Genomic DNA, 57,671 nt, shown 5'->3' with positions numbered 1-57,671 from the left:
CAAGTGAATAGTCCTATAAGCCACTCTCGACCAAATAATCAGAAAGTGGCATACGGCTGATTATCCCAATGACATTTCGATAATGTCAGTTTGGTCAAGCCACTCATAATTTCCCATAATAGGGCGACTATCTAACCAACGAGATAGCATATCCAGCATCAACATCACACTGACTTGTTGTTTCTCTAATTCTGAATGATGGCGAGGCAAATATTTCACGCGCTGCGCATAACTCCCCGTTGGCGTTGATAACGCTAATGACAAATCGCCATTATGGTATTCACCAATAACTAAACCGATTTCACTGTCGCTCTGTGTTGTATTATTTTTTGCAGTTTGGATTAAATTGGCTAAATTCAGATCACCCTCTACAGGCATGGCGATATTGCCGTCCATAATCGGTGCTCCAGCTGCATTCAATGTCCAGTAAAGCAGTCCTGCACTAAACTGCTCGTGAGTGACGACCGACAAGTGTTTCTGTTTCAGTTTTTTCCCCACAACAGCCCCAAGTCCCTCCGTACCTTCAAAGACTTTATTATCGCCGACGCCGGCTTTAATCACTTGCCAGACTTTTTCCATTTCATCACGTTGACTGGCAGGACCTGTCAATTTCAGCTCAATGATTGGCATTGATGAACGGTATCCGAGTACACACTCTTTCGGCAATTTTAGCGCATCAAATTGCCTTGCAAGGCTACTTTCACTGCGACCAAAGCTGGTTAATCGTAGACAGAGCGGAGGCTCCGGCAATATGAACTTTTGACGTAATCGCGGAATAATTTGCTCGTTGACCATCACTTTAAACTCGGAAGGAACACCCGGTGTGAAAAATAACCAGCAATCATTCAGATACAGTGAAAAGCCACAGGCAGTGCCGACTGGATTATCAATAAGTTCCGCATTTGCAGGCAACATTGCTTGCTTACGGTTAGTTACCGGCATTTCGCGACCTCGAGCGGTAAAATAGCGCTCCATCTCAGCAATCCATTCTGGGTGCTCTATCAATGAAACACCCGCTGCTTTTGCTGCAGCTAGGGCGCTAAGATCATCACTGGTCGGCCCTAAACCACCGTTCACAATAATCACATCCGCATGCAGACTGCGTTCAAGAAATGTTGTCACCAAGCTATCAAGGGAATCACCGACGGTAGTGCGACTATGGAGCGGTATACCTTGCTGAAAAAAACAATCTGCTAGCCAAGCTGCATTAGTATCAATAATTTGTCCATGCAGAACTTCATCGCCGGTACTTAACATCTCTACAATCAACATCCCAGAAACTCCCTTTTTAAGACTTTCTATAAAAAGCCAATTTGAACATTATGATCCTAGATAACAAAAAATAAAACCCCGAGAACCGGTTTACCAGTGCTCGGGGTTTTCAGGCAAATAGATAATTATCTATTAAACTAATTCTTTCACTTCAAAATTAGCTTCGCCGCTTAAATCTGCTTCGTAATCAACGCCATCTAAGCCAAAGCCGAACAAGCGTAAGAATTCCGCTTTATAGCCTTGATAGTCCGTTAATTCATTGATGTTGTTATCGTTCAGCTGCTTCCAGATTTGACGACACGTTTCTTGCACGTCATCACGTAGTTCCCAGTCATCTAAACGCAGACGGTTTTTCTCGTCGGTATCCGGCGCTTCGCCACTAAATAATTTAGTTGCAAACAGACGCTGAATTTGCTCGATACACCCTTCGTGAATACCCTTCTCTTTCATGATTTTGAACACAATAGAGATATACAACGGCATCACTGGAATTGCAGAGGATGCTTGGGTGACCACTGATTTAAGGACTGCAACGTGTGCTGAGCCGCCTTTCTGTGCCATTTTTTCGTTGATAGCATGAGCTGCACGATCTAAGTCTTCTTTTGCTTTACCTAAAGTACCGTGCCAGTAAATCGGCCACGTTAAATCAGTACCAATATAGGAGTAAGCAACGGATTGTGCATTATCAGCCAGAACACCCGCATCCGCTAACGCGTTCATCCACAATTCCCAATCTTGTCCACCCATGACTTTCACGGTGTCTTCGATTTCTTGCTCATTGGCAGGCTCAACAACTGCTTCGATCAGCACGTCTTTGTTGGTATCCAGCGCAACAGATTTGTACGGTTCGCCAATTGGTTTTAATGCTGAACGGACAATTTCTCCGGTTTCAGGCATTTTACGCACTGGGGAAGCCAGTGAATAAACCACTAAATCCACTTGACCTAAATCTTGTTTAATCAAGTCGATAACGGTTTGACGGCATTCATTAGAGAATGCATCACCGTTGATGCTTTTTGCATACAGACCCGCTTCCTTTGCTGCTTTGTCAAAACCAGCAGCATTGTACCAACCTGCGGAACCTGTTTTGCTCTCACTGCCCGGCTTTTCAAAAAATACGCCGATGGTCGCTGCACCGCTGCCAAAAGCCGCATTGATGCGTGAAGCAAGACCGTAACCAGTGGATGCACCAATTACCAGAACCTTTTTCGGTCCATTTTTCAGTTCACCACGAGATTTCACATAGGCAATTTGCTCACGAACATGGGCTTCGCAGCCTGCTGGATGAGCTGTAGTGCAGATAAAACCACGAATTTTAGGTTTGATAATCATAGTAATTTTTCTTGGTAGCTAACAATCGAACACTAATATACCTGATATTCATCTTATACTTAAGATGTATAGGCAAGAAACATAGTGAACAGACCAGTTTATTTAGGATCTTGGCTCTTTTCCTGCTGTTCTACTTGAGAAAAAGCGAGTATTTTCAACCAATCTGCAAGTAATGGCGTGGTTTTTACCGCATCGAGCATCGCACGTTCATGTTTTGTTAAGCGAACAACCACAATTTCAGTTTTCATATTCGACATCACCCTCTCCTTTTTCAAAACGCTGATATTGGCACAGCTCAAGGTGGGATAGGTCTGACTTACTTATTTTTACTTAGTCTTTCAGTAAATTGAGAAAAATAGGTGAAAAATGACAAAAATCTTATTGAGATATATACCATTGAAAATATGGAATTATTTTATCTTCAGATACAAAAAAGCCACCTATAAGGTGGCTTTTTGTTTTTCTAACTTGCCGATTATTATCCGCTAAGTTTTATATGGTGCCCAGGGCGGGACTTGAACCCGCACAGCCTAAAGGCCGAGGGATTTTAAATCCCTTGTGTCTACCGATTTCACCACCTGGGCTAAATTTTTAGTACTGCATTACTACTTTCTAATCAGAAAGACTCGCTAACTGACCAGTTTAAAACTTAAAGTAAAATGGACCGATTGGTCCATTTACTGAATATGGTGCCCAGGGCGGGACTTGAACCCGCACAGCCTAAAGGCCGAGGGATTTTAAATCCCTTGTGTCTACCGATTTCACCACCTGGGCTAGAATTTGGAGGCGCGTCCCGGAGTCGAACCGAGCTACACGGATTTGCAATCCGGTGCATAACCGCTTTGCTAACGCGCCTTACACCCTAATCTCTTTCAAGATTTGGAGCGGGAAACGAGACTCGAACTCGCGACCCCGACCTTGGCAAGGTCGTGCTCTACCAACTGAGCTATTCCCGCTTAAGCTTCACTTTTCAGTTTCTGCTTTCAAACTGGCTGATTTACTTATTTATTTTCGTAAACCACGTTGCCGTTCGATGCGTTGCATTCTACTGATTTCACCTATCGAGTCAATACAATTATTGAAATAATTGGATCGTTCGCTGTTTTTTCAATCATTTCGATCACGCTTCGCTCAAATCGCCCCACGCAGCCTTTAAATATTGGAACATTGACCAAAAAGTCAGGATTGCAGCCACATATAAAAGTGCAATAGACAGATGTTCGATCAGCGGATTTGGACGCCATAATAAGCCGACTAATGACATCATTTGCGCCGTGGTTTTGAATTTACCAATCCAAGAAACTGCCACGCTGCTACGCTTACCAATTTCCGCCATCCATTCTCTCAATGACGAGATAATGATTTCGCGGGCGATCATCGTTGCAGCGGGTAAAGTCACATACCAAACATCATAGCTTTCAGTGACTAAGACTAACGCCGTTGCAACCATAACTTTGTCTGCAACGGGATCCAGGAAGGCGCCAAATTTTGTGGTTTGCTTCCATAAACGCGCTAAGAATCCGTCAAACCAATCCGTCACAGCGGCGATCACGAAAATCAGCGCACAAGCAAATGGTCCCCAACTGACAGGAAGATAAAATGCTAATACAAAAAACGGTATCAGGATGACACGGAACAGGGTCAACCACGTTGGTATATTTAATTTCATCGCGCTCACTAACTCTTTGTCCAAGACCGATACCTTAGTATGTTGCCCTAAGATACCTACTGTTTCAATGCATTATAAATCTTTTCTGCCAGCGCGTATGAGATCGAGGGCACTTTTGCTATCTCTTCTACGCTCGCATTTCGCAAGGGTTGTAATCCCCCCATATACTTTAATAGCATTTGACGGCGCTTTGGTCCCACGCCTTCAATCGATTCCAGTGCACTCGTATTTTTAACTTTAGCTCGGCGTTGACGATGTCCTGTAATGGCATGATTATGGGATTCATCACGAATATGTTGGATCACATGCAGTGCTGGCGAGTCCGGAGGGAGCGCAAAGCCTTCACCTTCCGGTTTTAAAAACAGTGTTTCCAAGCCAGCTTTACGATCACTGCCTTTTGCAACACCAATTAATAAAGGATGGTTTTTATCCCAATCCACTTCAAGGGAATCAAACACATCTTTTGCCTGCCCTAACTGCCCTTTACCACCATCAATAAAGATAATATCGGGAACTTTGCTTTCATCCAGATGCTTGCCATAACGACGTGTAAGCACTTGGTGCATTGCTGCATAATCATCCCCTGGTGTGATCCCCGTAATATTGTATCGACGATACTCCGATTTCACAGGACCCGTTTTATCGAATACGACGCAAGACGCTACTGTTTGCTCTCCCATGGTGTGGGAAATATCAAAACATTCCATACGGGAGATATTGTCAATATTCACCACTTTTGAAAGTGCAGCCATACGCTGTTGAATCGTGGATTGCTGAGCCAACTTTGTCGATAACGCGATAGATGCATTTGTTCGCGCTAGCTTTAAATAGCGAGCACGAGTGCCGCGCGGTTGGCTTTGAATTTGGATTTTACGCCCCGCAATATCGGACAGTGACTCTGCCAGAAGTTCTTTCTCCGTTAGTGGGAAATCAAGCAAAATTTCCCCTGGCAATGTACGGTTCTCACTGCCTTGTAAATAGAATTGCCCCAAGAAGGTTTGCACCACTTCTTCTAATAAAGTGCCCGCCGGAATTTTTGGGTAATAGCTTCGGCTTCCCAGCACTTTTCCTTGGCGAATAAACAAGACATGAACACACGCTAAACCAGAGTCGAATGCGACACCTATCACATCAAGGTCATCATCGCCCCCAGACACATACTGCTCTTCAGTCACCGCGCGCACAGCTTGAATTTGATCTCGAAAACGAGCTGCATCTTCAAATCGTAGCTCTTGGCTGGCTTTTTCCATCCGTTCAACTAATCCTGTTAACACCTGCTTGTCCTTCCCTGTTAAAAAAAGACGCACATAGTTAACTTGCTGCTCATATTCTTCATCCGTGACCAACCTTTTCACGCACGGTCCTAAGCAGCGACCAATTTGATACTGTAAACAGGGTCTTGATCGATTTCGATAAACGCTATCTTCACATTGACGAATAGGAAATAGTTTTTGCATTAACGCTAAGGTTTCGCGTACTGCATAAGAGCTTGGAAACGGACCGAAATACTCACCTTTAGCGTGCTTAGCACCGCGATGGCTCGAGATTCTTGGGTGAGTTTCGCTACTCAAGAAAATATAAGGATAGGATTTATCATCTCTTAACAAAACGTTATAACGAGGCTGATAAAGCTTAATATAGTTATGCTCCAACAATAACGCTTCGGTTTCAGTATGGGTAACCGTCACATCAATCGAGGCGATATTCTTGACCAACTGTTCTGTTTTGCGGCTTCCGACATTTTCACGAAAGTAGCTTGATAATCTTTTTTTAAGATCTTTCGCTTTTCCTACATAAATCACGGTTCCCCCAGCGTCATACATACGATAGACACCGGGTTGATTCGTGACGGTTTTTAAGAAAACTTTTGGATCAAACTGTTGTTCCACCCTGATAAATCCTGTTTTGCGGTGATTAAACCATAACTAATTGCTATATGTGTTAATTCTACATCACTACTGATATTAAGTTTACCAAACATTCGATATCGATAGGTATTTACCGTTTTCGGACTTAAAGATAATGTATCCGCAATTTGTTTGACGGGTGTACCTCGAGTGATCATCAACATAATTTCTAACTCTCTTGCAGAAAGTAATTCATAGATATCCAATTGTTCACGCTGGTTTAACCGCTGCAAAGCAAGGTGTTGAGCGATATCTGGGGAAATGATTTTCTGCCGTGCATTTACAACCTGTATGGCTTCAATAAGCTCTTCTTCAGCAATGCTCGTACTTAAAATCCCAAAGATCCCAATGTCCAGCGCTTTCACAATAAAAGTATCATTATGACGGACATTATAGATAATCAGCCCTACATCAGGTTGAGTACGACGTATCGTTGTGAAGGCTTTTAGTGAGTCAAAATGGCAATGCTCTCGATTAACTAAAATGATATTGGCTCTATTCTGTCGGTTCCATGTGATCACAGGATCTATAGAAGGAAAAGCAGCGACAACTTTATAACGCGTATTTCGGGTTAAAATCGCCTCAATACCTCGAATGGAAATATTGCTATCATCAATAATTATTATATTAATCAAGTACCTCTCCTAATAATGGCAAGCATAATGAGAGGATAATAAAGGAAAAAAACAACTAGTCATATCTTCTTTTTTAAAGATTAAATTAAAACTATTAGATTGACTATTATTCAATAGTTGATATTTAATTCTTAAATAAATCACTATCAAAAAAATAGCCGCTGAATAATTAGCGACTATTTCTTCTAGCACTTTTACTTTTAAATAAAGGCGCTACCTCATTTTTGCCCAACTAAACGGCAAATGGTTTCAGAAACGAGATAACTTTTCTCAAATGACGTGATGGGTAAGAACTCAAAACGCGAATGGAAATTATGTGCACCTGTAAAGTAATTTGGTGTCACAATTCCACGAGCCGATAGTGCTGAACCATCAGTGCCCCCACGCATCGGAATGATGTTAGGCTCAATATTATGAATTTTTAACGCTTCAAGAATAATATCTACTGCAGTACGATCTTCACCAATTGAGTCACTGATATTGCTATACACGTCATCAATTTTGAACTCCACTTTTGCTCGAGGATGGCGCGCTCTAATCAGTTCAATGCTTTCAGCAATAAAACGTTTACGCGATTCAAAACTTGGGCGGTCAAAATCGCGGATAGCCATTTTGATCTTCGCTTCATTTGGATTGGCTGCTAAATCAGTAATATAGAAGTATCCTTCACGATGCTCAGTATGTTCTGGCGTATCAAAACGGTCAAAACAACCAATAAAATCATGAGCAACGCGAATTGGGTTTAACAAGACGTTTTTCGCTGACATTGGATGAGCAGTGATCCCTTTGATTTCCACTTCAATGGAAGCCGCATTAAAGGTTTCGAAAACAACTTCACCAAGAGCACAACAATCGATGGTATAGGCGAAATCCACTTTGAAGCGAGAAAGATCCATGATTTTTGAACCGCGAAGGCCAATTTCTTCATCTGGCACAAACGCAACATAAATATCACCACAGTCAAAATCTGTATTTTGCAGTTTATCCATCAGCTCCATGACAACAGTAATCGCCGCTTTATCATCTGCGCCGAGTACACTTGTTCCGTCACTGAAAATAATTTCATCCCCCACATAAGCCGTGGCTTCAGGATGTTCAGATGTTTTAAACCAGATATCTTCTTGCACATTCAAGCATAAATCCGCGCCTTTATACGCCAAGGTTTGCGGTTTGATCACGGGGGATAAACCAACATCGACAGTATCTAAATGAGCGACAAAACCAATTTTAGGTGCATTAGGTTTATTGCCAGGACGCATCGCATAGAGGATGGCATGTTCATCAACATACACATCTTTTAAACCATAGCTTTCTAACTCTTTCGCCAGAAGATTCGCCAATTCACGCTGCCCTTCGGTACTCGGCACCACAGAACTCGCAGCATCACTTTGACTTTCAATCGCGACATAACGATAAAAACGCTCTTCTAACTTTTTACCTAATTCTTTCATTTTACATACCTTTTACTTATTGCGCAGGCTGCCATGTATAACCACTATCAAAACCAATTGGAATATCAAATGCCCAGAACAGGTATAACGTTGCTGTTAAGGTGATTAATAAACCGATGGTGAATGGGATCATCATTGAACATAACGTTCCGATTCCTGCATTTTTATAATATTTCTGGCAATACATTAAAATCAGAGGATAGAACGGAAACATTGGTGTACTCACGTTCATCGCAGAGTCACTCACACGGAATGCAGCTTGGGTTAATTCTGGCGAAATTCCGACTGCCATTAACATTGGAACCAATACCGGTGCCATAATAGCCCATTTAGACGTCGCCGAGGTGATCATAATATTTAGCACCGCGGTTAATAAAATAACGCCAAATACCGTCAATCCTGATGGCATATCTAAAGTACGCAGTAATTCCGCCCCCGATAATGCCAATAATGTGCCTAAATTCGAGTGCTGGAATGAATACAAGAATTGTGCGGCAAAGAACGCAAATACAATAAATGGAATCAATGACTTGGTAATGTTTTCCATCGCCTTAACGACATCCTTAGTCGAGGTGAAGGATCTCGTCATATAGCCATACACAATCCCCGGTAGTGCAAAAAAGATAAACAGCAGTGGCACCACAATCTGCATAATCGGGGCTTTTGGACTGGTTAAGCTGCCATCTGGACCACGCAATGGTGAGTTTTCAGGCCATAATAGCGCAAATAAACCTAGCGCTAATGCGATGACGACTAACCCAGCAACGCGAAATGCACGGTGCTCTTGCGGTGTGATTTTACTCAAATCTTGTTCCGCATCCGTATCCACATCCGACTTTGTGATAGGCGCATTTTTATTTAACCATGGCTCGACAATTTTCTCAGTAATAAACCAACAAGTGAAAATGACACCAAACGTGCCGCCTAGGCTAAAGAAATAGTTACACAATACGTTCACGCTGTAGCCTGGGGCTAGCATTTGTGCGGCATCTTGCGTAAAGCTTTGCATAATCGGGTCAATAATCGATGGCGTATAGCTTGCCGTAAACCCGCCCGCTAAGCCCGCAAATGCTGCTGCGATACCCGCTAAAGGATGGCGACCGCTGGCATAGAACATCATTGCAGCAACCGGCATTAAGATCACATAGGCTGAGTCAGAAGCTACGTGCGAAACGATCCCAACGAAAACAACAGTTGGCGTCAGCATTTTAGGCGATATTAAAGAAAGCATTTTTTTCAGTGCAGTGTTAATAAAACCACTACTTTCTGCAATCCCAATACCTAATGTGGCAACGATTGTTATTCCAAGAGGAGGGAAATTAATAAAATTTTTAACCACTGATGTCACAAATAATATGATTTCTTCATACTGAAACATATTAATTACGGAAATTTTTTCTTTAGAAATAGGATGGTGATAACTGAAATCGACAAACGAGAGCAGATAAGATAAAAACCAACATATTACTAGGGCGTAAACAAATAGCATTGTCACATCTGGCATTACGTTACCAATGCGCTCAACACGATTTAAAAAACCCTTTTTCTTAGGTAGTGTTTTAGTTGTCATAGTTGCAAGTTACTTATGTTATTAGAATAGAAGCTTTATCACAGTAAATAACCCATTTAGAAAAGTAAAACACTTTCTTATTTTATTTTGGCAGAATGAAAAGCAACCAATCGCTCTAGTTAATTATGCTTATATTATTAGTTTTACTCTTAATCCAACTATCTGAAATTTTATTTTAGCTTATGCTTACTCTCGTTTTATATTACTTAAGTCATTTTTTTATTTAATTAACTTCACGCCAAAGGAAATGATTATTATTTCCCTTAGCGTGATTGATAAATTAATTTTAAGAATATTATTCTCGTTTCAGTTTTTCTGTATTAGCAATATAAAGTGCTATCACTAAAACCAAAATGGCGCCAGCATGCAGCAGAGTTGTCATCGGATCACTGTGGTCCACAATGATGAGGCGGATAATTGCAGTGATCCCGATATAGATAAAATAGCGTAGCGGGAAGTGATAACCAGACATAAAATACTTTATAATCAAAGCAATGAACTCAAAATAAAGAAAGTAAATCACGATACCTTCTAAAAGCTCATAGGCTTTAGCTTCTTGGCTTCCCCCAAACATTAAAGATGCCATTGTGAATGTTTCTTTAGCTAAAAAGAAAACCAACACAGCAGCCAGCACAATTAATCCCACATTAAGAACCCATTGTAATACCCATGCGATATTACTGGCATGACGCATTCCTTTCATACTATCCATTACATATTCCTCAAATTACTCTTTCTACGCTTTAAAAAGTTAAGTTATTTTTTATTTAACTTTTTAAGAGCATAAAATGTTAACGTTCGCTATATCAACTCAAATGGAATAGGCTAATTATAATTGAAATTTTTTATGCTGACATTACAAATGAATGTTTAAATCACCTTAAGATAAATAGCAGGTAATAATACCTGCCATTTGGCTAATCTTTTGGATTATTACTGTAGAGATTTAATATATCTTGTTCTGTTAACATTGGCGTCTTTTCAGCAAAATTATAATAATTTGGCTTACAATCTATATAAATTTGCGTGCCCATTTTGGCATTTTGGCTTTCTGCAAACAGTGCCGCTGAGATGTAATACGTTGACGGTGAATGTAAATGATAAAAAAGATGCGTACCGCACTGCTTACAAAATGCGCGCTCAGCCCATTCCGATGAAGCAAAACGCGTAATTAACGCATTTCCTTCAATTTTTGGCTCACCTTCATAACCGATGGTCATTCCCGGTCCACCATTCCATTTTTGGCACATGCCGCAATGACAAACATGGACGGTATCAATAGGGTGATCGATAGTCAGTTTCACAGAACCGCATAAGCATTGACCTTGAGGCATTGTTCTATCCTTTGTCGACGATGTTGAATTCAAAAATAACGCTAGATGACTGATAAAGTGCCATCTTCATCCCCGATGAGCTTGCTAGCAATCCGAGTTACTTAAAGCTCATCTGAATTACGCTTATTTGATGCCCCCACTTCTTTCAATAAGTACCAACAAAAATAAAGTAACGCCAGAATTCCAACAACAAGTAATACCCATAACGTGATAGTCATCCAATTTACCCCTTCTTCTACGGGGTTATCTTGCACTTTTTTCTCCACACCACCGAGCTCTAATACCTTACCTGTCGTTGTTATTTCAGGGAAATTTTCCATCACCGCTTCGACACTTTCATGTTTACCAATAAGTTGTGTGTAGTTAACATTATCCGGTGTTGCTTGTTTATTTCCCCACACCAGTAGGTAAGGCGAAGCACCTTGTATATTCACAACGAGGTTAACGGCATCACGTAAGCCATATATTGTCGGCGGCAGCTCATCCCAACTTCCTTTTAATGCAGTAATTCTCAGTCCTTTAATTTGCATATTATGGATAATGAGATTCGGGTTACTCGCGTTGTCTCCCTCATTAATTTGATTAAAAACCATCACATCCGCTAACGGTTTCCATTCTTCATCACTGTTTGCGATGTATTCAATTTTTAGTGGCACAACTCGATTTGATTGTTGCAACTTAATACTAATTTCGTTCAACGGCTGAGGTGCTGGCAAACGATAAATCACTTGCTCTCGCGTAATACCATCATTTGTTACTTCAAATAAGAAAGATTCCTGACGGTGGAAGGAATTCATCACATACTGAATTCCCGTGACCGATTGTAAAAGTGGGATTTCATTTTCTGGTGTACTCACTGTCACTAACATAAGATAGGGTGCAACAGGTCCCGTACTTTCCTCTCTCAATAATTCAATGGTATTGCTTGCCACAACCCCAGAGTCTAGCTTCAAGCTCATTACAGGTTGATTAGCGGCAATGTTCACCCAATTTTTTTTATCGGTGCTGAAATAGACGAACACTTTTGCTTGCCAATCTCGGTTACTTTGATCCCAACCTAAATTTAAATTCGACAAAACACCGGCTTCTTTAAGTTGATCACGCGTCAACAAATACGCTTGATAAGTGGTTTTTTCTTTTCTTTGCAGATTGGGTAATTCAATACGATTCGTTTTGCCAGGTTCGGTTTCCACCAATAAATATTGGCTATCAAATTGAGTGTTATCGCTAGAATTCACATTATCTGGACGCGTCACTAAACGTTGAAAATTAAAGTTCACATTCGTCGTCGCAATTGATTTATTAGTATCAAAAAACAACGCTGTCGGGATTTCATTTCCCGTCCCATTGAAGACACGAACATCTTGCAGAGTATCAGGGTAGGCAGACCCCATATAAGCCTCTGAAGGTAACTCTAACCAATAAAACGGACTGTTCCTGTCTGGAGTAGAAAGCTCTTTTCCTTGATAGAAGTCATAAGGGTTTACCTCTTTCAAGTTATCGGCTTTTGAGTCGTTGGCATAACTCCCAGATGAAAATAAGCATATCGAGGAAAAAAGTGTTAACCACCCACCTAATGTTGTTGCGTATTTCACTGCTACTTTCATACAGTTCATAACTATTTTTCCTGTATCTCAATGTCCATTTTATGCTTTGGTGGTAATGGAGAAAAATACCCTACAACCAAGATCAACACCGCGACGGCAATAAAAGAGACCGCACGGGAAATACCATCCTGCCCATACACATCAATAAGAAAAAGTTTTGCTATGACGCACACAAAAATGGCAGCGCCGCCAAACCACCATACACGGCTTTTCTTCACAGCGGCAATCACCATACAAACGAGTGCCGCAATCCCCCAACTAATGGAAAGCACGGTTTGAACTAAACGCGAGTCAAATAAAATATGTCGGTTCCACGTAATATTGGCAAAATCCGCTGTTGCACGAAGAATGATACCGTTATACCAAAGAAGCGTTAGCCCGATGATCACCACCATGAGTCCGTTCACCCCCCCCGTTTCAAGTGGTGTTACTTTTCTTAGCTTCTCCATAAAGCCTTTACGCATCAGCAACAGCGCAGCAATGCTAAATAGACCCGCTTCATCAAGCGGGTTGACTAATGGGACATAGCTCCAGAAGGTCAGTTTCCCATCCTCCAGGTTAGACCAAGAAGACAGTACCACCAGCACCGCCATAAGCGGCAATATGCTATACCAGTACAGCAGCCCTTTTCGACGCATCGGTACAAATTTGTTATGTTGCAACCAATAGAGAACTAAGACCAATAAGGTCATCGACATGATGTAAATAAAGTAACCCAGCTCATGCATTCCCCATGGAAGATTCACCACAAACCAGTGAACTTGGGTTGCAACAAACCCAATAATTAACCATAAATTGGCAACGTGCATTCCGCGCCGAATATAGAGATTCTGAGTACGATAAGCATGCATCACAAATAGCACTGAGCTTCCAAGAATGACCGGCCAGATGAGTGAGCCTTCACCGCGCCCCATAGGATTATTTGCATCAATAAAATCTAATGCTAAATAGTAATATGCCACTGCCCATAGTAAGAACTGACATAGAACTAATGGGATCCAATTAATTTTTTGACCACCAAGACGCCAGCACCATGCTGAAATCAACACCAATGCCAAAATGATTAGACTTTCAACTTCGCTATTCCATGACAGCATACTGGTAAATTCAGGCACCCAAGCAAACCAGACTAATAAACCGAGGAATAAAAATAGGTAACTGAGAACAGTGAAATAACGTGTTTCTTTATGACGCACATGAAATAACCCGCCTGCAAAAAAGCAAACCGCGATTAAGCTTGGCATCATATAAATGACATTGTCACTCCAATAATAGTATGGGTAATCGCTTAATATCATTAATGCACTAATTGCAATAAGTAAGCAGGAAGTCATCGCCAATTTTTTGTGCCCTTGATTGAGCGCAAACCACAACATGGCAAAGCCTTGTAATGACCAGACAATCGTTGTCCATTCAAATGACAGAGCAAGGGGTACTGCTAACGTAACAAAGCTAGCACCAATAATAATATTGCCCAATGCCATATTTTTACCCACGGAACTAAAACGTTTATGGAGCCTGATACTTGCTATGAGATACAACAAACCGATGAGTAAAGAAATAAAGGCTGGCAATAATCCTATTCCACCCGAAATAGCAAATTGCAGCGAAATACTCATCAATGGCGGGAAGAATAATAAAGTATTATCGACGACTAGCTGTTTACTATGCTCAAAACGTAAAGCAAATAATTGAGTTAATACATTGAATACAATCAGGTTGGCAATGATAAATAGTTGGCAGGAGAGATAATAATCATAATTGTAATGTTCCATTCCCCATAATACTGCTACCCCATAAGTCATGAACATTCCGACTAGGTTTAATGGGCGCCATGCTTGCCAAAAGCTAATCACCAAAATACCTATCGATAGCATGAGGTAATAGGAGAATAGAACAATATGACTCCCGCCCCCAGAAGACAGTAATATTGGTGCTAAATATCCCCCTAGAGATGCCAAGACTGCCAAGCTAATAGTGCGTTGTAACAACGCTAAAGCAATACTTGCCGAACAGATAATGAGCATTGCCACAAATGCAAATCCATAAGGGATCATGGCATACAGCTTAAAGCCAGCAAAAACGGTTATGTATAAACACCCAATTGCTCCACCCTGTAAGATCAAGCCAAATAATGCTTTTTTCTTGCGTAGCCACCAACCAACACAGAGTAAAACTAAGCAGCCAGCGGCACTAAACACTAATCTTAATTCTGGAGATATAATCTCATTTTGCACGCTGTAATTGAGTAAATAAGCAACACCTAGAAATAATAATAAAATTCCGATTTTAGCAAGAGGATTCCCTGTCACTAGCCACGAAAAGAAATGTGCAAAGATTGATCTACTCTCTAATTCATTCTGTTCAGATGAAGCTTGGCTTGGTCTAGTTTTATCAAAACGATTTGGATTTATCGAGACTGGATGAACTGTATCAGGCTGTTTATGACTGGAAACTGACATCGGTTGAAAGAGAGGTTGAGCATCTTGAACTGGGGTTTCGGAAACATCGTTTTTATTATCTTCTGGCTCAAAATGTTCCAATTGAGAGGCATTACATTGCACTTCTACTGAAGTTAATGCGTCGTTGTCATCCATCGTATTTAACGCACTAACAGGTCCCCCTCCATTGCCATGAGCTATTTTAGCTTCGAGTGAAGTGATCTTCTGGTTTAACTGGTGAATTTGGTATTGCATACGACCAGTACGGTTAATCGCGATGATAGCGAGCACAGGGGCCACTATCACTAATGCAATTAAAACTAGTCCTAAGAGTATCCATGTATCCACAAATAGGTTTCCTTCTTTAATCCAATGCCAGCAACCCAAGATTAGTCAACCGGATCTTAGGGGATAACACGTTGCTCATATCTGAAACAAACTGTGTTTTCGTAAAATTTGTGGTAAAAAAACCAGCTAGTTAAACCGCTCTAGCTCATGATAAAAAACTCGACACACCATAACGCCTTATACACAATAAGTGCATTATAGAGTTTACATTATTCAATAATCGTCCTAGTTTAAAGATGAATATCTAAATTGCCAACCATGGGTAACAAACTGTTACAAAATAACTCCTTTTAAGAGTATTCGCAGATTAATCTATTCCGTCATTTTATTATTTTATCATCATAAAATGATAGTACATTTTTAATGTTTTTTCCCCAGACAAACAAGCCATTAAATAATTATTTTCCCATAAGGCAAAATAACCCTTATTTTTATTAATAATTAATCAAATCCAATAATCTATTTTCGACTCATTATATTTATTATAAAAAATATGCAGATAATAGGTGTATTTTCGTATGATTATGTTATTAATTTATAGACAATTTACCAGGAAGTTATTTAACAAATAACGATTGTCTTTTATCGAGTATATTTAAATTCGCGCCTTGTTCTATATAACGCAAAGGAATAACTATGTTATTACATATAATACTTGAAGCCCTAAGTCCCATCATACTCGGTCTCGCCGTAGGGTGGTTATCGGGTAAATATGGTTTCGTGAAACGGGAATATTCGCAAGCGTTTGCGGACTTTGTTGTCAAAATCGCCTTACCTTTTGCGCTTTTCCTTGCTGCCGTCCAAGCCCCGCCATCAGTGCTACTAAACATTGATTATCTATTAGCGCTGGCAGTGGGATTAATTGCATCTTACGTAATTGGTTTTGTCGTCGGTAAACTCTTTTTCCGTCACAACAAAACTGACGCTGCGATGCAAGCCTTATCGGTATCATTCCCGGATATGGCGTACTGTGGACCACCGGTTTTACTGGCTACTGTTGGTTCATCCGGTTTAATTGCCATGGTACTTGGTAACTTAATTTATACCGTTATTATTATTCCATTTACCTTATTGATGATCAGTGGATCCGCAAAAGGTAATGGTGTCCTGAAATCTGTCGGTAAAGCCGTCATTCAGCCATTAGTTTTCTTACCTGTTTTAGGGGCTATTCTGGCTATTTGTGGCGTGAAATTACCTGAAATTCTGCAAAACTCTGTGAATGAACTCGGTAAAACTGCTGGTGGTGTTGCCCTCTTCTTCCTTGGTTTACTGCTTTCAGGTATTAAGCTGACAATCAGTAAAGAAATAATCTTTAACGTATTTGTCAAAAACTTTGTGCAAGCCGCGTTAATTCTTGGTACCGGTCTCGCATTAGGTTTACAAAGTGATTTATTAAAAGCTGCATTTATTATCGGTGTATTACCGACGGCAACCGCTGTTCCAGCACTTGCTATCAGTAATAAAGCCTACACTGAAACCTCCGCGGGAACGGTGTTACTGAGTACGATTGCTGCCTTAATCTCAATTATTGGCGGGATCACCATCGTTGAAATGCTGTAATTCTTTCTTGGCGGAGTTTACTCCGCCCTTCCCCTTCCGCCACTCTCCCCCCTTCGCCAATAAAACGTTGATTTATTCATCGAAAAATTACCAAGTTGATCACAAAAAACGTATCATAGTCGCGATAATTTTTTAGTCCTAGGAACAACACCAAAATGAAAATTAGCGATGAACTCGCATCTGCAATCGCGTCCGTGACCGAAGTTGCTGCCATTGCCGCATTTGAATGGGTAGGGAAACACAATAAAAATGCAGCTGATAACGCTGCGGTTGAAGCCATGAGAAACCGACTCAATGAAATTGATTTTCATGGAAAAATTGTGATTGGCGAAGGCGAAATTGACGAAGCTCCGATGCTGTATATTGGTGAACAAGTTGGCAAACAATCCGGCGAACATCATTTAGATATCGCAGTTGATCCCATTGACGGTACTCGCATGGTGGCATGTAATGAGCACAATGCGATTGCGGTCCTTGCCGCCGCACCTACCGGCACATTATTGCAAGCACCGGATATGTATATGGAAAAAATGGTTGTTGGTGCCGCAGCAAAAGGCACTGTTCACCTAAAAAATCCATTAGAGAAAAACCTCGAATTTTTATCTGCGGCATTGGATAAACCGATTTCAATGCTTAATATTGCTATTCTTGATAAACCTCGCCACCAACATATTATCAAAACTATCCGTAACTTTGGCGCCAATGTTATTACCATCCCTGATGGCGATGTACTTGCATCACTGCTAACAATCCTACCTGAACATCCTATTGATATGATGTATGGCATTGGCGGGGCACCAGAAGGCATTATTAGTGCTGCCATTGCACGCGCATTAGGTGGAGATATGCAAGCACGTCTTGTACCACGTAATAAAGCTAAAGAAGATACAGAAAAAAATAAGCTGTTAGCAGCGCAAGAAGCAATTCGTTGCCAACAGATGGGCATCGAAATTGGGGGCATTTTAACGTTGGATATGATGGTGAATACGTCCGATGTCATTTTTGCTGCGACCGCAATCACCCCTACAGTGCTGATGAATGGTATCTCAAATGATCTGCATAGCCACAGTGCGAGTACTCTTTTAGTCAACGGTAATAACCGTTCCATGAGATTAATTAATAATCGATATTTTAAATAATCATGCATTAAAAAAGGGCGATATCACTATCGCCCTTTTTCTATTTGATAACTAACAAAACAAATTAATGTTGTTCTTGCGTCATGCGGTTTAATAATGGCGCAGTAAATACCATTACAATGGCAATTGCTCCCGTCACCAGACCAATCTTCATAAATACATCGCTGTACACCGCGAGAGATTCAACTTTACTGGTGATTTCACCTTGTGGTGCTGCCGCCATGGAAGCCACATAACCTGCGATAAATGCCGCAGCAGAGTTAGTTAAGAACCATGCGCCCATGATAAAGCCCATCAGGCGCTGCGGAACTAATTGAGCCACCATCGCCAGACCCAGACCAGAAATCATCAGCTCACCAATACTTTGGAAGCCATAACAGATAACCAACCATTGAACAGACACAATACCCGCTTCGTTCGCAAATTTTGCGCCGAGTGGCAGCACTAAGAATGCTGCTGAGCACAGTATCATACCGATAGCGAATTTGTGTGGCATCGGTAAGTTGTCACCCATTTTGTTATAGATTGCAGCTAAAATTGGACTACCAATCATAATCCATAATGGGTTTAACGCTTGATACTGAGCAGGCTCAATGGCTAAGCCAAAAACTTCATGCTCAACGTTATGTAACGCGAAGAAGTTTAGAGACGTCGGCATTTGGCTATAGAGAACGAAGAACACAATCGCTTCTAACATTAGGATCAACGCGACGCCCATACGGCGACGAGCAATGCCTTTTAGCGCCATCATTTCTTTGATAAAGATAACTAAAATACCCAGAGAAATCACCGCCAGTGCCGCACGCGCAATGCCTAAGTTGTGCAGTAACCAGTTTGAAATCGCAATCAGTGCAACTACACCGACGATAGTCATCAGTAATTTGGAGATGACAACAGGTGCAAAGTCTGGTTTTGAACCGTGGTCTGAGACCCATTTTTTGCACATGTAGAAGTTAATTAAGGTAATGATCAGCCCCACTACGCTGAGGGAGAATGCGACATCCCAGCCGTAATGTTTTGCTAACCATGGTGTTGCCAGCATTGAGAAGAATGAACCAATGTTAACCGACATATAGTACATGGTGAATGCACCGTCCAAACGTGGGTCATTTTTGTCATAACAGGTAGATAATAATGATGATGGGTTTGCTTTAAACAGACCGTTACCTACCGCGATGGTAGCAAGGCCGAGGTAAACCATCGACACATCATGCCCAGAGCATGCAACGAAGGCATAACCGACAATCAGTACTACCGTTCCAAGAACGATCGCACGCTTGGTACCCAGAACTTTATCGCCTAACCAGCCGCCAATGGCAACGAAGCCATAGACCAACGCAGAGAATGCCGCGAACAGCGTAATAGATTCCGCTTCCGACATACCAAGCACTTGGCTGAGATAAATTGGGAGGATCCCCTGAAGACCGTAGTAACCAAAACGTTCCCAGAGTTCGATAGAAAAGATGAGATAGAATGAACGAGGTTGCTTAAACGCGTTAAGACTGACTTCCTCTTTGTTATTTGTTGTGGACACAAGTTACCTCTAGTACAACCTGTACGTATGCAAAAAAACCACGGAGCGCTGTCTGCACCCTCGCATTGTTATGATCTCAAGAATTTAAGCTTTAGAAGATTCACTTTTGGTAGGTGGAGTATCAATCCCTGACCTCAAAACAAACAAAACTGTGTGCATATATTGTTTATGAATCACGAACATAAAATTCAATGAGTTAAAGCATATTTGATTATTTATTCAGCATTATGGCAAATATATGCCATCCAAAACAGAATAATCAATTAAGCAATATATGCTATTTATGCACCAAAACTAAAGAATTAGCTAGTATTAATTACTACATTCATAGATCGTTATCGTGATTAACTTCAATTTTTTACAAAAACATGAAATTTTTATCGCCCACTAAATAATCAGTTGTTTATCAAATGTTAAGCACATTGTTCTATGTTTAACCATTCCATTCCAAATAAACGCAATTAAAGCTACACCATAACGTTTTACGCATAGGTAAATGAGAATCTGCAAACATTGAATAGAAAATAAATTCATATATGTGATTATTTATATTTGTGACTATTTATAGTCTACTTATCATCCAAATAGCGGGATGAAATAAAACGAGGGTGTATTTTTATGCAAAGAAAGGGTGGGATAGTATTTCATGCAAAAAAAAAGCCCAGCGACTAAAACTGGGCATAATGCATTCTATTAAGGATCGTACAACTAATTCAAACTACACTACATAGATGCATTATTGCATTACTTCATGTAAAGAAATGAATATTGAGGGTAAATATATGAATGTTTACGCGAGCAAACAGTGATATACATGCTAATTAAGACCTGCGATAGACCTAAAAGGTTCATATTTTTTTGAATTATTTTTCATTTTTTTTATAACCTTATGATTTAAAATACTAAATAAATAAAGTATTTTTTCAAATAGCCATAATGGCGATTGCACTGCTAAAAACAACCCGCTAACCTACCTAATAGGAATAAATGGTTAAAATTCATCCCAAGGAAGTTTTGTGAGACAGTTTATTATCCCCTTCATTATCCTTTACTCACTGTCAATCAATGTGAGTATCGCTAAGACAGAGGCGCCTATCGCCCCCTCTCCGGCTGTAGATGAAAAAACATTGACTGAGTTAGCCCATAGAGGACAAGCAGAAGCGCAATTTAATTTAGCGATGTTTTACCAATCTCACGGTCAACTCGATAACGCAGCTTATTGGTATAAACTGTCCGCCAGCCAACAATTTACCAAAGCACAAATTAACCTCGCCCTGATGTACCAGCAAGGTGTTGGGATCGGCAAAAATGAAAAAGAGATGCTGCGCTGGATGGAAGCAGCAGCAAAAGCAGGTGATCCTATTGGTCAAATGAATATGGCGGAATACACTTTACAAGGTATCCCCAATGTATTAGTGAAAAATCCGCAGCAAGCATTAATCTGGCTAGAAGCTGCCGCTGCACAACAGTTCCCCGCCGCACAGCTCACTTTAGCCTATTGGTATGAACAAGGTACTGCTGGCAATAAAGACCCACAAAAATCTCATGCAATTTATTTGGCTCTGGCTGAGAAAAACCATCCTCAAGCACTGTATATATTAGGTTACCAAGCAGCGACTGGCATGTATGAAAAAATCAATTACCCTCTCGCTTTTCAGTATTTTACTCGTTCCGCTGAGTTAGGCTTCTCCCCTGCACAAAATAGCCTAGGTATGCTGTATTTAGCGGGTCAAGGTACCAAGCGCGATACAGTATCTGCAATCAAATGGCTCACGCTCGCCGCTGAACAAGGCGAAGTTTCAGCTCAGTTCAACTTAGCGCTTATTTACGCACGAGGGGATGGGATTACCGCTAATCAAGCAAAAGCCTGCCAATGGTTTATCAAAGCTGCCAACCAGAATAGCCGTGATGCACAATATGCCAGCGGTGCCTGTTATCAATATGGTATGGGCGTACCACAAAATGATAATAAGGCATTATCTTGGTATCGACTCGCGGCAAAGCAAGGTGATGAACGAGCTCAAAAGAAAGTGATAATTATGGAGAATGAATTACAAAATTCAGGGAAAGGAAAATAACTTCAGAAAATCCGCATAAAATAGGCTCGAATGACCGAACATTCAATTCTTAAGTGCGGCAACAATTGCCACTTCCATTTTTTCTGGAGTCGTGAACGGTGCAAAGCGCTTCAGCGGTTTACCGTCGCGTCCAATGAGAAACTTCGTAAAGTTCCACTTGACCCGCCCACCTAGCAGACCGGGCAGCTCACGTTTCAGATAACGAAACACTGGGTGTGCTGCGCTTCCGTTAACGTCTACTTTCTCAAACATCGGAAAACTCACACCGTAATTAATGTAGCAGGTCTGTCCGATTTCCTCTGCCCCCCCAGGTTCCTGTTTCCCAAATTGGTTGCAGGGGAAACCGAGCACGACAAAACCCTGATCTGCATATTTCTTGTAGAGCGCTTCAAGACCGGCGTATTGTGGTGTAAAGCCACAATGGCTGGCTGTATTCACAACTAAAACCACCTTACTGGCGTACTCCTCCATAGAGATACACTGCCCGCTAAGGCTTTTAGCGGTCAATTGATAAAAGGTCGTCATATAAGAATCCCCAAAGCAGAACAAATCGACATTACTACTTATTTCCTAACTCTGCTTACCGCGATAAATACGCTGCGGACGCCCCACCTTGCCGTACTCAATTTCTGCTTCAATTTTGTGCTGAGCTAAACAATATTCTAAATAGCGTCGCGCTGTTGTACGACTCAATTTTATCGTCTCAGCAATCGTTTCTGCCGTATATTCCGCATCGGACGCGGCGAATAACGCGAGTACTTTATCCAGAGTCAATGCATCAATGCCTGTCGGTAATTCTTCTTTGCTTTCACCGCGTGCATAAGTATTAAACATATCATCTATCTGGCTTTGATTGGTTTTATTTGTCCCATGTAAAACAGATTTACGTTGAATATAACGGTCTAACGTTTGCCCTAAACGCTCATAAGCAACAGGTTTTACGAGATAATCAAACACACCAAGACGAATCGCTTCGGTAACCGTTTCCATATCACTGGCAGCCGTAGTGAACACAATATCAGCGCTGTTTCTTTCTTGAAGCAGCTCGTGAACTAAATCAATACCTTTCCCATCGGGTAAATAATTATCCAACAAAATCAAATCAGGCTTCATGTACTCAATCATTTTTCTTGCCTCAGCAAGATTGCCCGCAAGCCAGACTTTATCACAAGCAGGATAAGCTTTAATGTACTCAGCATGCATTTCAGCAAGGAGCAGTTCATCTTCGACAATGAGGATTTTTATCTTAACCATTTTGCGTCTTCACTTTCGGTATAAAAATAGAGAATACAGTACCATACGGTTGATTATCTTCAATGATCACCGCCCCATTACATCGATTAACATAGGAAGCCACTAAAAAAAGCCCTATGCCATGCCCCTCGACAGCATCCGTTTTTGTTGTTGTTCCACGCTCAAACCATTTATCCTGCAATTCGAGAGGAAAACCGCATCCTTGGTCAGCAACTTCAATCACAATCTCATTATTTTCATCTGAGATATATAATTCCACCTGCTTATTACCCACTTCATTCTTTAAGCTGGCTTCAAATGCATTATCCAATAAATTCCCTAAGACAGCACAGAATTCCGTGCTATTTAGTGAGCTAGGTAACTCATATAATCGGCAACCCGGTACAAAAATGAGTTGGAGTCCAAGTTCACGAGCGCGATGATATTTACCAAACAACAGTCCAGCGACTTGTTTATCTGCAAACTGTTCTCTCAATGAATCAATTAATTGCTGTCGAGACTCTGATTCACCTTTAATCAATGCCAAGGCTTGATCATACTCTTTCATTTGCAGCAAACCACTTAATGTGGAGATCCAGTTCAAATGCTCATGGCGCAGTGTGCGTAAATTATCCACATATTGGCGCACCTGTGAGAGCTGCGCATTCAGTGACTCAATATCATTTTGGCTACGAAAACTGATCACGGCACCTGCAAGCAATTCACCATCCATAATCGCCACACGGCTGGCTATCACATTCAGCCCGTTAAATTCACACACAATATCGTGCTGATTTTTTGTTATCTCTTTGGTAAAAAAACTCGCGGGAGAGACGTAATCAGAAATTGGCTTACCAATTAATTGCTTTGCTGATTCACTCAGCGCTAACATTTTTCTGGCGTTATGATTGATATTGATAATTTTGCCATAGCGATCAACCGCAATAATCCCTTCAAATACCGCATCAAAAATACCTTTTTGCACCAAAACTAACTGAGTGATCTCTTCTGGCTCCATTCCCAGCATTTGCCGCTGAATTAATTTCGCAAATGCCCAAGAGAGAAACAGCAGAATGACCAATACCCCTAAAAATGTCGCAGATGTCTGTACAAAAATTTCGGCTAAAGAGGTGTCTATTTTTGTGGTGAGATAACCGATGGAAACAACCCCTATCACTTTGCCATTTTCATCAAAAATAGGTGTTTTCGCCCGAACAGCATTCCCCATAGAACCTTCGCCCTTAATAAAATAGCTTTCACCATTTTCTAATGCGCCAGGTTTATTCCATTGCATCGGGTAACCGATTTTTTCACTATTAGGATGATATAAACGAATGGAATGCTCATCACCAATCACGACATAGTCATAACTTGAATCTTGATTGAGCTTGTCGGCAATAATTTTTAGTTTAGGAATATCTTTATCTTTTACTGAACTCACAATGCCATCCAGAGAAGCGATCATCTTGGCTTGGCTCATAGCAAGTACACGAATGTTTGCCATCATGCGATTTTCGGTCGTATCTGTAAAATACTTACCTAATCCAAAAGTAAGCAAGACCGACGCCAGCAACAATAGAAGAAATACTCGCCCAGAGAATGAAAATATATTTCCTTTTTTAAATGGAATTTGTGAAAGCTCTGTTTTCATCTCATCTCTCTATAACTCGCTAAAAAGTAAAATTATTGTTACAGATAAATATCGCCATAATGAAGTTAAAATATAACTTAGCCGGGATAGTAATGCACATATTATTAATTAAACACATTAAAACCACTGAGTAAAGTTCATAACTCTGAATTAAAAACATTAAAACCATTAAACAAATACAAACTCATTTTAGAAACATGAAATAGGTCAAATATATTATATGCAGGCTATTTAATATAAATATTGAAAAGGATAATTAAATAAAAATTGAGAACTTAGCTAAATTTAGAAAAGCCAAAAATATTTATTTAATTAACTTTAACATTAGCAACATTTTTAATACATCTCTAAATGAGATGCAGGATACCATTATGTTCGACAGCATAACGTTTAACCAAGTAAAACGTCATGAGAACAGAAAACTCAATGATATCACTCAGTTTTTAAAAGAGAATGATTTAGACATTGATGCCAGCGTTGACGTCTTTATTACTATCACTCGTAATGAGAAGTTAATTGCCTGCGGTGGTCTCGCTAAAAATGTCATTAAATGCGTCGCCATTAGTGATGAAGTTCGCGGTGAAGGTTTAGCATTAAAACTTGCCACTGAACTGGTGAATCTTGCCTATGAAAATAATACAACTCATCTATTTATTTACACGAAATATCAAAATGAAGAGTTATTTCAACAGTGCGGATTTCACACCATTGCCACCGTGCCCAATGTCATGGTTTTAATGGAGAATAGTTGCTGTTACTTAAATCGCTATATTAAAAGTTTAAAAGCCCAGTACAAACCAGGAAAAAAAATTGGGGCTATCGTAATGAATGCCAACCCATTCACATTAGGGCATCGCTACTTAATTGAACAGGCCGCAAAGAATTGTGACTGGCTACATTTATTTGTGGTGAAGGAAGATACTTCCCGTTTTCCTTATAAAGTTCGCCTTAAATTAATTGAGGAAGGTACAAAAGGAATCGGTAATCTAACCATTCATAAAGGTTCAGAATATATTATTTCGAGAGCAACATTCCCTTGTTATTTTATTAAAGACATTACTGTTGCGAATAACTGTTATACCGAAATCGATATTAAGATTTTTCGCCAATATATTGCTCCAGCGTTGGGAATTACCCATCGTTTCGTTGGTTCAGAGCCATTTTGCCAAGTCACTAATCAATATAACCAAGACATGCGCTACTGGCTAGAAACGGATGAATTGCCATTCCCACCTATTGAGTTGGTTGAATTTCCGCGAACAGTTATCGACGGCACGGCAGTCTCTGCCTCGCAAGTTCGAAAACTACTCGCTAAAAAAGATCTTGCGGCGATCAAGCCGATTGTGCCCCCTGCCACTTATCACTATTTGCAAGACATGCTGGCAGCACAGACACCGTCGCCCACTCCCGCACTACAAGCTTGAAATTAGTTATAGGTGAAATATGAAGATACTACACGCAGCAGTTGCCGGCACACTTGAATCCAGTGATGTCATGGTACGAATCGAGCCTCTCGAAGATACTCACGAGGTCTCACTACAAATCACCAGCAGTGTTGAAAAACAATTTGGTGATGCTATCAATGCTATCGTGATTGAAATGATTGAAAAATATGACATTCAAGGCGCTGAAATTGTGGTAGATGACAAAGGTGCATTGGAGTGCGTATTGCGCGCTCGCCTCGAAGCCTTGCTGGCTCGCGCCTGTGATCTTGATGCTCTGCCATGGGAGGATAAATAATGACGCCGGAAAGAAAAAGCCGTACCCGTAGAAGTATGCTGTTCGTTCCCGGCTCCAATGCTGCGATGCTCAGTAACTCTTTTATTTATAAAGCTGATGCGTTGATGTTTGACCTTGAAGACTCAGTCACCATTAGAGAAAAAGACACAGCACGTCGTTTGGTCTATCACACACTGCAACACCCGCTATATCAAGATATTGAAACTATCGTACGTGTTAATGCTCTCGACTCTGCTTATGGTGTCGCAGATCTTGAAGCGGTTGTTCGCGGTGGCGCTGATATTGTGCGCTTACCTAAAACAGATACCGCGCAAGATATTATTGATATTGAAAACGAAATACTGCGCATTGAAAAAAGCTGTGGTCGTGAAGAAGGTAGCACTGGATTATTAGCGGCTATCGAATCCCCAATGGGGATCACCCAAGTGGTGAATATTGCCCACGCTTCCCCAAGATTAATAGGCATCGCATTAGGTGCCGAGGACTATGTCCGCAATTTGCGCACCGAGCGGTCTCCAGACGGCATTGAACTCCTCTATGCTCGGTGCGCCATTTTACAAGCTGCGCGTTCCGCCGGTATTCAAGCGTTCGATACCGTCTATTCAGATGCAAATAATGAGGAAGGTTTTCTTAAAGAAGCCGCACTCATTAAGCAGCTTGGTTTTGATGGCAAATCATTAATTAACCCAAGACAAATTGAGTTACTGCATAACTTGTATGCCCCAACCCAAAAAGAAGTCGACCATGCACAGCGCGTCGTGGATGCCGCTGATGCCGCAGAGAGAGAAGGCAAAGGCGTCGTTTCCCTCAACGGGAAAATGGTAGATAGCCCTGTTATTGAACGAGCCCGCTTAGTGTTATCGCGCGCGGCATTATCAGGCATTCGGGAAGAGTGAGGCAGAACATTATGACAACCAATACATTGCGTCAGGCTCGCGTATCAGCCTACTTAGCACCTAAAAATGATGAATTACTGCGCGAATTCAAAGATATCGGCAAAGTTCAGCAGCAAGTTCAAAAACCACGTAACCGCAAACTGTGCGATGACCTGCAAGTCGCCATTCGCCGCTCTGGGCTAAAAGATGGCATGACCATCTCTTTCCACCACGCTTTCCGTGGCGGTGACTTGACCATCAACATGGTGATGCAAGTGATTGCAGAAATGGGATTTCGCAACCTGACACTGGCATCCAGCTCGCTCAGTGCTTGCCATTCCCCTTTAGTCGAACATATTCGCCATGGTGTCGTCACCAAAATTTATACTTCTGGATTACGCGGCCCATTAGCCGAAGCCATTTCTCGCGGAGAATTAGCGGAACCCGTACAAGTTCACTCCCATGGTGGACGTGCCAATCTAGTTCATAGCGGTGAATTAAAAATCGATGTCGCCTTTATCGGCGTACCTTCATGCGACGAATACGGTAATGCTAACGGCTACACAGGAAATGCGAGTTGTGGCTCACTCGGCTACGCCAAAATCGATGCGGAAACGGCCAAGAAAGTCGTCATGCTAACAGAAGAATTTCTCCCTTATCCACACAACCCATCGAGTATCAAACAGGATGAAGTGGACTATATCGTCAAAGTCAAACGTGTCGGTGATGCCGACAAAATAGGCGCCGATGCAACCCGTATGACATCCAATCCTCGTGAGCTACTGATTGCCCGCACAGCCGCAGATGTGATTGAAAAATCAGGTTTCTTCAAGGAAGGCTTTTCACTGCAAACAGGGACTGGTGGGGCTTCTCTCGCAGTGACTCGCTTCCTCGAAGACAAAATGCGTCGCCACCATATCCATGCTGGTTTTGCGTTAGGTGGGATCACATCGACCATCGTGGATCTGCATGAAAAAGGCTTAATCAAAAAACTCCTTGATGTACAAAGCTTTGACCGAGCCGCCGCAGAGTCTCTCGCGCGTAACCCAAACCACATTGAAATCAGTGCTAACCAGTACGCCTGTTACGATTCTAAAGGTGCCTCTGTGGATATGCTGGATGTCGTCGTACTCAGCGCATTAGAGATAGATACACGTTTTAATGTCAATGTGTTAACTGGCTCCGATGGTGTGATCCGCGGGGCATCAGGCGGGCACAGTGATACCGCCGTTGCCGCAAAATTATCCATTATTGTCGCTCCATTAGTTCGTGGTCGCATCCCAACATTAGTGGATGAGGTTCTCACTTGCGTCACTCCGGGCTCCAGTGTCGATATTTTGGTCACCGACCACGGTATTGCCGTCAACCCTGCTCGCCCAGAGTTGAAGCAACAACTGGAAAGCCAAGGCATCAAAACCGTGTCTATCCAGTGGTTACGTGAACGCGCCCAGCTCTTAACGGGTACGCCAAATCCGATCGAATTTACCGATAAAGTCGTGGCGGTTGTGCGCTATCGTGACGGTTCTGTGATTGATGTTGTGCATCAAGTGAAGGAGTAGAACATGTTTTACCCACTGCCTGATACCCAAGAGCAATTTGAAATTTCCTTACCTGACTTGCTGGCGAGCCGTGATGCCCGTCAGGCTCGTCAGCAAGAGTGGATTGGTCTCCATCAGGTAACCTTGATTTCATTTACTGTCGTTTTTCCGGGTCCAGTTAAAGACAGTCAACTGGTCAGAGACATTTTTAATCAAGGCTTAAATGCGCTTAAGCAAGTTGCTTCATGCAGGCAGTGGGTACTTTTATCACAACAATCATTCCCTCTCGTGACGGGACCGGAATGCTTAGTCGCTGTAGAGGCTGACGCCATTGAGGTCAAAAAAGCCTTAATGGATGCGGAAGAATTATCCCCTGTCGGTCGACTCTGGGACTTTGATGTTTTTGATAAAAACGGTGTGTTGTATTCCCGCAGCCAATTTAATTTACCCACTCGACGCTGCTTAATTTGTGACAATGAAGCCAAAGTGTGCGCGCGTCAGCGCAGCCACTCTCTTGATGAAATTTTGCACCGTATTAAGGAGTTAGCCTATGTTCCAGCAACTCATTGATCAACAAACTACGTTAAATGATGACGTCGTTAATCACTACAGCCAACTGGCTTGGCAAGCCATGCTAGCGGAAGTGAACTTAACGCCAAAACCAGGTTTAGTAGATAAATATAATACGGGTGCACATAAAGATATGGCACTAACTGATTTTCATTTAAGTGCCAACGCGATTGCCAAATTCTTTCCGCTCTTTTTACAGGCAGGTCACCAATACTGCCAATTGCCGATTAGCCAGCTTCTACGTCAAATTCGCGGCATCGGTATCGATTGTGAAAAAGCGATGTTTCATGCCACTCAGGGCGTGAATACTCATAAAGGCTCTATTTTTTCCTTAGGCTTAGTGCTCACGGCGATCGGTCGTTTATTAGGGTTACAGCAGCGAATTACGCCCAATGCAATCAGCCAAGTCGTTTCTAACATGTGCCAAGGATTAACCACTGAGCTGCAACAGCCCGCAGAACACCCAACAGCGGGACAACGTTTATTCCAAGAGTATGGATTCACAGGTGCCCGAGGTGAAGCAGAACACGGTTATCAATTGGTGATAATCCATGCTCTGCCCCATTATTTGAAACAGCTAGCTGATGGTAAACAGGCCGATATCGCCCTACTCGATACGCTAATTTTGCTGATGAGCCTCAATGATGATACCAACGTCGCCAATCGTGGAGGTATCGAGGGGCTCTGCTGGATAAAGCAGCAAGCAAATCGCCTGTTACATCAAGGTCTTCATGACGAAAAAGATTTAAATAAAGTCCAACATTTTGACCATCAATGTATTGAAAAAAATCTAAGCCCAGGTGGCAGCGCAGATTTGTTGATTCTAACGTGGTTTTTTGCGCGATTACCTTCTGATGTTTATTTAGCTTAATAAATAAAAACAATTTAAATACTCATTAACAAAGGAACCAACATCACAAAAAATTATTCATTAAAACCAGAGAAAATAATTTTTAAATACAACCTGATTTTGCATTTTCAATAATTAACAACGTTTCTGCAAATATACGGTCGCCAATAGTTTTATTAAAAAAATAACACTATTCAAGATACCGCTATATCCAGAAATAGGTTTTCACACATTTTAAATATTCGTTTTATGTGATTTAAAAAATTTAAAGTTTATATTCTTGAAGGATTAGCCTATGCAAAAAGATAAAATATGGAAGCTATTAGTTCTTATAGCTATTCCTATAATCATAGCCTTAATACCGACGCCCGCCGGGCTACCGAGTATTGCATGGCTATTATTTGGTTTATACCTTGCCGCCATTGTGGGGCTGGTATTAAAACCTTATTCCGAGCCTGTGATCTTGTTAGCCACGATTGCTGCCAGTGCGGTGATCATCGGTGTAACAGGCACTAAAGACGTCAAAGTTGGCGAAGTTCTAAGTGGTTACTCATCCGGTACAACGTGGTTAGTTTTCGCCGCGTTCACCTTGAGTGCCGCGTTCGTCATAACCGGTTTGGGTAAGCGCCTCTCCTATATTCTTATTGGAAAATTAGGTGGCACCACTCTTGGACTGGGTTATGTCACCGCTATCCTTGACTTAATTATCGCGCCAGCAACGCCATCAAATACCGCCCGTGCGGGTGGAATTGTGTTTCCTATCATCAACAGTGTGGCGGTAGCGCTAGGCTCTGATCCTGAAAAAAGCCCACGTAAAGCCGGTCACTATTTGCTGGTAAACGTATACATGGTGACAAAAACCACCAGCTATATGTTCTTAACTGCAATGGCACCAAACGCACTCGCATTAGCCATGATGACGGACATTATGGGTATCCATTTAAGTTGGGGTGGCTGGGCATTAGCCGCTGCTGTACCTGGCTTAATCATGTTGATCTTGACTCCGCTGATTATCTACAAACTGTATCCACCTGAGCTAAAAAAGGTGAATAACAAAGAGATCGCAGCAAAAGGATTAGCAGATTTAGGTCCGATGACCGTGCGTGAAAAACTGCTCAGCATTATCTTTGTACTGGCGTTATCCGGCTGGATATTTGCAGATAAAATCGGTGTGAGCGCTTCAAGTGTCGCCATCGCGGTTATGGCATTAACGCTGATTCTCGGTGTAGTAACTTGGGACGATGTACTGAAGAACAAAGGCGGTTGGAACACCCTGATTTGGTACGGTGGTATTATCGGGATGTCCGGCGTACTGACCAAAGCGGGCTTCTTCAAATGGTTAGCAGATGTGATGAGCGAATATCTCTCCTTCGGTGACCAAGCGATGTTAGCGTTCTTTGTCATCATGTTTATCAGTGTCGCGATTCGTTACTTGTTCGCTTCTGGTGGTGCCTATGTCGCCGCAATGGTTCCTGTTTTCGCAACTGTCGGTATGGTTGCAGGTGCACCGCCGATGCTGTTAGCGCTGGGTCTACTGTTCTCTAACGCTTACGGTGGCAGCTTAACCCATTACGGAGGCGCGGCAGCTCCAATCGTCTTCGGTGCAGGGTACAACGACATTCGTTCTTGGTGGATCATTGGTGGGATTATCGCATTCTTAAGCTTATTAGTTCACATGACTATCGGTTTAGGTTGGTGGGAAATTCTGATCAATATGGGCTTAATCTAATCGCCCTTACCTAATAACACAGATGGAGTGCAATAAGCCGCACTCCATTTTTCTTACGAGCAATGCGTTCTAATAGGAAGTGTCATGAAACAGATTCCTTGTGTATTAATGCGGGGTGGCACATCAAAAGGCGTCTTTTTACTCGCTGATGATCTCCCAACCGATATTCAACAACGTGATGCATTGATTTTAGCCATTATGGGCTCCGGTCATCCGCTACAAATTGATGGCATTGGCGGTGGTAGCCCACAAACCAGTAAAGTCGCCATCATCAGTCCCTCAACCCACCCTAATGCCGATGTTGACTATCTTTTTGCTCAAGTCGCCATCACCGAAAAAATTGTCGATACTGCGCCAAATTGTGGAAATATTTTGTGTGCGGTAGGCTCATTTTCTCTCGAAAAAGGGTTAGTTCCCATTACCGGCGATGTGACCACCGTCAGAGTACGTAATGTGAATACCAATACGTTTATTAATGCCACCATCCAAACACCTAACGGACAAGTGGAATACGATGGCAATGCGACGATTGCAGGTGTTCCCGGTCATGCTGCACCTGTTGGGTTAACATTTCTAAACGCGAGCGGGACCAAAACAGGGAAATTATTTCCGACGGGTAACGTCATCGATATTATTGATGGTGTTGAAGTCACCTGCCTTGATATGGCGACCCCCGTGATCCTGATAGATGCTCCTCAGTTAAATAAAACGGGGTATGAAACTGCCGAACAACTTGAAAGCGATAGTGAGTTTATGCAAAAACTGGAGCATCTTCGCCGGCAAGCGGGCGAGATGATGGGCTTAGGTGACGTCAGTAAAAAAGTGATCCCAAAACCCATTTTAGTTTCCCCTGCAATTCATGGCGGCACCATTAATGTGCGTTACTTTATGCCTCATAAATGTCACGGTGCACTAGCCGTCACTGGGGCAATTGCGATTGCCACGGGTTGCATGATTTCAGGGACAGTTATTGAGCGTTACCTTCAAGGGAGAGTTAATATGCAGCAAATTGCCATTGAGCATTTAAGTGGCAAATTTGAGGTGGCATTAACCAACCCGACGGATAAACCAGAAGGAATTCAAGCTTCGATTATTCGTACTGCAAGAAAATTATTTGAAGGAAAGGTCTTTGTGCCTTAATGGCGAACTGATTGTCCTGCCTCTTTGACAGAGGCAGGATGATAAAACTTACTTCACCCGCTCACTCAAAAATTCACCATTGATAAAATAGGAAACTTGATGAGCTTCATCAGGGGTTGGGATCTCCAACTTCCCCGCCATTCTTTCCATTACATTCTCGGGTACGGCATATTTGCGTTGACGATTTTGTTGCTGCCACTGCTTATACGGCACTTCCAAATAAATCAAATGCACCTTCGCTTGGTAACGGGCAAACAGGCTGATCATACTTTCGCGCAGTGACGCACTGAGCGAGGTCGCATTCCAGATAAAATCCTGCTTACGACGTAAATAAACCTTCGCCTGCTCTTTAGCTTGCTGAGCCACCCAACCTTGGGCATTTTTATCGGCCGGACTGATTTTATGGACTCGACGAATTTCATCAAGGCAGACCATCGGCGTCTGTGGATAATGCTGTTGAATAAAATGGTCCTTTCCCATTCCCGGCAGACCGCACAACATAATCACCTCACTACCATCGTCATCAAAAGGCTGGTAATCCGGTGTACCACGCTGTGTGTGGAAATAGTGAAAACGCCCTGCCAATGAGGCAAATTCTTTGGGTTTATCCCAACAATGATGCTCGCGGCAAAAGAGTTCAAACAGCTCAATGCGTGCCAGTAAGTCAGCTTTATCTTCACATTCGCGCCCGATAGCATCTGCTTTGGCTAACATACACAACAAGGACATTTCGACCCGTAATGATGCAGCGTACAGTGCACGTTCCGGATCGGGCTTATCCATTAACCAAAGCGGCAAGCCATGAAAACGGACTAATGCCGCTATTTGTTCGCGAATCGCAAAAGGTGTTTCCACTTCGCGAAATAGGATATTCCGCGCAGATAGCTCGCCTTTTTTGGCATGCCCCGGTGAACGAATGCGCCCTTCTTCTTCTCGGGTGGTACTGCGCTTTTCCACATCGTGTAAGAGCGCCGCTGTCCAGACAATTTGCTGTTGCGCTTCAGGCAATTGCTGATATTCCGGCAAGTCTTCCAGCGCGGCTAATACCATTTTGGTATGGATAGCCACATCCCCTTCCGCATGGTGCAGTGCATCTTGGGGGACGCCATGCATATCGCGCACAAATTCAAACTGATCAGCAAGTTGTGACCATTCCCGTTGTTTTGTCAGTTGCCAACTCATTGGTCACCACCTTGCATCTCAAACGCCAATTTCGCGCGCTGCCAATTGCGTTTCCAGTGGATATCGGTTTTTACATGATTTTTACGCACATATTTAAAAACGTGCTGCATAAAATCATCCACGGCAAAGCCTTGGCGATTGCGCGTGACAATGCCTTCCATACTGCACGGTTTTCCAGTGTGGGTGTCCTGTGCAATAAATTGGCTATCTTCCCCTGCCGCGGCGATTAACCCGCTGCTGTATTGCTGGACAGTGAGCGTTTTGTCGATAGCCAAATGAAGCTCGGGTACGGTCGGAAAATCAAACAGTGAGGCGTAAAACTTCACTTCATCCCAACTGAGCCAATAATCCCCTTGGCGTACGGCGAACACGTAAAAATAATCTTCGATATGTTGATATTCGATGGAATGCACGGCATACAGATTTTCGCCAAACAATTCGATATCACCTAGGTCATCTTTAATTAATTGCCAACGTTGACGAATTTGTTGCGACCATGCCGACTGAGTCGGAGCGCCATGGGAGCGAGCAAATACTCCGTAACGATTCAAGCAATTATTTTCACCATCGAGTTTTTCAGTATGAACCAGTTGTTCAATATTTTGGATGTGCGCCCACCAATCGCTATTAATACGATCGTCGCTGGTGGTGCCCGGTGAGAACGGATAGTGATACGTTCTACCATACTTCCTTGATTGCATATTCATCATGCTTTCTCTACAGAAATAACAAAACACAACAAATCTTGTACAAGATTTGCCTCTGCGCTAATTGAGAAATCAAGAGTTGGTATTACATATCTAGTCCGCGAGACGGCCTCATTTTGGGTGTTTTATCAGAAAAACAGCAAGAAATAACTTAGTTGAGGGGATTCTAAACGAACTAATTAGGTAAAAGCCAGTAACATATTCCTAATTATGCTCGTATTAACCCACATCACTCAATTGAGATTCATCCAGTGGGTATTTCACCACCACTTTATTGCGGTACAAACAGCGGTCGCTAAGTGTGAGCGGCTCTTGCCCTTTCGTCGTGATTTGCTGCCAAATTTCATTATGGCGATAAATGACGCCATGCTCCCGAACAAACTGATGATTTTGTTGGTAAATATGATATTTATGTTCTCGTGGCGAAGAACACAATAGTTCCCCTTCAATTTGGTGCTCACCTATTTTAAAAACCAGCTGAAACGTCGCTTGCGTTGGGTTATACAAAACAAGGTCGATATAGTTGTAAAAAATAGCAGCGCCTGAACCAAATGGCAGTACCCGCCCGTCATCCGGAAAAGGGTCAAAGCTGTGGTTTGCTCGTTCCACCACTTGTAGCGGTGAGTGCAGTGCCATCCAGTGGATTAAATTGCTCAATTGGCAAATTCCGCCACCAATACCGCTGCGAGCCTCGCCATAGGAAAGCTCCATTCCTTCCACAAAACCTCGTTTAGCCGTAGGCTTACCCACCAAGCGGCAAAACGAAAAATATTCTCCCGGTGCGATGGTGACGCCGCTCATTGTTCCAACTGCAATCCCGAGGTTAATCACTTTGTTATGTTGTAGCCGAAGGTCTGATTGCCCCAATTTGCGGATCAGCCGTGATGTGTGTTTATGGTAACGATATTCCAGTGGCTGCTCCGCAACATTACGCGTATATTTTCGCCCAGAGAATGCCCAATGCCAGCGTCTAAGTAGTCGTTTTTGATTCACGCGCAGCCAATACAAAATAGGATGGTAGGATGAAAGTGGTCTGCGCATGTCGAGCCTTATCGATGTTAGATAAAAAAGGAATATTCACATAATTACCTCATCATCAATATAGTCACAGTCCGATAATCCATGTTCCACTTAGCCACTATTTTCTCTCACCGCTTTCTGTTTATTTTCCCTATCTTCTATTTTTCCAGATTTTAGGTTTTTCCTTAGCTTCCCCAAACATTGGCTCTATGGATTTTGCGCCGTAACTAGGCGGCAAAAAAGAAAATCCCTAGCGGTGCTGCTACTAGGGATACACGTTTGATTTTAAAATTAATTCTTAGAATTTAAATTTTCGTATTTAGCTTTAACTTCCAAACTATGGCTCTATGGATTTTGTGCTGTAGCAAGGCGGCAAGTGTAGCTAATCCCTAGGAGCATACATAAGTATGTGACTAGGGTTAGTAAGCGAAGCCAACACCGCGACAGCACAAAAGACGACGAGCGATTAATACAATCCAAGAACCGCCCCGACGGCTAGCGTGAAAAAACTGAACACCCAAATCCATCCGAACGAATAACGCAAATGGCGACCCATATCAATACCGGCTAACCCCATTGCCAACCACGCCGCTGGCGAGAATGGGCTCACGAACGTACCCGCGTTATTACCGATTGCCATGGCATACACCACCGCGGATGGGTCAACGCCTGCGGTCGCTGCAATCTGCTGAATAATGGGTAACAGTGCAAAATAGTAAGCGTCAGTGCTGGTGAAGATATCCATCGGAACGCCAAGAATACCCACAAAAATATGAATTTTTGATACCCATTCCGTTGGCAGAATTGATGTCAGATCCATCGCAATGGATTTCAACATGCCACCATCAGATAAAATACCTAAAAATGCCCCAGCGGCGAGAATAATTGCCACCATACCTAACGCCTGAGGTGCATGTAGGGAAAGCACCTTCATCTGCTCTTTGGGGTTGGGATAGTTAATTAATAATGCTAAAGAAAGCGCAATCATAAACACATATGGTGCTGAAAGTAGCCCGAATGCTAAACAAATAATCGCCCCGACAATCAATCCACCATTAATTAATGGCTTTTTAGGTTTATGGACAGTATCAGCCACATCTGCGATTTGCTCACTCTCACCTAACAGTGAATCCATTTGATACGGCGTAGTGCCATTTAACGCAGCCGTTGCAATACGACGCTTTTCACGCATTCCCATAATGATGGCAAATACCACTGCGCCACACATACCAATCAATTGCACAGGAATTAAACCTTGCCATAGTGTAGAAGCATCAATGCCTGTTACCGCTGACGCACGACCTAATGGTCCGCCCCACGGCACCATATTCATGATCCCCATACTTGCACACATCAGCAGTAACATTAGGTATGGACTCATCCCTAATTGCCGATACAGCGGTAATAATGCCGGAATAATAATTAAAAATGTGGCAGCGCCAGAGCCATCTAAGTGCACTACCCCCGCGATTAGTGTAGTCATGATACAGACGATAATCACATTACCACGAGTCATTTTGACCATCATGCGGATCAGCGGGTCAAAAATATGCAGATCTTTCATTAAACTGAAGAATAAAATGGCAAATAAGAACATAGCTGCCACTTTAGCGACTTTATTAATACCACTTTCAAAGAAGACGGATATTTCACCAATAGAATATCCCGCTAACAGGGCTCCAATAAAAGGAATACACGACATTGCAATAATTGGGCTAGCTTTGCCCATCATAAGTAAAGTGACGATTGTCACAATGATTAAAATACCAATAATCGTTAACACATTTACCGTCCTTTTTAGAATTATATTTTCACAGGCTAATACACGTTGCTGAAAATAAGCGAGCTGAACTCTCTACCGCTGTAATTTTATTTTCATCTCCACATTGGGTGTTTTATTGCTTATATAAATCTCTTATTTAGGTTGCAAGATGAAAATTGTGTTTTTGCTGGGATAATATCGATTTAGCGTTAATAAAAATCACTTAATAAAATAAAAATCCAGCGAGAAAATCTATTAACACCATAAAAACCATAAAGCACAATTAAATCAATCAATCTTTATTTATCATTAAGTTAGGGTAGACATCGAGGGATAAAGGCGTATTTATCACGACTTGCGATAATCACCCTAATTTAAATGTCTTCACTGATTTATTTTCTTTGTCTATTAATAAAAAATTGCAAGTAGATATTTATGCTTTTTATTCTTTCTCTCAAAATTTCCTCTGCTTTATTGCTTTTTGCTCTCTCTTATAACGAAAAAAAATTATCGAATAACTAAATTTGCCGTTTTATCACAAGAATCAACAATCTTTTTTTGTATACTGTCAGAATTATCTTAAGCATTGTTATAAGGAAAGAAGAATGAGTTACCTATTTTCACCTGCAAATCTAGGTCAAGTTCAACTTGCTAACCGTATTGTTGTCCCACCTATGTGCCAATATTCTGCACATGATGGGCTAATCAGCCCTTGGCATCAGGCTCATTATATGAACCTAGCCTTATCCGGTGCCTCATTGGTGATCGTTGAAGCCAGTGCCGTGACTCCTTCAGGTCGGATTACGTACAAAGATTTAGGTCTGTGGAATAAACAACAAATGCGGGAATTTAAGACCCTGCTAACGAATATTAAAACCTTTGCTAATGCTAAATTTGGTATTCAAATTGCCCATGCAGGCAGAAAAGCAGCCTGTGCGCTTCCATGGGAAGGCGGCCAAAACTTAGCCCCCGACCATGAGTATGGTTGGCAAACTGTTGCACCATCTGCCCTTGCGTTCGGCGATAGTTACCCACCCAAAGCACTAACCGTAGATGAAATCCACGAAATCACTCAACAATTCGTGGATTCAGCTAAACGTGCCGAGCAAGCAGGCTTTGAGTTAATCGAAATTCATGCTGCCCATGGCTATTTATTGCATGAATTCTTATCGCCTATTGCTAACCAGCGACAAGATGAATATGGCGGTAGTTTTGCTAACCGTACTCGCTTTTTAGTGGATGTTTTTCGTGAAATACGTGCAGCAGTCAGTCCGCACATCGCCGTAGGCATTCGTATTTCAGCAACAGATTGGGTTGAGGGTGGCTGGGATCTTCCTCAATCGATTAAACTGACTGAAATATTAGAAGAATTTGGCTGTGATTATATTCACGTTTCGTCAGGTGGATTATCAGATAAGCAGCAAATTCCGGTGAGTCCAAACTATCAAGTGCCACTCGCACAAGCGATTCATGAGCATACCGACATGCCAGTCATTGCGGTGGGTTTGATCACGGAGCCACATCAAGCAGAAGCGATTATTGCTACTGGGCAAGCAGACTTTATTGCCATTGGTCGAGGAATTTTGTATGAGCCTCGTTGGCCATGGCGTGCTGCCAGCGTGCTTAATGAACAAATTTCAGTCGCGCCACAATATTTACGTTGCGCACCGCACCAGTTTAAGCAGCTATTTAAATAAGCGCTGACTTAAAAATAATAAGACCACGGAAGTTTTCACCACCGTGGTCTTATTTCATGATTAAAGAGAATCAATTAACGCGCGTTAGTTGCACATTCTTGAACAAATGAAATCATAGTTTGTTGGAATTCAGGCGCAGCCGCAGGTGATTTTTGCAGCTCGCTGTCTAAACGTTTAAATTCTTTCAAACCATATTTTTCAACAGTTTTGTCATAAGCACAGCCACAGATTGCGCTGATAGCTTGTGCAGTTTCCGCATCAGATTCACCCGACGCTTTCACACAACTGTTCACGAACTCAGAGCGATACTCTGCAATTTCTTTTTTCTCGTCTGAACACGCTGACAACAATGCCATCATACCCGCCATACCCAATACTAATGCTGTCTTTTTCATTTTTAACCTATTTATCTTTGTCTATATCGGATTAACATTAAAACCCTACAACATACCTTACTATTAATCATAGCTGCTTTAATATGAAAAAGCTTGTGTCAATTAAATATTTAACGCAAAAATTAATATCAATGATTTCACTAATTTAAGGTTTAAATTTTATGATTTACTGAGAGATAAAATATAATTTCAAGCGTTGTCGAGAGAGGACAAAAAAGCCGGAAGATAATTCCGGCTTTTTGCTAATGGATATTTTTAATCAAAATTCAATGGAATTACCAATAACCTAGGAATTTCCACCAAATACTGCCTAAACTTATCCAAATAATTAAGTTAACAACACTCATGACAAAGCCCGCTTTCCACCACTCACCTAAAGTGGCATAGCCTGAACCGAAAATAATCGGCGCTGTCCCTGTACCGTAGTGTGTTAACGACATCATTAAAGAAGACGAGAATGCTAAGGTTAAACCGAGCAGCATTGGCGGTGCACCTAATGCCAGACCCGCAGCAAAGAAAGCACCAAACATAGCGGTAATGTGCGCAGTCGTGCTTGCGAAGAAATAGTGAGAATAGACATAAATGAGTACCAAAATTAAGGTCCCCCAGACCCAGCTAATGCCCATACTATCGATAGAATTCCCTACCGTAATAGACATCCACTTGATCAAGCCTAATTTTCCTAAGAAGCTCGCCATCATTACGAGTGCAGCAAACCATACAACGGTATCCCACGCCCCTTTATTTTTTAGGACATCATCCCAGTTAATGACCCCAGTCCCTAGCAATACGCTCAACCCAATAAAAGCAGCAGTGGTGGCATTAACACTGAAAGATGGACCAAACAGCATTTCAGGTACCCCGGCCCACATCATTAATAACAGAATGAAGACCCCTAACGTGATCATTTCTGGCAATGAAATTGGTCCTAGTTGTTGTAAACGCTCCTTCGCGAAATTAGGCGCATCCGGTGTAGACGTAATTTCTGGTTTATACATAAAGTAGATAACCAGAGGCATTAAAATCAAAGAAACTATCGCAGGCACAAATGCCGCAATCGCCCACATTCCCCAAGTGAGTTCATTACCTTTTCCGGCTTCACTGACAATTAAACTTACAATCAATGGGTTAGGTGCAGTTGCAGTAATAAACATCGCGGATGTGATGGGGTTGATATTGTAGTTTACTAAAGAAAGATAACGCCCTATTTTCCCAGCTGTTCCATCATCCGCTTTAGAACCAAAGCTGTCTGAAATTGAACGCATAATTGGGTGAATAATACCCCCACCTCGCGCGGTATTACTTGGCGTGACAGGTGCAAGGATTGTTTCCGCAATTGCCAATGAGTAGGCAATTCCGATCGTTTTCTTACCAAAAAGTGAAATAACGTAATAACCAATACGTGCTCCCAATCCTGTTTTGTTCAAACTCATGGAAACCATAATCGATATACCAATCAACCAAATAAGGTCATTGGAAAAACCACTTAATGCATCCGCAATTGCGCCTTTCGTGGATTCAGGATTCGTTACGCCGGTCGCTGCAACTAATGAAATTGCGACGATTGACACTCCGCCAATCGGTAAGGCTTTACCAATAATGGCGGCGATTGTTCCAACAAATAGAGCTAATAAATGCCATGCATTAGGGTTAACGCCTTCTGGGACAGGAATGGCAAACCATATAATTAACGTGATGGCGACAGCAATTAAGGTGGGTATCGGTTTTAACGGAGTCAGTTTATTCATAAGGGTATCCATACAGTTTTGAGATGGAATTACAGAGAAAGTGCAATGTATATTTTTTATTCTTAGCATTGATGTTAGCAAATAATCATTTGAAAATATTGATCGTTATCATTTGGTTACTGAGTTTCATATGAATTTCAAGTCATTATGTAACAAAATGTAATCAAAACTCACAAATAGCCACAGACTATTAATAGGAGTTATAAATGCAATACAGAACAAAAAACGAGTAATAATTGTGCATAAAAATACAATTAACTCATCCATCAGATTAAGGCTATTAAATATTAAAATATTTTCTAAATACTCAACTAATATACAAAAATTCAATAACTATTGATATTTATCCGTCTAAAAATTAATGCTGAATCGAATTCCTCATAATTAATCAAAAATAGCAATAAAGCCCCTTGTAAATGAATTTTTTTTCGTTTATCTGCATGGGTTAAAATCGAATAATCTATTTGACTAATAAAATTATTTATCTCAAATCTTAAGCTATTAGGACAAATAGATAACTGGCGTATATACCGTCAATTCATTACCTAATAAGATTATCATTGTAAGTAATAGTCACTTCCACACTAATCACGCTATTTTTTATTTTCGTCAGCCTGTAGTTTCGCGAACCTGTGGGAAGTTAAACTAGAATGAATCTGAGGATTCATTTAATTACGCTTTTTATAAATAAAGGAGATTAAAATGACATTTAACGACACTCATTACAAGAGCATGCAACAACCATGCATCGTTTTATGTACGACGAATAGCCAAGAAAGCGCGATAAAAATTGCACAACATCTCTTAAATAGCCATATTGCGGCCTGTGTCTCTTTACTACCAGAAATGACATCAGTTTATTTGTGGAAAGGAAATGTGACAGAAGATAAAGAAATTTTATTACTGATAAAAAGTACTGTTGGTAATCAACAGGCACTATTTGATGCAATAAAAGAAATTCATCCCTATGAAATCCCTGAATTAATTAGATTAGACCCTAGCCAAGTTGAGGATAATTATTTGCAGTGGCTAGTTAATTCTGTTCGTTAATATTCATACTTACCATATTAGCGTACTTTTATATTCTTTTTTCATATAGCAAAATTTGATCATTTTTATTAGCTGGTCAGCTTTGGTAAATACGAAATTAGTGTTATATAAGTATTCTCGCTTAATATTTATTTTCCTCCTTCATTTGGAGGATTTTTTTGTCCCACCACTTCCACTAGCGTTAAATTTTATACGCCCAATCCAATTATGAGTATTTCAATTCAATACACTAACTTTGGCAAAATAAAAGGTGTAAATCTTTTTTATGTCTTATTTAGAATATTCACCTTGCCCAATATCACCCAGATACTATATTAAAATATATATTATTAAGTAACATAATGATCAAAGGGGAAATCATGTCAAAATTTACTGAAATCAACCAAAACACACATAAAACCATGCCCGAACTAGGACAACGTATCCCTGATGTGATAGCGCATTTTTCCAGCTTAATTGCCACCGCATCAAGGGAAGGCGCTCTCGATAAAAAAACCAAAGAACTGATTGCCATCGGCATCACGGTTGCAAGCCGCTGCGATGGCTGTGTTGCCTTCCACACAAAAGCCCTTGTAGACCTAGGTGTAACACAACAGGAACTTGCCGAAGCATTGGGCGTTGCTATCTTAATGGGAGGAGGTCCTTCTTTCATGTATGCAATACAGACATGGAATGCTTATAACGAATTTACGAATACGCTCTAAATCTGAGGATATATTCATGGATGAGGCTCATCCTCATCCATGAATAACGAGTTAACGGACTCTTGCCGGCTGATTATTGGCTTTATAGTAAGGTACGTAACTTGGCGTTAACCCTTCTTGACCACGAATTTTATCGGCAAGTTTTTCCGCTATCATAATCGTCGTCGCATTTAGGTTGCCGGTGATAATCAGCGGCATAATTGATGCATCAATCACCCGCAAATTTTCCAGCCCGTGCACACGCCCTTCACCATCAACAACTGCCATCGCATCTGAGCCCATTTTACAGGTCCCACAGGGGTGAAATGCGGTTTCCGCCCGTTCTCGCACAAAGGCATCTAACTGCTCATCAGTGACGATGTGCTTGCCCGGGCTGATTTCCTCGCCTCGATAGGGGTCTAAGGCAGGCTGAGCCATAATTTCACGGGTGATACGAATAGCCGCACGAAACTCTTCCCAATCCTGTTCACAAGACATGTAATTAAACAAAATACTAGGATGTTGATGTGGGTCTCGGGATTTTATCTGTACCCTCCCACGGCTTGGTGAACGCATCGATCCCACATGGGCTTGAAAACCATGTTGATTCACCGCGTTGCTCCCATTGTAGTTAATCGCCACTGGCAGGAAGTGAAATTGGATATTTGGCCAAGCAAATTTTTCACTACTGCGGATAAAGCCTCCCGCTTCGAATTGGTTGCTCGCGCCGATCCCTGTCCCTTTAAATAACCATTCTGCCCCAATCATTGGCTGATTAAACCATTTCAGTGCTGGATACAAAGAGACTGGCTGCTTACATGCATATTGCAAGTACATTTCCAGATGGTCTTGCAGGTTCTCGCCAACCCCTTCCAGATAATGAATCGGTGAAATTGCCAATGTGTCTAAGACTGCTTTAGGACCCACGCCAGAACGCTGCAAAATTTGTGGAGAAGCAATTGCCCCTGCACATAACAAGACTTCTTTACGCGCTTTCGCCACATGCTCTTGCGGATGTTTTCCTCGATAATATTTCACGCCAATCGCTTTTTTACCCTCAAATTCAATGGTATCCGTCGTGGCATAAGTGACTATCGTCAGTTTTTTTCGGCTACGTGTCTGGTCCAAATAACCCCGAGCTGTACTTGCACGACGCCCTTGTGGCGTCACTGTACGATCCATGGGACCAAACCCCTCTTGCTGATAACCATTTAAATCATCAGTTCGCGGATAACCAGCTTGAACCCCCGCTTCAACCATGGCATGAAATAGAACATTATTCGTGGATTTAGGCGTTGCCACACTCACAGGACCTTGGTCACCATGGTAGTCATTTGCACCAATATCTCGGGTTTCTGCTTTACGAAAATAGGGCAAGCAGTGCGCATAATCCCAATCTTCAAGCCCTGGAGCTTGTGCCCAGCTATCAAAATCCATGGCATTTCCACGAATGTAGCACATGCCATTTATTAGCGAAGAGCCGCCTAACCCTTTTCCTCGCCCACATTCCATGCGGCGATTGTTCATATAGGGTTCAGGCTCTGTCTCATAAGCCCAGTTATAGCGACGCCCTTGTAAAGGGTAAGCTAATGCCGCTGGCATTTGCGTGCGAAAGTCGAACCGGTGGTCCGGTCCTCCTGCTTCAAGGAGCAGCACAGTAACATCAGGATCTTCTGTCAGGCGGGTAGCAAGAACGTTACCGGCTGAACCAGCACCGATAATAATGTAGTCATAGACCATTGTTATCTCCTCTGTTTCAGTCAAATTAAGTTATTAAAAAATAGAGGTAAACTCTCCGAGTTCTACTTGAATGGATTTAATTTGAGTATAATTTTGTAAGGTGACAAGCCCATTTTCACGCCCTACACCAGAGTGTTTATAACCTCCGACGGGCATTTGTGCGGGGGATTCCCCCCAAGTGTTGATCCAGCAAATTCCAGCGTCCAATTGGTGAATAACACGGTGTGCTCGCGCAAGATCTTGTGTCACTAATCCTGCTGCTAAACCATAAATCGAGTGATTCGCTCTTTCGATCACTTCCTCTTCAGTACGGTAAGTAAGAATGCTCATCACTGGACCAAAGATTTCCTCTTGGGTAATTTGCATTTCATCAGTGCAGTCAGTAAAGACCGTCGGTGCCACATACGCACCATTGGCGAGTTCACCTATCGTTAAGCGTTCTCCACCACACAACACTGTCGCCCCTTCAGTTTTGCCAATCTCAATATAACGCAACACATTTTCCATATGCTTGAAGCTAACTAAAGGACCAAAGTTGGTACTTTCCTCTATCGGGGAGCCAATGCGTATGCGTGCGACACGTTCCGCAATTTTGGTTTCAAATGCTGGTTTCAAATGTTCGGGAATAAATACTCGCGTTCCATTCGTGCACACTTGCCCTGAACTGTAGAAGTTCGCCATCATGGCAATATCAGCCGCTTTGTCTAAATCTGCATCATCAAAAATAATTAATGGTGATTTACCGCCAAGCTCCATTGTCACTTCTTTAAGACTTGAACTAGAAGCATTAGACATGACTTTTTTCCCTGTCGCGATCCCACCAGTAAACGATATTTTAGCAATATCAGGATGTTCGGTAAGCCATTGTCCAACCTCGCTTCCCATCCCCGTCACCACATTGAATACCCCTGCGGGCAAACCCGCTTCAGTATAAATTTCCGCCAGCTTTAGCGCTGTTAATGAAGTCATTTCACTCGGTTTAAATATCATCGCGTTACCCGCCGCCAGTGCTGGAGCGGATTTCCATAATGCGATTTGAATCGGATAATTCCATGCCCCAATACCCGCGACAACCCCCAGTGGTTCGCGGCGTGTATAGGCAAATGAAGTTTCACGTAATGGAATTTGCTGACCTTCTAATGCAGGAATCAAACCTGCATAGTATTCGAGGACATCTGCGCCTGTGACAATATCGACTAAACGTGTTTCTGAAAGTGGTTTTCCTGTATCGAGGGTTTCTAAGTATGCGAGTTCATCATTACGCTCACGTAAAATATCCACCGCGCGGCGCAAAATACGCGAACGTTCCATCGCAGCCATTGCTGCCCAAATTTTTTGCCCCTGCTTTGCACTCTCCACCGCCCAGTGAATGTCGTCTAGGCTTGCCGATTGCATATGAGCAATTACGTCGCCATTGGCTGGGTTTATCGACTCAAACTGCCCACATTCCGGTTGTGAACTATCTACATATCCGCCATGAATATAAAGCTTATGAATGGGTGGAATCTGCATAGTATCTCCTTTGAAAAATAATTAGGTCGAATGTTCTCCTGCGCGAGCCAATTGCATATCAATATATTCGTTAGTGATGCTTAACGCTTCTTCAACGGGAAAAGGTCCATTGCTGAGTGCGCTGCGCAACCATAAGCCATCAATCAGGGCTGCTAGCCCTTTGGCTGCGTGGCGTGCGGCAGATTTATTCAACACACGCCCAAACTCATAACTCAGGTTAGAATACAAACGACGGTCATTGACCTGCTGTAAACGGTTAAGATTCGGCTGATGCATACTGCTTGCCCAAAATGCCAACCACGTTTTCATCGCGGCTTCGCTAATTTGGGTTGTATCAAAGTTTCCTTCCACAATCGCTTGAATACGCGCCTTAGGATGTTCACCACTCAACATTCTTAATCGCATCGCGATACCAAAACCCAGTTGATACTGAATATGGCGCATTGTCGCCTCTAATAAACCGCTCTTATCACGGAAATAGTGACTAATAATGCCGGTGGAAACACCTGCTTTACGGGCGATCAGGACAAAGCTAGCTTCCTGCATTCCCACTTCGTTAATCACCGCTAAAGTGGCTTGAATTAACTGCTGTTTACGAATCGATTGAACGCCTATTTTCGGCATGGCATGAGAACCTAATAAAATCATTGAACGCCTTCATTAAACAATTTTTTAATTGAATGTTCAATCAATATTAAATACTATTTATAACAATTGATTTACAAATTACTCAAGGAGACACCTGTGAAATTTTAAATCTTTGCTATTAATTCAATCTGTTAGCAAAGGATCTAATTTTAAATTTTCATCTAGATAAAACTGTGGAACTGCCAATGACAAACTCAAAAAGTCCAAAAAATGGGCAGAAAGATCAACTCAATCATGTTGTTTTTTTCACCTCCGCCGCCTTAATTTTGGCGTTTTCTTTTTTCACCATTCTGATGACTGACACCGCAAATCAATGGATTATTGCCACACTCGGTTGGGTATCAAAAACCTTCGGATGGTATTACTTACTCGCTGCCACCTTGTATATCGTCTTCGTTATTTTTATCGCGACCTCCCGCTTTGGAAATATCAAATTGGGACCCGAACAATCTAAGCCGGAATTTAGCTTACTCAGCTGGTCAGCCATGTTGTTTGCGGCAGGAATCGGTATCGATTTAATGTTTTTCTCTGTCGCCGAACCCGTGACGCAATATATGCTGCCCCCAACCGGTGAAGGTGAAACCCTTGAAGCGGCTCGTCAGTCGATGGTGTGGACTCTGTTTCACTATGGACTCACGGGCTGGTCAATGTACGCCTTAATGGGCATCGCGCTCGGTTACTTTAGTTATCGCTATAATTTGCCGTTAACCATCCGTTCTGCCCTATATCCGATTTTTGGTAATCGGATTAACGGACCGATTGGTCATACCGTAGATATTGCGGCGGTTCTCGGTACTATTTTTGGTATTGCCACTACCCTCGGCATTGGTGTGGTGCAGCTCAATTACGGGTTAAAAGTGCTGTTTGACCTTCCCCAAGGGCTAACCGTACAAGGCGGGCTGATTTTTCTTTCGGTGATCATGGCGGTGATTTCCGCCACATCGGGGGTCAATAAAGGGATCCGTATTCTCTCGGAACTCAACGTGTTGCTGGCCTTGGGGCTGATCCTGTTTATCCTCTTTGTGGGGGATACGGAATTTTTGCTCAATGCGCTGGTACTCAACGTTGGGGATTATGTGAACCGTTTTATGGGCATGACCTTGAACAGTTTTGCGTTTGATAGACCGACCGATTGGATGAATAGTTGGACGCTATTTTTCTGGGCATGGTGGGTGGCTTGGTCGCCTTTTGTCGGGCTGTTTTTGGCGCGAATTTCCCGTGGTCGCACCATTCGCCAGTTTGTAATTGGTACCCTAATCATCCCGTTCGTCTTCACGCTACTTTGGCTGTCAATCTTTGGTAACAGCGCCTTATATGAAATCATTCACGGTAATAAAGCGTTAGCCCAAACGGTATTAGAGGCGCCCGAAAAAGGATTTTATTCCCTACTTGAGTTATATCCAGGTTTTGGATTAACCGCTTCCGTCGCCACGATCACAGGATTACTTTTCTACGTAACCTCTGCCGATTCAGGCTCGTTAGTGCTCGGCAATTTCACGTCAAAACTGAGCGACATTAACCATGATTCGCCTAACTGGTTGCGAATTTTCTGGTCGGTAGCAATTGGCTTGTTAACCCTTGGCATGCTAATGACTGACGGAGTACCCGCCCTGCAAAATACCACCGTGATTATGGGGCTACCCTTTAGTTTTGTGATTTTCTTTATTATGGCTGGGCTTTATAAGTCATTGCGATTTGAAGATTATCGCCGCGCCAGTGCCATCAATACCAATGCCCCTGCGCCGCTGTACGGTAACGAACCGATTAAGTGGAAACAGCGTCTGGGACGTGTGATGAATTTCCCGGGAACCACCTACACGCAGCGGATGCTGGATTTAGTTTGTATTCCGGCAATGCAAGATGTGGCGAAAGAGCTGGAATTGCGTGGAGCTAAAGTGGAATTTGCAATTCATCCTCTCGCAGAGGAAGAACGACTTAACCACTTAGAGTTAGTTGTCGATCTCGAGGAGGAGCAAAGTTTTATCTATCAAATTTGGCCTCGTCGCTACACAGTGCCAAGCTTTACGTACCGAGCACGTTCAGGGAAATCCCACTATTACCGCCTTGAAACTTATTTATGGGAAGGGACGCAAGCGAACGACTTAATGGACTACACCAAAGAGCAGGTGATCAGCGATATTCTTGATCAGTATGAAAAACATTTGAATTTTATTCATTTAAGCCGCGAAGCACCGGGAGCCACATTGACCTTTCCTGAAGGGGGCTAAAGAATAGACTAGCATTTTAATTAACAACAAGGCGCTCAATGAGCGCCTTTTGCTTACCACAATACGGATGCGTGTTTATTCGTTTTTATATTTTTGTTCTAACATCGATTGAAACTCTCGTGGGTTGTCCATCCACGATAAATGCCCCGGACAGCCAACCGCACTTGGGTTGATATCACAAGGACGTATATGATTGAGGATGGATTTTTCATCTTCATCCCGCTGTTCTAATAACGATTGATAACTGCGGTCTTTCTGGGCAATTTTTAATTTTGGATCAAATTTGAATTTCTGCTCTTCCCGCAGTTGCTCGATTCCTTGGTAGCTTTCATTATATAGCCGATCAATGGGTGATTTTTCTTTAAATGACAAGTCGGTGGCAAAGCCCAAATGAGCAGAAAAAATAAGAAAAAAGACAACAATAACCTTTTTGAACATATGGATACCTACTGTAAATGCATAATTTGGCATTATATGCACTTACTACACATAGGAGTATAAAATATATTTTAAATTTTCAAATTTTATTAATTATCATTTAGTTAACTTAAATTGATTATAAAATCAATTGTTTGAATAACACCAATGACTATAGTTATTGTTTATGCCTGTTTTATTTATCACTCTCACTATTAAGCGCCACATTAACCCATCCCGCTACGCAAAAACAGACAGAAAAACAGGCAATTTTCTAAATTTCGAGCTAAACCTATAGTAGCGTTTTTATTTGAGAGGGAATGACATGGAGCCAGTGAATAACCACATCACCTATAAAGTGAACCATTCGATTTCGGTGGATGATTTTTTGAATTTATTGCAGCAGTCCCCACTGGATACGTTTGTGCCGACTGACGATGTCGCGTTGCTGGATTCGATGTTAAATAATGCAGATTTATTGATTAGTGCTTGGGTAGATGAAAAAGTGGTGGGTTTTGCTCGTTCGATTACGGACTTTAGTTTTTGCTGTTATATCTCTGAAATTGCGGTAGATACTCAGTATCTCCATCAAGGTGTCGGTAAGCATTTGCTGCGCCTAACCGCCGAGGAGCTTCCCCCTGAGTGCCATTTAATTTTTCGCTCCACCCCCGACTCCCAAAACACCTACCCCAAACTCGGCTTCACTCCCTGCCCCAATACATGGCATATCTCCGCCAAAAGCTTTCTAGACAAAATGAAATCCTAAAATACCGAGACTTTGTTTCACCCTTGTTTTTGCTTTGGTTTTGGTTTTTCCTTTGACCTTACCCAACCATAGCTCTAAATAATTCGCGTTGTGGCAAGGCGGCGAATACGCTAAGCCCTAGGAGCATACACAAGTATGTGACTAGGGTTAGCTTATGAAGCCAACACAGTCACAGCGTGAAGTATGACGAGCTACGATCTCAACTTAGAGCGCAACCTCTTAATGGCTTGGCTGTGTAATTGACTAACCCTCGACTCCCCCACCTCTAAAACCGCACCAATCTCTTTCAAATTCAGCTCTTCTTGGTAATACAGCGTCAGGACCATTTTTTCGCGCTCTGGCAATTGATCTATCGCTGCCACAATTTGGTCTTTCAGGCTAGATTCCATCAATAAGCTTAATGGGTTGCCACCATCATCTTCATCCATAGATGGCTCACAGCTTTCCCCATGCACTTCGTGCCATTCATCGTAGGAGAATAGCTGGCTATTGTTGGTATCCAGCAGCACTTGGCGGTATTCCGACAGATCAATATCCAGCGCTTTGGCAATCTCAGGCTCTGTGGCACTGCGCCCAAGGCTTTGCTCAAGCTCACCAATGGCTTTGGTCATTTCACGGGCTTGGCGACGCACGCTACGGGGAACCCAGTCACGGCTACGTAGCTCATCGAGCATGGATCCGCGGATCCGCTGTACGGCATAGGTGGCAAAAGAGGCACCTAATGAGGCGTCGAAACGTTCTAATGCGTGGAGTAGCCCGATGCCGCCCGCTTGGATTAGGTCATCGATATCAACGCTGGCAGGAAGTCGGACTTGCAGTTTCAGGGCTTCATGGCGTATTAGAGGGTAATAACGCTCCCATAGGCTATTTTTATTAATGACACCTTCGGCAGTATATAAATCACTCACAACCTGAATCACCCTTCAAGTTTTAACTAAAGGTAGCCATTATCTGTGTTACGCGTAATTTCAATCCGCAGAGTAAGGCACTAAATCAGCCGTTATTCTTTTTATCCTAAATAAATTTGATGAAACCCGACATTTTTTGATTCTATTTTTTGCTTTTTATCTTGCCTTTGACCTTGTTTTTGACCTTAACAATGCCAAAGCGCGCCCTAAATAATTCGTGTTGCAGCTAGGCGGCAAGCTAGATTATCCCTAGGAGCATACTGAAGTATGTGACTAGGGTAATTTAGTGCAGCCAACAACGCTGCGGCGCGAAGTATGACGGGCATGAAAAAGGCCAGCATTGCTGGCCTTTAATCTCAGAAACCGATCACGAATTAACGTAACAGGCTTAACACGCCTTGTGGAACTTGGTTAGCTTGTGCTAACACTGCAGTACCTGCTTGTTGCAGAATCTGACCACGGCTCATGTTAGAAACTTCTGTCGCGAAGTCAGCATCTTGGATACGGCTACGTGCTGCGCTCAGGTTGTTAACAGAGTTGTTCAGGTTGTTGATAGTCGATTGCAGACGGTTTTGGATAGCACCTAAGTCTGAACGGAAGCTATCAACTTGCGCTAATGCTTTGTCTAAAGTGTCTAATGGTTTAAATGTTGATAACTCTTTTTCAGTCATCGCAGTTTTGCCATTAGTAAATGTAATTTTTGCTGGGTCAGTTGCAGGTGTTGCACCATCAGCAACAGCGTAAGTTGTTTCTACGGTATGCTCTTTACCGTCATCACCTTTACCTACGATATAAACGTTCTTACCATCAGCTTCGCCATTAGCATCTAATTTTTGATAGACTTTCGCATCAGTAAATTTAACACCTGTCTTACCATCCGTATCAAACGTCATTGCTTTTAACGCAGTGTCACTATTACCAGCACCAACAGCAACACCACCTGGTCCCTTCATGGCATCAAAATCAGATAGAGAAATCTCTTTACCCATTGTTTTACCAGAACTTGCATCAAAACCAGTTAAACCTAAAGTTTCGCTGTCTACTTTTTTCAGACCGATAGAGATAGTTTCTTTATCGTTAGTACCCACTTGAACACTCATGCTGGTGTCTTTAGTTAATACTTTTACGCCGTTGAACTGAGTTTGTTCAGAGATACGGTTGATCTCTTCCATACGAGCCTGAACTTCTTTATTGATAGACTCGATGTCGCTCTTAGAGTTAGTGCCGTTTTGTGCTTGAACAGTCAGTTCACGAACGCGTTGTAAGTTATCGTTGATTTCGTTAACTGCGCCTTCAGCGGTTTGTGCGATAGAGATACCGTCGTTTGCGTTACGTGCAGCCTGAGTTAAACCTTTAACGTTTGCAGTGAAACGGTTAGCAATTGCTTGACCCGCAGCGTCATCTTTTGCGCTGTTGATACGTGAACCAGAAGATAAACGCTCAATCGCAGTACCCAGTACGCCCTGTGAACGGTTTAAGTTGTTCTGAGTAGTCAGAGACAGAATGTTGGTATTGATAACCTGTGCCATAATGTATTGTCCTTTTTATCTTAATAGTCGATTAAGCACGCTGGCTTAACTCGGTAAATGTTGTCAGCAATAACATTATCGGCGGCACCCAAAACCCCTTTAGCCCTTTTTATAAAAATCTTTCATATTTCGAGGCTAAAGCCCGCTGGAGTCGGCTTTTTTTACACGAAAATTTTTATTAAATTCTTTTTTTATCGTTAATTTCCTCATCATTTTTATTCAATAAGCCTAATTACCTGCCTTTTACGGTTTAACTCCCCCCATTATTATTTCGCCGAATAGTCTAATATTTTTCCCCAATTCGCCGATAAAGGACTAAATACGAATTTATTTTCAGGGTTTATATTCAGGAGAGATTTATGGCAGGCATATCCACACTCGGTATCGGGGCTAACTTAGACTTAAATGTGCAAATGGATCAATTAGAGGCAATGGAAAGACGCCGTCTCGATCCGTTAACACAACAAAAAGCCAGCTATGATGCGCAAATCAGTGCATTTGGTAAGATGCAATCTTCATTAGAAAAACTGAAAAAAGCAGCGGAAGATCTTAAAAAATACGAAGATATCAGCACCACCAAAGTCAGTGGTGAATATAAAGCCTTTGATGTGAAAACCGACGGTAAAGCTATTGCAGGTGTACATGATGTTAAAGTCACCCAACTGGCAAAAGCGCAAACTATTGCGACAAAAGGCGTTGATGATAATAAAAAATTATTAGGTAACGGCGCAGCAGAACGTACCATTACAATCACTCAGCCGTCACAAAAAGAAGATAAAGATAAAATTGTTATCAAACTCGATAATGAACACACTTCATTGATCGAGCTCGCAGATGCGATTAATAAAACCGATAAAGGCGTTTCGGCTTCTGTTATTAAAGATAAAGATAACCAATATCATCTTGTTGTTACGTCTAAAAAAGCAGGAACCGATAATCGTATCTCCATCAATGTAGAGGGAGATGACAATCTTGCTGCTATGTTGAATGTGCAGTCTGAAATAGATAAAGATGGCAAGGTCACATTAAAGACAGACCCTACAACAGGTATGGATCCTAAAGTTGATCCACAAAACGCACAATTAATCATTGATGGTTTCGAATTAGAATCTCAAACCAACGAAGCCAAAGACCTATTCCCTGGTTTAACCCTGTCTTTAAAGAAAGAGAGTGAAGAGGGAAAATCCGAGCATTTAATTATCTCTGAAGATATTGAGCCCGCTAAAGCTAAAATTAAAGCGTGGGTGGATGCGTATAATGAATTCCAAACCTTAGCCAAAGAGCTTACTAAATATACCCCAACGGAAAAAGGGACAGCACCGGATAAAACCAATGGTCCATTAATTGGCGATTCTACCTTACGTGCAATTCAAAGCACCTTACGTACCCAAGTGCGTAGCCCACAAGATAGCGGTGAATTAAACCTGCTGAATAAAATGGGCATTAAGCAAAAACTGGACGGTACGTTAGAAATCGACAGTAAAAAACTTGATAATGCCCTGAAAGATAACCCATCGAGTGTGAAAGTATTCTTTGCCGGTGACGGCGAAAAAACTGGATTTGCTACCGAAAACTTTAATTTCTTAAAAGAGACCTTAGATAGCAAAGAAGGTACGCTGCATAACGCCACAGATGGCGTACAGAAGAAAAAGAAAAGCATCGATAAACGTATCGAGCAAACCAATAAACAAATTGAAAACACCATGGATATTTATCGTCGTCAGTTCCAAAACCTCGATAAGATGATGAGTTCATTAAACAGCACAAGCAGTTCATTAGGCAGACTTTTAGGTTAACCACATGTATCAACGTAAAGCTAATCAAGCCTATCAGCAGGTCAGTTTGGAGAGTGAAATCGCCAATGCGACCCCGTATCAACTGATCCAAATCCTGTTTAAAGGGGCCTTAAGTGCCCTTAAACGGGGAGAGATTTTTATGGAACAGGGGAACATTGCTGAAAAGGGTAAAGAAATCTCAAAAGCCATCGACATCATTGACACGGGATTGAAACAATCGCTAAATTACGAAGCTGGTGGCGAACTTGCCGAAAATTTAGCAAGTTTGTATGAATACATGACGCGGCAATTGCTCCGCGCCAACATAGAAAACAACGTGACTTATGTCCAAGAAGTTTACCAATTACTCTCCGATATCGCCTCTGCATGGCAACAAATCGGTGCAAATGTGGATGAAAGATAACCAGGTGGACAATAAAAATCCTATCTATTTACTTGAAATATATCGTAATGTCTTAATATTAAGTGAAAACTTAGTTTCGCTCGCACAGTCAGGGGAATGGGAGACATTAATCTCCCGAGAAACTGAATATGTCCTTGCCGTTGAGAATTTAACGGCACTGACTCAAGAATATGAGCAGGAACAACCTATTACTGACGACTTTGTGCAGTTACTACACCAGATCATTGAAAACGAACGAGTGACAAAAGAATACTTACAAAATCATTTGAATTTTTTAAGTAAAGAAATCAAACAACTCGACCAACAAAAGGTATTGAATAATAGCTACGGCCAATTTGATCAACCCGATGCTCCAAGGGTTATTAAACCCCTTGAGTAACAGGTAAAGTGTCAGGCAGTTAACCTGACGCTTAACTTAATAGGACAACCCAATTGGCACAAAGCACGCAATAGCAGCTCCCCGAATCACACTTGTTGGGTCTCGGGAAGCCGTAAAATAGACGGGAAATGCTGTTAATTTAATTTTTACTGCTGTTTTAATCTTTGCTGTTTTTTAAGCTTTTTCAACAACATATTGCGCTTTAACGTGGATAAGTGGTCAATAAACACTTTACCGTTTAAATGGTCAATTTCATGTTGCATGACAATCGCTAAAAACTCATCACTGTCGACAACAAACTCGTTGCCATCACGATCAAACGCCTTTACCTTCACACGCAAAAAGCGTGGAACATCTGCATACACATCTGGTACTGATAAACACCCCTCTTGATAGCTGGTCTCCCCTTCGCTCTCAATAATTTGTGGGTTGATAAATACCATCGGCTCATTACGTTCTTCCGAAATATCAATCACCATAATGGCTTTGGTTTCGGCGATCTGTGTTGCAGCCAATCCAATGCCATTGTCCGTGCTGTACATGGTTTCAATTAAATCATCGACCAATGTTTGTACTGCGGCGAAATCCGTGACTGGGCTGCACTGAATACGCAATCTTTCATCTGGAATTTCAATAATTTCTCTTACTGCCATAGCTAAAATCCTGTTGATTCAATTACTTTTACTCAAGTCTATGGAATTAGTATCGCCCTTTTTTTACGTATAAAAGATGCAAAAAATGGCAAAGTCACTTGAATATGAAATTTTCACAGAAAAATAACATGATCTGAGAAAAAACACACCTGAAATCACCAGAAAATTCACCGTGTAACCCCGTTCTACAGGCGGAACTTGAAATAATAGATGACGCTCCAGATAACCTGCATTAAATTGTATTTGTAAATTTTTCAGCACTAAAAATGATTTTGATCCCAAAACATAAATCTGAATTAACACTCGCAGGATAATTTAACTATTATTTTATTTCGACTTTCTATTAAATAGTTCCATTAACATAAAATTTACATGCAACAATTCTCAATCTATTTGATGATAAACATCACAGAGAATACATAAACCAACGTAAGCTTACATTTTTAATAATTAATCATAATTCTTATCTTTGATTTTTCTGCTATTTGATTGATGATGAACCTCTGCTCGATTTTGTTACTCACATTTTTCATCTTAATAAATGGAGTTTTTATGAAATTAAAACCGATTATCGCTGCCCTAATTGTTCTGTCTACAACAGCGACTTTTACCGCACAAGCTAATTCCACAGCGCCCGTTGCAAAATCGGCGGTTAGTGCGAAGAAAATGAATGCTTACGAAGACATTATGATCGACAAAGTTTGGGTAACGACCCAGGCGTTAGATCAAGATAAAAAAGACGTGCCAGCAACTGATAAACAAGTGGCTAACTTCTTTGGACTCGCAGAATATTACCCAGACGGCACATTCAAAATGCTAACTCTGGAAGGTGCGCCAAAAATGCAAGGTGATTGGTCATTTAGCGAAGACGGTAAAAGCCGTTCACTGACCGCTAAAGATGACAAAGGTGAAGTATTATTCACTCGCGTGGTTGAGAACGTTACCGTTACACCTGAAGAGTATACTTACCGCATCTACCCATCACAGGATGATAAAACCAAATATTTTGATATCGTCCATAAAGTGAAAAAATAATTTTTTAGGGCATGTATAATTTTCTTGTACATGCCTATTTCATGTTTAATAGAAAACCAATTATTCGAATAACAATTAATAATTAACAAGATTTACCCCTCGCTATTTCACATGCCAATCCCATTGTATTAATTCAAGTCAAACACGATTTTTCCGAGTTAATTAAATTAAAAAACGGATTTTACCCACCCCTCTATATCAATTATTATT

50 protein-coding genes and 4 tRNA genes (1 of these 54 running past the window's edge) are annotated in these 57,671 nt (G+C 41.8%); 21 read left to right on the top strand and 33 right to left on the bottom strand.

Annotated elements, in window-relative coordinates; genetic code table 11:
* Window positions 1-11 carry the final stretch of a hypothetical protein gene (locus PR795_RS04100; RefSeq protein WP_181480772.1) on the top strand. It extends 409 nt beyond the left edge of the window, so 11 of the gene's 420 nt are visible here — the last part of the coding sequence; its start codon lies off the left edge, out of view; the stop codon is at window positions 9-11.
* A 49-nt stretch (window positions 12-60) separates the two neighbouring features.
* On the opposite strand, the gene PR795_RS04095 is transcribed toward PR795_RS04100, so the two are convergent.
* From PR795_RS04095 to PR795_RS04020, 16 genes are all read right to left on the bottom strand, one after another.
* Window positions 61-1,272, bottom strand: a complete 1,212-nt coding sequence (locus tag PR795_RS04095; protein WP_154631219.1) for a nicotinamide mononucleotide deamidase-related protein YfaY — start codon at window positions 1,270-1,272, stop codon at window positions 61-63.
* A 132-nt stretch (window positions 1,273-1,404) separates the two neighbouring features.
* Window positions 1,405-2,604, bottom strand: a complete 1,200-nt coding sequence (gene fabV / locus PR795_RS04090) for an enoyl-ACP reductase FabV (RefSeq protein WP_006659406.1) — start codon at window positions 2,602-2,604, stop codon at window positions 1,405-1,407.
* A 98-nt stretch (window positions 2,605-2,702) separates the two neighbouring features.
* Window positions 2,703-2,861, bottom strand: coding sequence for a hypothetical protein (locus PR795_RS04085; protein ID WP_036960633.1), 159 nt, complete (start codon window positions 2,859-2,861; stop codon window positions 2,703-2,705).
* A 240-nt stretch (window positions 2,862-3,101) separates the two neighbouring features.
* Window positions 3,102-3,188 (bottom strand) — tRNA-Leu (locus PR795_RS04080).
* Between the two features lie 103 nt (window positions 3,189-3,291).
* Window positions 3,292-3,378: transfer RNA gene (locus tag PR795_RS04075), tRNA-Leu, on the bottom strand.
* A gap of 7 nt (window positions 3,379-3,385) precedes the next feature.
* Window positions 3,386-3,459: transfer RNA gene (locus tag PR795_RS04070), tRNA-Cys, on the bottom strand.
* Window positions 3,460-3,484: 25 nt separating this feature from the next.
* Window positions 3,485-3,560 (bottom strand) — tRNA-Gly (locus tag PR795_RS04065).
* Between the two features lie 164 nt (window positions 3,561-3,724).
* The gene (gene pgsA / locus PR795_RS04060) at window positions 3,725-4,273 is read right to left on the bottom strand and encodes a CDP-diacylglycerol--glycerol-3-phosphate 3-phosphatidyltransferase (protein WP_006657588.1); all 549 of its coding nucleotides are present in this window, start codon (window positions 4,271-4,273) and stop codon (window positions 3,725-3,727) included.
* Window positions 4,274-4,329: 56 nt separating this feature from the next.
* A complete protein-coding gene (gene uvrC, locus PR795_RS04055; protein ID WP_181480771.1) occupies window positions 4,330-6,162 on the bottom strand; it encodes an excinuclease ABC subunit UvrC in 1,833 nt (610 codons plus the stop codon).
* Window positions 6,129-6,815, bottom strand: coding sequence for a LuxR C-terminal-related transcriptional regulator (locus tag PR795_RS04050; protein ID WP_006662002.1), 687 nt, complete (start codon window positions 6,813-6,815; stop codon window positions 6,129-6,131). The genes uvrC and PR795_RS04050 overlap by 34 nt, the downstream gene beginning before the upstream one ends.
* A 218-nt stretch (window positions 6,816-7,033) precedes the next feature.
* Window positions 7,034-8,266, bottom strand: a complete 1,233-nt coding sequence (gene pepT, locus PR795_RS04045) for a peptidase T (protein WP_036960625.1) — start codon at window positions 8,264-8,266, stop codon at window positions 7,034-7,036.
* Window positions 8,267-8,282: 16 nt separating this feature from the next.
* Complete coding sequence (locus PR795_RS04040; RefSeq protein WP_272516690.1) at window positions 8,283-9,836, bottom strand: AbgT family transporter; 1,554 nt, start codon at window positions 9,834-9,836, stop codon at window positions 8,283-8,285.
* A gap of 295 nt (window positions 9,837-10,131) precedes the next feature.
* Complete coding sequence (gene psiE / locus PR795_RS04035) at window positions 10,132-10,539, bottom strand: phosphate-starvation-inducible protein PsiE (protein ID WP_006662005.1); 408 nt, start codon at window positions 10,537-10,539, stop codon at window positions 10,132-10,134.
* A gap of 214 nt (window positions 10,540-10,753) precedes the next feature.
* On the bottom strand, window positions 10,754-11,170 hold the full coding sequence (locus PR795_RS04030; protein ID WP_006662006.1) for a GFA family protein: 417 nt from the start codon (window positions 11,168-11,170) through the stop codon (window positions 10,754-10,756).
* Between the two features lie 101 nt (window positions 11,171-11,271).
* Window positions 11,272-12,786: a DUF3999 family protein gene (locus PR795_RS04025; RefSeq protein WP_232373802.1), complete on the bottom strand. Its 1,515-nt coding sequence runs from the start codon at window positions 12,784-12,786 to the stop codon at window positions 11,272-11,274.
* A 2-nt stretch (window positions 12,787-12,788) separates the two neighbouring features.
* Complete coding sequence (locus PR795_RS04020; RefSeq protein ID WP_272516689.1) at window positions 12,789-15,566, bottom strand: DUF2339 domain-containing protein; 2,778 nt, start codon at window positions 15,564-15,566, stop codon at window positions 12,789-12,791.
* Window positions 15,567-16,202: 636 nt separating this feature from the next.
* Here PR795_RS04020 and PR795_RS04015 point away from each other — a divergent pair.
* Window positions 16,203-17,126, top strand: coding sequence for an AEC family transporter (locus PR795_RS04015; RefSeq protein WP_006657579.1), 924 nt, complete (start codon window positions 16,203-16,205; stop codon window positions 17,124-17,126).
* A gap of 161 nt (window positions 17,127-17,287) precedes the next feature.
* A complete protein-coding gene (gene glpX, locus PR795_RS04010) occupies window positions 17,288-18,265 on the top strand; it encodes a class II fructose-bisphosphatase (RefSeq protein WP_272516702.1) in 978 nt (325 codons plus the stop codon).
* Window positions 18,266-18,329: 64 nt separating this feature from the next.
* On the opposite strand, the gene dtpA is transcribed toward glpX, so the two are convergent.
* Window positions 18,330-19,799 carry a dipeptide/tripeptide permease DtpA gene (dtpA, locus tag PR795_RS04005; RefSeq protein WP_272516688.1) on the bottom strand — a complete coding sequence of 490 codons (1,470 nt, stop codon included), beginning with the start codon at window positions 19,797-19,799 and terminating at the stop codon, window positions 18,330-18,332.
* Between the two features lie 1,016 nt (window positions 19,800-20,815).
* On the opposite strand from dtpA, the gene PR795_RS04000 reads away from it, so the two are divergent.
* Window positions 20,816-21,877, top strand: coding sequence for an SEL1-like repeat protein (locus PR795_RS04000; protein ID WP_181480768.1), 1,062 nt, complete (start codon window positions 20,816-20,818; stop codon window positions 21,875-21,877).
* Window positions 21,878-21,919: 42 nt separating this feature from the next.
* On the opposite strand, the gene PR795_RS03995 is transcribed toward PR795_RS04000, so the two are convergent.
* Genes PR795_RS03995 through dpiB form a run of 3 tightly spaced genes read right to left on the bottom strand, consistent with a single transcriptional unit; the run spans window position 21,920 to window position 24,761 of the window.
* On the bottom strand, window positions 21,920-22,402 hold the full coding sequence (locus tag PR795_RS03995; protein WP_006662010.1) for a glutathione peroxidase: 483 nt from the start codon (window positions 22,400-22,402) through the stop codon (window positions 21,920-21,922).
* A 45-nt stretch (window positions 22,403-22,447) separates the two neighbouring features.
* Window positions 22,448-23,131, bottom strand: coding sequence for a two-component response regulator DpiA (gene dpiA / locus PR795_RS03990; RefSeq protein WP_006662011.1), 684 nt, complete (start codon window positions 23,129-23,131; stop codon window positions 22,448-22,450).
* The gene (dpiB, locus tag PR795_RS03985) at window positions 23,124-24,761 is read right to left on the bottom strand and encodes a sensor histidine kinase DpiB (protein ID WP_006657572.1); all 1,638 of its coding nucleotides are present in this window, start codon (window positions 24,759-24,761) and stop codon (window positions 23,124-23,126) included. The genes dpiA and dpiB overlap by 8 nt, the downstream gene beginning before the upstream one ends.
* A gap of 371 nt (window positions 24,762-25,132) precedes the next feature.
* Between dpiB and citC the strand changes: the two genes are divergently transcribed.
* From citC to PR795_RS03945, 8 genes are all read left to right on the top strand, one after another.
* Window positions 25,133-26,185, top strand: a complete 1,053-nt coding sequence (gene citC, locus PR795_RS03980; RefSeq protein WP_036965119.1) for a [citrate (pro-3S)-lyase] ligase — start codon at window positions 25,133-25,135, stop codon at window positions 26,183-26,185.
* A gap of 19 nt (window positions 26,186-26,204) precedes the next feature.
* Complete coding sequence (citD, locus tag PR795_RS03975) at window positions 26,205-26,501, top strand: citrate lyase acyl carrier protein (protein WP_006657570.1); 297 nt, start codon at window positions 26,205-26,207, stop codon at window positions 26,499-26,501.
* Window positions 26,501-27,397 carry a citrate (pro-3S)-lyase subunit beta gene (gene citE / locus PR795_RS03970; protein WP_006657569.1) on the top strand — a complete coding sequence of 299 codons (897 nt, stop codon included), beginning with the start codon at window positions 26,501-26,503 and terminating at the stop codon, window positions 27,395-27,397. Before citD ends, citE begins: the two co-directional genes overlap by 1 nt.
* 11 nt (window positions 27,398-27,408) lie before the next feature.
* Complete coding sequence (gene citF, locus PR795_RS03965; protein ID WP_036965122.1) at window positions 27,409-28,935, top strand: citrate lyase subunit alpha; 1,527 nt, start codon at window positions 27,409-27,411, stop codon at window positions 28,933-28,935.
* Between the two features lie 3 nt (window positions 28,936-28,938).
* On the top strand, window positions 28,939-29,484 hold the full coding sequence (citX, locus tag PR795_RS03960; RefSeq protein WP_006657567.1) for a citrate lyase holo-[acyl-carrier protein] synthase: 546 nt from the start codon (window positions 28,939-28,941) through the stop codon (window positions 29,482-29,484).
* Window positions 29,465-30,355, top strand: coding sequence for a triphosphoribosyl-dephospho-CoA synthase CitG (gene citG, locus PR795_RS03955; RefSeq protein ID WP_181480767.1), 891 nt, complete (start codon window positions 29,465-29,467; stop codon window positions 30,353-30,355). Before citX ends, citG begins: the two co-directional genes overlap by 20 nt.
* A 274-nt stretch (window positions 30,356-30,629) precedes the next feature.
* Window positions 30,630-32,063, top strand: coding sequence for an anion permease (locus PR795_RS03950; protein WP_006662015.1), 1,434 nt, complete (start codon window positions 30,630-30,632; stop codon window positions 32,061-32,063).
* An 84-nt stretch (window positions 32,064-32,147) separates the two neighbouring features.
* The gene (locus PR795_RS03945; RefSeq protein ID WP_036965128.1) at window positions 32,148-33,203 is read left to right on the top strand and encodes a 4-oxalomesaconate tautomerase; all 1,056 of its coding nucleotides are present in this window, start codon (window positions 32,148-32,150) and stop codon (window positions 33,201-33,203) included.
* Window positions 33,204-33,251: 48 nt separating this feature from the next.
* Here the strand turns inward: PR795_RS03945 and PR795_RS03940 are convergent, their stop codons facing one another.
* The 4 genes from PR795_RS03940 to PR795_RS03925 all read right to left on the bottom strand — a co-directional run bounded on the left by PR795_RS03940 (window position 33,252) and on the right by PR795_RS03925 (window position 37,895).
* Window positions 33,252-34,385, bottom strand: a complete 1,134-nt coding sequence (locus tag PR795_RS03940; RefSeq protein WP_181480766.1) for an AAA family ATPase — start codon at window positions 34,383-34,385, stop codon at window positions 33,252-33,254.
* Window positions 34,382-35,092: an RNA ligase family protein gene (locus tag PR795_RS03935; RefSeq protein ID WP_181480905.1), complete on the bottom strand. Its 711-nt coding sequence runs from the start codon at window positions 35,090-35,092 to the stop codon at window positions 34,382-34,384. Before PR795_RS03935 ends, PR795_RS03940 begins: the two co-directional genes overlap by 4 nt.
* Before the next feature lie 219 nt (window positions 35,093-35,311).
* Complete coding sequence (locus tag PR795_RS03930; RefSeq protein ID WP_154633639.1) at window positions 35,312-36,133, bottom strand: VanW family protein; 822 nt, start codon at window positions 36,131-36,133, stop codon at window positions 35,312-35,314.
* Between the two features lie 445 nt (window positions 36,134-36,578).
* On the bottom strand, window positions 36,579-37,895 hold the full coding sequence (locus tag PR795_RS03925) for a CitMHS family transporter (protein WP_181480765.1): 1,317 nt from the start codon (window positions 37,893-37,895) through the stop codon (window positions 36,579-36,581).
* 584 nt (window positions 37,896-38,479) lie between these two features.
* On the opposite strand from PR795_RS03925, the gene PR795_RS03920 reads away from it, so the two are divergent.
* Window positions 38,480-39,571 carry an NADH:flavin oxidoreductase/NADH oxidase gene (locus tag PR795_RS03920; RefSeq protein WP_181480764.1) on the top strand — a complete coding sequence of 364 codons (1,092 nt, stop codon included), beginning with the start codon at window positions 38,480-38,482 and terminating at the stop codon, window positions 39,569-39,571.
* A gap of 74 nt (window positions 39,572-39,645) precedes the next feature.
* Here PR795_RS03920 and PR795_RS03915 read toward each other — a convergent pair whose 3' ends face one another.
* Window positions 39,646-39,966 carry a hypothetical protein gene (locus PR795_RS03915; protein WP_006657558.1) on the bottom strand — a complete coding sequence of 107 codons (321 nt, stop codon included), beginning with the start codon at window positions 39,964-39,966 and terminating at the stop codon, window positions 39,646-39,648.
* 275 nt (window positions 39,967-40,241) lie between these two features.
* Window positions 40,242-41,714, bottom strand: coding sequence for an anion permease (locus PR795_RS03910; protein ID WP_006662021.1), 1,473 nt, complete (start codon window positions 41,712-41,714; stop codon window positions 40,242-40,244).
* Between the two features lie 702 nt (window positions 41,715-42,416).
* On the opposite strand from PR795_RS03910, the gene cutA reads away from it, so the two are divergent.
* Window positions 42,417-42,764, top strand: coding sequence for a divalent-cation tolerance protein CutA (gene cutA, locus PR795_RS03905; protein WP_006657556.1), 348 nt, complete (start codon window positions 42,417-42,419; stop codon window positions 42,762-42,764).
* 359 nt (window positions 42,765-43,123) lie between these two features.
* Window positions 43,124-43,468 (top strand): carboxymuconolactone decarboxylase family protein, encoded by a 345-nt coding sequence (locus PR795_RS03900; RefSeq protein ID WP_006662022.1) that lies wholly within the window; start codon window positions 43,124-43,126, stop codon window positions 43,466-43,468.
* A gap of 51 nt (window positions 43,469-43,519) precedes the next feature.
* Here PR795_RS03900 and betA read toward each other — a convergent pair whose 3' ends face one another.
* Genes betA through betI form a run of 3 tightly spaced genes read right to left on the bottom strand, consistent with a single transcriptional unit; the run spans window position 43,520 to window position 47,323 of the window.
* Window positions 43,520-45,187 carry a choline dehydrogenase gene (gene betA, locus PR795_RS03895; protein ID WP_272516687.1) on the bottom strand — a complete coding sequence of 556 codons (1,668 nt, stop codon included), beginning with the start codon at window positions 45,185-45,187 and terminating at the stop codon, window positions 43,520-43,522.
* Between the two features lie 33 nt (window positions 45,188-45,220).
* Window positions 45,221-46,699, bottom strand: coding sequence for a betaine-aldehyde dehydrogenase (gene betB / locus PR795_RS03890; RefSeq protein WP_272516686.1), 1,479 nt, complete (start codon window positions 46,697-46,699; stop codon window positions 45,221-45,223).
* A gap of 21 nt (window positions 46,700-46,720) precedes the next feature.
* Window positions 46,721-47,323, bottom strand: coding sequence for a transcriptional regulator BetI (gene betI / locus PR795_RS03885; RefSeq protein ID WP_006662025.1), 603 nt, complete (start codon window positions 47,321-47,323; stop codon window positions 46,721-46,723).
* A gap of 209 nt (window positions 47,324-47,532) precedes the next feature.
* Here betI and PR795_RS03880 point away from each other — a divergent pair, with 209 nt between their 5' ends.
* On the top strand, window positions 47,533-49,575 hold the full coding sequence (locus PR795_RS03880) for a choline transporter (RefSeq protein ID WP_006657551.1): 2,043 nt from the start codon (window positions 47,533-47,535) through the stop codon (window positions 49,573-49,575).
* A 75-nt stretch (window positions 49,576-49,650) separates the two neighbouring features.
* On the opposite strand, the gene PR795_RS03875 is transcribed toward PR795_RS03880, so the two are convergent.
* The gene (locus tag PR795_RS03875) at window positions 49,651-50,046 is read right to left on the bottom strand and encodes a hypothetical protein (protein ID WP_006657550.1); all 396 of its coding nucleotides are present in this window, start codon (window positions 50,044-50,046) and stop codon (window positions 49,651-49,653) included.
* A gap of 271 nt (window positions 50,047-50,317) precedes the next feature.
* Here PR795_RS03875 and PR795_RS03870 point away from each other — a divergent pair, with 271 nt between their 5' ends.
* Window positions 50,318-50,758, top strand: coding sequence for a GNAT family N-acetyltransferase (locus PR795_RS03870; RefSeq protein ID WP_006662026.1), 441 nt, complete (start codon window positions 50,318-50,320; stop codon window positions 50,756-50,758).
* A gap of 191 nt (window positions 50,759-50,949) precedes the next feature.
* Here the strand turns inward: PR795_RS03870 and PR795_RS03865 are convergent, their stop codons facing one another.
* Both PR795_RS03865 and PR795_RS03860 read right to left on the bottom strand, forming a co-directional pair.
* Window positions 50,950-51,666 (bottom strand): RNA polymerase sigma factor FliA, encoded by a 717-nt coding sequence (locus PR795_RS03865; RefSeq protein WP_006662027.1) that lies wholly within the window; start codon window positions 51,664-51,666, stop codon window positions 50,950-50,952.
* Between the two features lie 374 nt (window positions 51,667-52,040).
* Complete coding sequence (locus PR795_RS03860) at window positions 52,041-53,195, bottom strand: FliC/FljB family flagellin (RefSeq protein WP_181480760.1); 1,155 nt, start codon at window positions 53,193-53,195, stop codon at window positions 52,041-52,043.
* Window positions 53,196-53,554: 359 nt separating this feature from the next.
* On the opposite strand from PR795_RS03860, the gene fliD reads away from it, so the two are divergent.
* The 3 genes from fliD to fliT are packed head-to-tail and all read left to right on the top strand — an operon-like array spanning window position 53,555 to window position 55,773.
* Entirely contained in the window at window positions 53,555-54,991 is a 1,437-nt protein-coding gene (gene fliD / locus PR795_RS03855) for a flagellar filament capping protein FliD (RefSeq protein WP_181480759.1), read from the top strand.
* A 4-nt stretch (window positions 54,992-54,995) separates the two neighbouring features.
* On the top strand, window positions 54,996-55,394 hold the full coding sequence (fliS, locus tag PR795_RS03850; protein WP_006657543.1) for a flagellar export chaperone FliS: 399 nt from the start codon (window positions 54,996-54,998) through the stop codon (window positions 55,392-55,394).
* Window positions 55,384-55,773 carry a flagellar protein FliT gene (fliT, locus tag PR795_RS03845; protein WP_006657542.1) on the top strand — a complete coding sequence of 130 codons (390 nt, stop codon included), beginning with the start codon at window positions 55,384-55,386 and terminating at the stop codon, window positions 55,771-55,773. The genes fliS and fliT overlap by 11 nt, the downstream gene beginning before the upstream one ends.
* A 146-nt stretch (window positions 55,774-55,919) precedes the next feature.
* On the opposite strand, the gene def is transcribed toward fliT, so the two are convergent.
* Window positions 55,920-56,426 (bottom strand): peptide deformylase, encoded by a 507-nt coding sequence (gene def, locus PR795_RS03840; RefSeq protein WP_036974705.1) that lies wholly within the window; start codon window positions 56,424-56,426, stop codon window positions 55,920-55,922.
* A gap of 552 nt (window positions 56,427-56,978) precedes the next feature.
* Here def and PR795_RS03835 point away from each other — a divergent pair.
* Entirely contained in the window at window positions 56,979-57,461 is a 483-nt protein-coding gene (locus PR795_RS03835; protein WP_006662031.1) for a DUF4822 domain-containing protein, read from the top strand.
* Window positions 57,462-57,671: the final 210 nt, after the last annotated feature.

Origin of the sequence: Providencia sp. PROV209 (genome assembly GCF_028479485.1) — a bacterium.
Classification (GTDB): domain Bacteria; phylum Pseudomonadota; class Gammaproteobacteria; order Enterobacterales; family Enterobacteriaceae; genus Providencia; species Providencia alcalifaciens.
Note: the sequence above shows the minus strand (reverse complement) of the source record. Positions and strands in the feature narration are given on the sequence as shown.

Coding starts and splice junctions, on each gene's coding strand:
- PR795_RS04095 (WP_154631219.1), bottom strand. CDS start 1,272: ATGTTGATTGTAGAGATGTTAAGTACCGGCGATGAAGTTCTGCATGGA.
- fabV (WP_006659406.1), bottom strand. CDS start 2,604: ATGATTATCAAACCTAAAATTCGTGGTTTTATCTGCACTACAGCTCAT.
- PR795_RS04085 (WP_036960633.1), bottom strand. CDS start 2,861: ATGTCGAATATGAAAACTGAAATTGTGGTTGTTCGCTTAACAAAACAT.
- pgsA (WP_006657588.1), bottom strand. CDS start 4,273: ATGAAATTAAATATACCAACGTGGTTGACCCTGTTCCGTGTCATCCTG.
- pepT (WP_036960625.1), bottom strand. CDS start 8,266: ATGAAAGAATTAGGTAAAAAGTTAGAAGAGCGTTTTTATCGTTATGTC.
- PR795_RS04040 (WP_272516690.1), bottom strand. CDS start 9,836: ATGACAACTAAAACACTACCTAAGAAAAAGGGTTTTTTAAATCGTGTT.
- psiE (WP_006662005.1), bottom strand. CDS start 10,539: ATGAAAGGAATGCGTCATGCCAGTAATATCGCATGGGTATTACAATGG.
- PR795_RS04030 (WP_006662006.1), bottom strand. CDS start 11,170: ATGCCTCAAGGTCAATGCTTATGCGGTTCTGTGAAACTGACTATCGAT.
- PR795_RS04025 (WP_232373802.1), bottom strand. CDS start 12,786: ATGAACTGTATGAAAGTAGCAGTGAAATACGCAACAACATTAGGTGGG.
- PR795_RS04015 (WP_006657579.1), top strand. CDS start 16,203: ATGTTATTACATATAATACTTGAAGCCCTAAGTCCCATCATACTCGGT.
- PR795_RS03995 (WP_006662010.1), bottom strand. CDS start 22,402: ATGACGACCTTTTATCAATTGACCGCTAAAAGCCTTAGCGGGCAGTGT.
- dpiA (WP_006662011.1), bottom strand. CDS start 23,131: ATGGTTAAGATAAAAATCCTCATTGTCGAAGATGAACTGCTCCTTGCT.
- dpiB (WP_006657572.1), bottom strand. CDS start 24,761: ATGAAAACAGAGCTTTCACAAATTCCATTTAAAAAAGGAAATATATTT.
- citC (WP_036965119.1), top strand. CDS start 25,133: ATGTTCGACAGCATAACGTTTAACCAAGTAAAACGTCATGAGAACAGA.
- citD (WP_006657570.1), top strand. CDS start 26,205: ATGAAGATACTACACGCAGCAGTTGCCGGCACACTTGAATCCAGTGAT.
- citE (WP_006657569.1), top strand. CDS start 26,501: ATGACGCCGGAAAGAAAAAGCCGTACCCGTAGAAGTATGCTGTTCGTT.
- citF (WP_036965122.1), top strand. CDS start 27,409: ATGACAACCAATACATTGCGTCAGGCTCGCGTATCAGCCTACTTAGCA.
- citX (WP_006657567.1), top strand. CDS start 28,939: ATGTTTTACCCACTGCCTGATACCCAAGAGCAATTTGAAATTTCCTTA.
- citG (WP_181480767.1), top strand. CDS start 29,465: ATGTTCCAGCAACTCATTGATCAACAAACTACGTTAAATGATGACGTC.
- PR795_RS03950 (WP_006662015.1), top strand. CDS start 30,630: ATGCAAAAAGATAAAATATGGAAGCTATTAGTTCTTATAGCTATTCCT.
- PR795_RS03945 (WP_036965128.1), top strand. CDS start 32,148: ATGAAACAGATTCCTTGTGTATTAATGCGGGGTGGCACATCAAAAGGC.
- PR795_RS03940 (WP_181480766.1), bottom strand. CDS start 34,385: ATGAGTTGGCAACTGACAAAACAACGGGAATGGTCACAACTTGCTGAT.
- PR795_RS03935 (WP_181480905.1), bottom strand. CDS start 35,092: ATGAATATGCAATCAAGGAAGTATGGTAGAACGTATCACTATCCGTTC.
- PR795_RS03930 (WP_154633639.1), bottom strand. CDS start 36,133: ATGCGCAGACCACTTTCATCCTACCATCCTATTTTGTATTGGCTGCGC.
- PR795_RS03920 (WP_181480764.1), top strand. CDS start 38,480: ATGAGTTACCTATTTTCACCTGCAAATCTAGGTCAAGTTCAACTTGCT.
- PR795_RS03915 (WP_006657558.1), bottom strand. CDS start 39,966: ATGAAAAAGACAGCATTAGTATTGGGTATGGCGGGTATGATGGCATTG.
- PR795_RS03910 (WP_006662021.1), bottom strand. CDS start 41,714: ATGAATAAACTGACTCCGTTAAAACCGATACCCACCTTAATTGCTGTC.
- cutA (WP_006657556.1), top strand. CDS start 42,417: ATGACATTTAACGACACTCATTACAAGAGCATGCAACAACCATGCATC.
- PR795_RS03900 (WP_006662022.1), top strand. CDS start 43,124: ATGTCAAAATTTACTGAAATCAACCAAAACACACATAAAACCATGCCC.
- betA (WP_272516687.1), bottom strand. CDS start 45,187: ATGGTCTATGACTACATTATTATCGGTGCTGGTTCAGCCGGTAACGTT.
- betB (WP_272516686.1), bottom strand. CDS start 46,699: ATGCAGATTCCACCCATTCATAAGCTTTATATTCATGGCGGATATGTA.
- betI (WP_006662025.1), bottom strand. CDS start 47,323: ATGCCGAAAATAGGCGTTCAATCGATTCGTAAACAGCAGTTAATTCAA.
- PR795_RS03880 (WP_006657551.1), top strand. CDS start 47,533: ATGACAAACTCAAAAAGTCCAAAAAATGGGCAGAAAGATCAACTCAAT.
- PR795_RS03875 (WP_006657550.1), bottom strand. CDS start 50,046: ATGCCAAATTATGCATTTACAGTAGGTATCCATATGTTCAAAAAGGTT.
- PR795_RS03870 (WP_006662026.1), top strand. CDS start 50,318: ATGGAGCCAGTGAATAACCACATCACCTATAAAGTGAACCATTCGATT.
- PR795_RS03860 (WP_181480760.1), bottom strand. CDS start 53,195: ATGGCACAGGTTATCAATACCAACATTCTGTCTCTGACTACTCAGAAC.
- fliD (WP_181480759.1), top strand. CDS start 53,555: ATGGCAGGCATATCCACACTCGGTATCGGGGCTAACTTAGACTTAAAT.
- fliS (WP_006657543.1), top strand. CDS start 54,996: ATGTATCAACGTAAAGCTAATCAAGCCTATCAGCAGGTCAGTTTGGAG.
- fliT (WP_006657542.1), top strand. CDS start 55,384: ATGAAAGATAACCAGGTGGACAATAAAAATCCTATCTATTTACTTGAA.
- def (WP_036974705.1), bottom strand. CDS start 56,426: ATGGCAGTAAGAGAAATTATTGAAATTCCAGATGAAAGATTGCGTATT.
- PR795_RS03835 (WP_006662031.1), top strand. CDS start 56,979: ATGAAATTAAAACCGATTATCGCTGCCCTAATTGTTCTGTCTACAACA.